Source organism: Planomonospora antibiotica (genome assembly GCF_014647955.1).
Taxonomy (GTDB): Bacteria; Actinomycetota; Actinomycetes; order Streptosporangiales; family Streptosporangiaceae; genus Planomonospora; species Planomonospora parontospora.
The window spans coordinates 112830-169966 of the sequence record NZ_BMQE01000001.1 but is presented as its reverse complement, the minus strand read 5'-3'; the positions used below and the strand labels follow the sequence as shown (position 1 = coordinate 169966).

The 57137-nt window shown below is 71.6% G+C and carries 48 protein-coding genes and 2 pseudogenes (2 of these 50 cut by a window edge); 29 read left to right on the top strand and 21 right to left on the bottom strand.

All coding sequences use genetic code 11. From position 1 onward, the window contains the following. A protein-coding gene (locus tag IEZ06_RS00765) for a hypothetical protein (RefSeq protein ID WP_189234691.1) crosses the window boundary here: on the bottom strand, positions 1–156 show its 5' portion. 30 nt of this gene lie to the left of the window's left edge; 156 of the gene's 186 nt are visible here — the first part of the coding sequence; its start codon is at positions 154–156; the stop codon falls past the left edge of the window. 218 nt (positions 157–374) lie between these two features. Here IEZ06_RS00765 and ctaD point away from each other — a divergent pair, with 218 nt between their 5' ends. The 4 genes from ctaD (at position 375) to IEZ06_RS00745 (ending at position 4093) form a co-directional block, all read left to right on the top strand. Continuing rightward, on the top strand, positions 375–2078 hold the full coding sequence (gene ctaD, locus IEZ06_RS00760; protein WP_189234690.1) for an aa3-type cytochrome oxidase subunit I: 1704 nt from the start codon (positions 375–377) through the stop codon (positions 2076–2078). Positions 2079–2153: 75 nt separating this feature from the next. Further along, positions 2154–2732: a DUF5709 domain-containing protein gene (locus tag IEZ06_RS00755; protein ID WP_203871694.1), complete on the top strand. Its 579-nt coding sequence runs from the start codon at positions 2154–2156 to the stop codon at positions 2730–2732. Between the two features lie 23 nt (positions 2733–2755). Then, positions 2756–3316 carry a hypothetical protein gene (locus tag IEZ06_RS00750; RefSeq protein WP_189234689.1) on the top strand — a complete coding sequence of 187 codons (561 nt, stop codon included), beginning with the start codon at positions 2756–2758 and terminating at the stop codon, positions 3314–3316. A 438-nt stretch (positions 3317–3754) separates the two neighbouring features. After that, complete coding sequence (locus tag IEZ06_RS00745; RefSeq protein ID WP_189234688.1) at positions 3755–4093, top strand: DUF3040 domain-containing protein; 339 nt, start codon at positions 3755–3757, stop codon at positions 4091–4093. A gap of 195 nt (positions 4094–4288) precedes the next feature. Here IEZ06_RS00745 and IEZ06_RS00740 read toward each other — a convergent pair whose 3' ends face one another. The 6 genes from IEZ06_RS00740 to IEZ06_RS00715 form a co-directional block, all read right to left on the bottom strand. Next, the gene (locus IEZ06_RS00740) at positions 4289–4843 is read right to left on the bottom strand and encodes a hypothetical protein (protein WP_189234687.1); all 555 of its coding nucleotides are present in this window, start codon (positions 4841–4843) and stop codon (positions 4289–4291) included. 181 nt (positions 4844–5024) lie between these two features. After that, positions 5025–5627 carry an Ohr family peroxiredoxin gene (locus tag IEZ06_RS00735; protein ID WP_189234686.1) on the bottom strand — a complete coding sequence of 201 codons (603 nt, stop codon included), beginning with the start codon at positions 5625–5627 and terminating at the stop codon, positions 5025–5027. Positions 5628–5730: 103 nt separating this feature from the next. Continuing rightward, entirely contained in the window at positions 5731–7890 is a 2160-nt protein-coding gene (locus IEZ06_RS00730) for a beta-galactosidase (RefSeq protein ID WP_189234685.1), read from the bottom strand. Between the two features lie 192 nt (positions 7891–8082). Further along, entirely contained in the window at positions 8083–8925 is an 843-nt protein-coding gene (locus IEZ06_RS00725) for a carbohydrate ABC transporter permease (protein ID WP_189234684.1), read from the bottom strand. 104 nt (positions 8926–9029) lie between these two features. After that, positions 9030–9998, bottom strand: a complete 969-nt coding sequence (locus IEZ06_RS00720; protein ID WP_189234683.1) for a carbohydrate ABC transporter permease — start codon at positions 9996–9998, stop codon at positions 9030–9032. A 39-nt stretch (positions 9999–10037) separates the two neighbouring features. After that, positions 10038–11252 (bottom strand): ABC transporter substrate-binding protein, encoded by a 1215-nt coding sequence (locus IEZ06_RS00715; protein ID WP_189234682.1) that lies wholly within the window; start codon positions 11250–11252, stop codon positions 10038–10040. Between the two features lie 272 nt (positions 11253–11524). Here IEZ06_RS00715 and IEZ06_RS00710 point away from each other — a divergent pair, with 272 nt between their 5' ends. Further along, positions 11525–12718 carry an ROK family protein gene (locus IEZ06_RS00710; protein WP_189234681.1) on the top strand — a complete coding sequence of 398 codons (1194 nt, stop codon included), beginning with the start codon at positions 11525–11527 and terminating at the stop codon, positions 12716–12718. A gap of 184 nt (positions 12719–12902) precedes the next feature. Here IEZ06_RS00710 and IEZ06_RS00705 read toward each other — a convergent pair whose 3' ends face one another. Then, on the bottom strand, positions 12903–13151 hold the full coding sequence (locus IEZ06_RS00705; RefSeq protein ID WP_189234680.1) for a hypothetical protein: 249 nt from the start codon (positions 13149–13151) through the stop codon (positions 12903–12905). A 119-nt stretch (positions 13152–13270) separates the two neighbouring features. Then, complete coding sequence (locus tag IEZ06_RS00700) at positions 13271–14008, bottom strand: maleylpyruvate isomerase family mycothiol-dependent enzyme (protein WP_189234679.1); 738 nt, start codon at positions 14006–14008, stop codon at positions 13271–13273. Between the two features lie 463 nt (positions 14009–14471). On the opposite strand from IEZ06_RS00700, the gene IEZ06_RS00695 reads away from it, so the two are divergent. The 5 genes from IEZ06_RS00695 to IEZ06_RS00675 all read left to right on the top strand — a co-directional run bounded on the left by IEZ06_RS00695 (position 14472) and on the right by IEZ06_RS00675 (position 20120). After that, entirely contained in the window at positions 14472–15764 is a 1293-nt protein-coding gene (locus IEZ06_RS00695) for an ABC transporter substrate-binding protein (RefSeq protein WP_189234678.1), read from the top strand. A 30-nt stretch (positions 15765–15794) separates the two neighbouring features. Beyond that, positions 15795–16766 carry a carbohydrate ABC transporter permease gene (locus IEZ06_RS00690; protein WP_189234677.1) on the top strand — a complete coding sequence of 324 codons (972 nt, stop codon included), beginning with the start codon at positions 15795–15797 and terminating at the stop codon, positions 16764–16766. A 65-nt stretch (positions 16767–16831) separates the two neighbouring features. After that, the gene (locus IEZ06_RS00685; protein WP_189234899.1) at positions 16832–17692 is read left to right on the top strand and encodes a carbohydrate ABC transporter permease; all 861 of its coding nucleotides are present in this window, start codon (positions 16832–16834) and stop codon (positions 17690–17692) included. Beyond that, complete coding sequence (locus IEZ06_RS00680; RefSeq protein ID WP_189234676.1) at positions 17689–19128, top strand: GH1 family beta-glucosidase; 1440 nt, start codon at positions 17689–17691, stop codon at positions 19126–19128. The genes IEZ06_RS00685 and IEZ06_RS00680 overlap by 4 nt, the downstream gene beginning before the upstream one ends. Beyond that, positions 19125–20120 carry a LacI family DNA-binding transcriptional regulator gene (locus tag IEZ06_RS00675; RefSeq protein ID WP_189234675.1) on the top strand — a complete coding sequence of 332 codons (996 nt, stop codon included), beginning with the start codon at positions 19125–19127 and terminating at the stop codon, positions 20118–20120. The genes IEZ06_RS00680 and IEZ06_RS00675 overlap by 4 nt, the downstream gene beginning before the upstream one ends. Before the next feature lie 175 nt (positions 20121–20295). Here the strand turns inward: IEZ06_RS00675 and IEZ06_RS00670 are convergent, their stop codons facing one another. The 4 genes from IEZ06_RS00670 to IEZ06_RS00655 form a co-directional block, all read right to left on the bottom strand. Beyond that, positions 20296–20790: a hypothetical protein gene (locus IEZ06_RS00670; protein WP_189234674.1), complete on the bottom strand. Its 495-nt coding sequence runs from the start codon at positions 20788–20790 to the stop codon at positions 20296–20298. A 133-nt stretch (positions 20791–20923) separates the two neighbouring features. Further along, positions 20924–21982, bottom strand: a complete 1059-nt coding sequence (locus IEZ06_RS00665) for a hypothetical protein (protein WP_189234673.1) — start codon at positions 21980–21982, stop codon at positions 20924–20926. Between the two features lie 212 nt (positions 21983–22194). Next, positions 22195–22860, bottom strand: coding sequence for an ATP-binding cassette domain-containing protein (locus IEZ06_RS00660; protein ID WP_229797708.1), 666 nt, complete (start codon positions 22858–22860; stop codon positions 22195–22197). A 194-nt stretch (positions 22861–23054) separates the two neighbouring features. After that, the gene (locus tag IEZ06_RS00655) at positions 23055–23399 is read right to left on the bottom strand and encodes a hypothetical protein (RefSeq protein ID WP_189234672.1); all 345 of its coding nucleotides are present in this window, start codon (positions 23397–23399) and stop codon (positions 23055–23057) included. A gap of 398 nt (positions 23400–23797) precedes the next feature. Here IEZ06_RS00655 and IEZ06_RS00650 point away from each other — a divergent pair. Then, positions 23798–24600: pseudogene (locus IEZ06_RS00650) on the top strand (transposase family protein). A 114-nt stretch (positions 24601–24714) separates the two neighbouring features. Here IEZ06_RS00650 and IEZ06_RS00645 read toward each other — a convergent pair. Then, the gene (locus IEZ06_RS00645) at positions 24715–24969 is read right to left on the bottom strand and encodes a hypothetical protein (RefSeq protein WP_189234671.1); all 255 of its coding nucleotides are present in this window, start codon (positions 24967–24969) and stop codon (positions 24715–24717) included. A 151-nt stretch (positions 24970–25120) separates the two neighbouring features. Continuing rightward, positions 25121–26533, bottom strand: a complete 1413-nt coding sequence (locus tag IEZ06_RS00640; RefSeq protein ID WP_189234670.1) for an aldehyde dehydrogenase family protein — start codon at positions 26531–26533, stop codon at positions 25121–25123. Between the two features lie 453 nt (positions 26534–26986). On the opposite strand from IEZ06_RS00640, the gene chvE (IEZ06_RS00635) reads away from it, so the two are divergent. The 3 genes from chvE (IEZ06_RS00635) (at position 26987) to mmsB (ending at position 30986) form a co-directional block, all read left to right on the top strand. After that, positions 26987–28117, top strand: a complete 1131-nt coding sequence (gene chvE, locus IEZ06_RS00635) for a multiple monosaccharide ABC transporter substrate-binding protein (protein WP_189234669.1) — start codon at positions 26987–26989, stop codon at positions 28115–28117. Positions 28118–28191: 74 nt separating this feature from the next. Further along, positions 28192–29721 carry a multiple monosaccharide ABC transporter ATP-binding protein gene (mmsA, locus tag IEZ06_RS00630; RefSeq protein ID WP_189234668.1) on the top strand — a complete coding sequence of 510 codons (1530 nt, stop codon included), beginning with the start codon at positions 28192–28194 and terminating at the stop codon, positions 29719–29721. After that, entirely contained in the window at positions 29721–30986 is a 1266-nt protein-coding gene (gene mmsB / locus IEZ06_RS00625; protein ID WP_189234667.1) for a multiple monosaccharide ABC transporter permease, read from the top strand. The genes mmsA and mmsB overlap by 1 nt, the downstream gene beginning before the upstream one ends. Positions 30987–31275: 289 nt before the next feature. Here the strand turns inward: mmsB and IEZ06_RS00620 are convergent, their stop codons facing one another. Continuing rightward, positions 31276–32367 carry an NADH:flavin oxidoreductase/NADH oxidase gene (locus IEZ06_RS00620; protein ID WP_189234666.1) on the bottom strand — a complete coding sequence of 364 codons (1092 nt, stop codon included), beginning with the start codon at positions 32365–32367 and terminating at the stop codon, positions 31276–31278. Between the two features lie 138 nt (positions 32368–32505). Between IEZ06_RS00620 and IEZ06_RS00615 the strand changes: the two genes are divergently transcribed. From IEZ06_RS00615 to IEZ06_RS00595, 5 genes are all read left to right on the top strand, one after another. Beyond that, positions 32506–32832, top strand: coding sequence for an ArsR/SmtB family transcription factor (locus IEZ06_RS00615; protein WP_203871692.1), 327 nt, complete (start codon positions 32506–32508; stop codon positions 32830–32832). A 273-nt stretch (positions 32833–33105) separates the two neighbouring features. Continuing rightward, a complete protein-coding gene (locus tag IEZ06_RS00610; protein WP_229797684.1) occupies positions 33106–33612 on the top strand; it encodes a nuclear transport factor 2 family protein in 507 nt (168 codons plus the stop codon). 342 nt (positions 33613–33954) lie between these two features. After that, a complete protein-coding gene (locus IEZ06_RS00605; protein ID WP_189234664.1) occupies positions 33955–34446 on the top strand; it encodes a hypothetical protein in 492 nt (163 codons plus the stop codon). A 28-nt stretch (positions 34447–34474) separates the two neighbouring features. Further along, positions 34475–35968: a substrate-binding domain-containing protein gene (locus tag IEZ06_RS00600; RefSeq protein WP_189234663.1), complete on the top strand. Its 1494-nt coding sequence runs from the start codon at positions 34475–34477 to the stop codon at positions 35966–35968. After that, entirely contained in the window at positions 35965–37455 is a 1491-nt protein-coding gene (locus IEZ06_RS00595) for an extracellular solute-binding protein (RefSeq protein ID WP_229797706.1), read from the top strand. Before IEZ06_RS00600 ends, IEZ06_RS00595 begins: the two co-directional genes overlap by 4 nt. Positions 37456–37655: 200 nt before the next feature. Here IEZ06_RS00595 and IEZ06_RS00590 read toward each other — a convergent pair whose 3' ends face one another. Together IEZ06_RS00590 and chvE (IEZ06_RS00585) are read right to left on the bottom strand one after the other, a co-directional pair. Continuing rightward, entirely contained in the window at positions 37656–39269 is a 1614-nt protein-coding gene (locus IEZ06_RS00590) for a methyl-accepting chemotaxis protein (protein WP_203871691.1), read from the bottom strand. A 97-nt stretch (positions 39270–39366) separates the two neighbouring features. Next, a complete protein-coding gene (chvE, locus tag IEZ06_RS00585; RefSeq protein ID WP_275414843.1) occupies positions 39367–40449 on the bottom strand; it encodes a multiple monosaccharide ABC transporter substrate-binding protein in 1083 nt (360 codons plus the stop codon). A 345-nt stretch (positions 40450–40794) separates the two neighbouring features. On the opposite strand from chvE (IEZ06_RS00585), the gene IEZ06_RS00580 reads away from it, so the two are divergent. Next, positions 40795–42225 (top strand): S28 family serine protease, encoded by a 1431-nt coding sequence (locus tag IEZ06_RS00580; RefSeq protein ID WP_189234661.1) that lies wholly within the window; start codon positions 40795–40797, stop codon positions 42223–42225. 43 nt (positions 42226–42268) lie between these two features. Then, a pseudogene (locus tag IEZ06_RS00575) lies at positions 42269–42507 on the top strand (macro domain-containing protein); the annotation flags it as partial. A 111-nt stretch (positions 42508–42618) separates the two neighbouring features. On the opposite strand, the gene IEZ06_RS00570 reads toward IEZ06_RS00575, so the two are convergent. Continuing rightward, positions 42619–44232 carry a pectate lyase family protein gene (locus IEZ06_RS00570; protein ID WP_189234660.1) on the bottom strand — a complete coding sequence of 538 codons (1614 nt, stop codon included), beginning with the start codon at positions 44230–44232 and terminating at the stop codon, positions 42619–42621. 354 nt (positions 44233–44586) lie between these two features. Between IEZ06_RS00570 and IEZ06_RS00565 the strand changes: the two genes are divergently transcribed. The 8 genes from IEZ06_RS00565 (at position 44587) to IEZ06_RS00530 (ending at position 55017) form a co-directional block, all read left to right on the top strand. Beyond that, a complete protein-coding gene (locus tag IEZ06_RS00565) occupies positions 44587–45588 on the top strand; it encodes a GlxA family transcriptional regulator (RefSeq protein WP_189234659.1) in 1002 nt (333 codons plus the stop codon). 107 nt (positions 45589–45695) lie between these two features. Next, complete coding sequence (locus IEZ06_RS00560) at positions 45696–46448, top strand: MBL fold metallo-hydrolase (RefSeq protein WP_189234658.1); 753 nt, start codon at positions 45696–45698, stop codon at positions 46446–46448. 137 nt (positions 46449–46585) lie between these two features. Beyond that, positions 46586–47749, top strand: a complete 1164-nt coding sequence (locus IEZ06_RS00555) for a phospholipase D-like domain-containing protein (RefSeq protein ID WP_189234657.1) — start codon at positions 46586–46588, stop codon at positions 47747–47749. A gap of 120 nt (positions 47750–47869) precedes the next feature. After that, on the top strand, positions 47870–48688 hold the full coding sequence (locus tag IEZ06_RS00550) for an ABC transporter ATP-binding protein (RefSeq protein ID WP_189234656.1): 819 nt from the start codon (positions 47870–47872) through the stop codon (positions 48686–48688). A 10-nt stretch (positions 48689–48698) separates the two neighbouring features. Beyond that, positions 48699–49691: an ABC transporter substrate-binding protein gene (locus IEZ06_RS00545; protein ID WP_189234655.1), complete on the top strand. Its 993-nt coding sequence runs from the start codon at positions 48699–48701 to the stop codon at positions 49689–49691. Beyond that, a complete protein-coding gene (locus IEZ06_RS00540) occupies positions 49688–51760 on the top strand; it encodes an iron ABC transporter permease (protein ID WP_189234654.1) in 2073 nt (690 codons plus the stop codon). The genes IEZ06_RS00545 and IEZ06_RS00540 overlap by 4 nt, the downstream gene beginning before the upstream one ends. A gap of 145 nt (positions 51761–51905) precedes the next feature. Beyond that, a complete protein-coding gene (locus IEZ06_RS00535) occupies positions 51906–52718 on the top strand; it encodes an SAM-dependent methyltransferase (RefSeq protein WP_189234653.1) in 813 nt (270 codons plus the stop codon). An 88-nt stretch (positions 52719–52806) separates the two neighbouring features. Continuing rightward, on the top strand, positions 52807–55017 hold the full coding sequence (locus IEZ06_RS00530; RefSeq protein ID WP_229797683.1) for a TerD family protein: 2211 nt from the start codon (positions 52807–52809) through the stop codon (positions 55015–55017). Between the two features lie 238 nt (positions 55018–55255). On the opposite strand, the gene IEZ06_RS00525 is transcribed toward IEZ06_RS00530, so the two are convergent. Next, the gene (locus IEZ06_RS00525) at positions 55256–56377 is read right to left on the bottom strand and encodes a DUF3322 domain-containing protein (RefSeq protein ID WP_189234652.1); all 1122 of its coding nucleotides are present in this window, start codon (positions 56375–56377) and stop codon (positions 55256–55258) included. Continuing rightward, positions 56374–57137 carry the 3' end of an ATP-binding protein gene (locus IEZ06_RS00520; RefSeq protein ID WP_189234651.1) on the bottom strand. The gene runs 2590 nt beyond the window's last position, so only the last 764 of its 3354 coding nucleotides appear in the window; its start codon lies beyond the right edge, outside the window; its stop codon occupies positions 56374–56376. Before IEZ06_RS00520 ends, IEZ06_RS00525 begins: the two co-directional genes overlap by 4 nt.

Sequence of the window (57137 nt, the reverse complement as noted above, 5' to 3'; positions counted from 1 at the left end):
GTCCTGCCCGTAGACCCGGCGGTCCGGATCGTCCTCAGGCTGGTTGGCCGGGTCCGTCGCGGACGGCGCGGCCTCCCCGGCGATGTCCGGCTCGTCGTGCACCTCGGGATTCTCCCTGCGGTCGGCGAGCGGCTTGTCCTCATCGGATCGCGGCATGGTCCCTCCCGGTCGGTCTCCTCGATGCGGGAGGTCTGCCCCCGGACGGCCCGTCCATGCGGGGCGCCGGCGGCCCGCCGAAACCGTACAGACCACCCCGAATGATGGAAGGTCAGATTCGGCATGACTCCATGGGGTAATTACGTGATCACACTGAGCGACCGCGGGCCGGCGTTCCCCCGGTCCCCGGTGAGGCACCGACCACGTGGAGACTAGTGATGACGACCTACAGACAGCCCTCCGGGGAGCCGCTCACCTCACCGCTGGCCCCGGTCAAGCGCCGCAGGGGCGCCGTTGTCGTGCACTGGCTGACCTCCACCGACCACAAGGTGATCGGCTACCTCTACCTGATCACCTCGTTCGGGTTCTTCCTGATCGGCGGGATCATGGCCCTCGTCATCCGCGCCGAGCTCGCCCAGCCCGGCATGCAGATCGTGCACCAGCAGATGTACAACCAGCTGTTCACCATGCACGGCGCGGTCATGCTGCTGCTGTTCGCCACCCCGCTGTTCGCCGGGTTCGCCAACATGGTCATGCCGCTGCAGATCGGCTCGCCCGACGTGGCCTTCCCCCGGCTGAACATGGTCAGCTACTGGCTGTTCCTGTTCGGCGGGCTCATCGCGGTCAGCGGCTTCTTCACCAACGGTGGCGCCGCCGACTTCGGCTGGACGGCCTACACGACGCTGTCCACCAGCACCTTCAGCCCGCAGACCGGCGCCGACCTGTGGATCGCCGGCCTGACCATGGCCGGCCTGGGCACGATCCTCGGCTCGGTCAACTTCATCACCACGATCATCTGCATGCGCGCGCCGGGGCTGACCATGTTCCGGATGGCGATCTTCACCTGGAACACGCTGCTCACCTCGATGCTGGTGCTGATGGTCTTCCCGGTGCTGGCCGCCGCGCTGCTGGCCCTGTTCGCCGACCGCAAGCTCGGCACGCACATCTTCGACCCGGTGACGGGCGGGCCGATGCTCTGGCAGCACCTGTTCTGGTTCTTCGGCCACCCCGAGGTCTATGTCATCGCGCTGCCGTTCTTCGGCATCATCACCGAGGTCATCCCGGTCTTCAGCCGCAAGCCGATCTTCGGCTACGTCGGCCTGGTCGGCGCGACCATCGCCATCGCCGGGCTGTCCATGGCCGTGTGGGCGCACCACATGTTCCCCACCGGGCAGGTGCTGCTGCCGTTCTTCTCGTTCATGACGTTCCTCATCGCGGTCCCGACCGGCGTGAAGTTCTTCAACTGGGTCGGCACCATGTGGCGGGGGCACATCGTGCTGCAGTCGCCGATGCTGTTCGCCATCGGCTTCCTCGTCACCTTCCTGTTCGGCGGCCTGACCGGCGTCATCCTGGCCTCCCCGCCGCTGGACTTCCACGTCCACGACTCCTACTTCGTGGTGGCGCACTTCCACTACGTCGTCTTCGGCACCGTGGTCTTCGCGATGTTCGCCGGCTTCTACTTCTGGTGGCCGAAGATGACCGGCCGCATGCTCAACGACACGCTCGGCAAGTGGCACTTCTGGACGCTGTTCATCGGCTTCCACACCACCTTCCTGGTCCAGCACTGGCTGGGCGTGGAGGGCTTCCCGCGCCGCTACGCCGACTACAGCGCCGTCGACGGCTTCACCGACCTGAACATCGTCTCCTCCCTCGGCGCCCTCCTCCTGGGCCTGTCCACGCTCCCGTTCGTCTACAACGTCTGGCGCACCGCCAAGTACGCGCCGCGGGTGACCGTGGACGATCCGTGGGGCTACGGCAACTCCCTGGAGTGGGCCACCTCCTGCCCGCCACCGCGGCACAACTTCACCTCCATCCCCACCATCCGCTCCGAGCGGCCCGCCTTCGACCTGCACCACCCCAAGGTGGCCGCCGAGTCCCAGCCGCGCCAGCTGGACCCGACCGAACCCTCCGAGGAGATCTGACTCCACCGCCTCCGTTACCGCCGAGGCTCGGGGGGCAGCGGGGGACGGTAGGGGAAACAGCAGGAAGGAGTCGCTGTGAGCGAGCACATTCCGGAACACGACCCGCGTTCGCGGTTCGAGGACGAGGGCATCCCGGACCTGCAGGACGGCACTCCGCAGCAGCAGTGGGCGGTGGATCCGCAGGAGGCGCCGCTTCCCGGCGACCGTCCCATCGCGGTCGACGACTTCGGGACCACGGTCGACGAGCAGATCCAGGGCGAACCGCTGGAGGGCCGCCTGGCCCGCGAGGAGCCCGAGGAGCAGCCGGTGTTCGGAGTCGACCCGTCCGAGGAGGCCGGCTCCGGGGAGCGGCGCCTGGACCCGGAGATCCCGGACGACCTCGACGGCGGGGTGAGCGCCGAGAGCGGCCTGGGGCCGGGCTCCGACCTCGACACCGGATACGAACCGGACACCGGCGTCGATCCCGGCTACCCCGCGCAGCCGGAGGAGCCGTCCGGTGCCGTGTGGGACGAGCCCCGGCCCGCGGGCCGGCTGGTCGACCCCGACCAGGGCGGGCGCTCCGACACCGAGGCCGATCTGATCGGCGAGGAGGTCGGCCCGGACGGCGGCGGCTACACCGCCGAGGAGGCCGCCATGCGGGTGGAGCCCGAGTGAGCGCGGCAGGAGGAGGGAGCGCGATGAGCGAGGAAGAGCGCCGCAGAGAGGCCGAGCGGGAGAAGTTCAAGGGCACGACCTTCGATCCCGAGCTGCACAACATGGGCGGCGACGTCGGCCCCGCCTCGATCCGCGGGTCCAACGCCAAGCCCGGCGGCGATCCGGACGACGACGCCGCGCCCAAGAGCGGCTGGTCCGAGCCGATGGGATACATGGCCGGCCCCGACGACGAGCAGCCGGGCACGGCCGGCTCGGACGCCAAGGCGGTGGGCGCGCGGACCGACGACCTCGACCACGTCGAGACGGTCCCCGGGCCCAGTCCCTCCCCCATGCCGGAGGGCGCCGACGGCCCGTACGACCGTCCGGAGGACGCCGCCCGGCGGGCGAGGGGCCCGGTGGAGGACGGTCCGGACGACGACGGGCCGCGGCCGGACCGTACGGCCGCGCCCGGAGGCGGGCACGTGGGGGCCGGTCTGGGCTGGGTCTCCGGGGACGAGGACGATCCCGACGGCGGGTCGGGCCGGACCGGGGAAGACGACGGAGGATACCTGCCGGGAGAGGGCACGGGCCGGCCCCTCCGCTGAGATCTCCGCTCTCCGGGCCGCCGGTCCGGCCGCCGGTGACCCGGCCGTCCGCGCTCCGGGCCGCCGGTCCGCCGGTCCGCCGGTCCGGCTGTCCGGCCGTCCGGCCGTCCGGCCGTCCGGCTGTCCACCGCCCGTCCCGCCGCGCCGGTTCCTCCGGCACGGCGGGACGGGCGGTCGCATGACGGCGAATGTTTCCAGATGAAAGCCACGAAAAGGTGAGATTCGGGTCTCCGTTGGCGTTCCGGTGCCAAAGTTCTGCGATCTCCGTACGGGTGCAGCGTGATCACGGCTCGACGGGGAATTCGTCCTGATGGCTGGATGAAACAGCCGATAGGTGCTCCCCCTCCTCTCTTGGACGGCCATGTCACCTCTGAGCAGTGTCAACCCGATCGCCCGGGCTCCCCGCCGAGCCGGTCCTCCGCGCGCCGGCGGCACGTCGTGAGCCTGTCCCGGCGGGAGAGCCAGATCCTGGCGGAGATCGAGCAGTCGCTCCGCAGGCAGGACCGGGCCTTCGCCTGCCGCATGGACGCCCTGAACGCGGCGCGGCCCGCCAGAGGCGTGTGCCACCGCTTCGGCTACACCACCAGCCGGCGGGAGCTCGTCTGCGTCGTCGCCGCCACGTTCATCCTGACGGCCGTGCTGGTGGTCCTCACCCTCGCGCTTCCCGACCGCCCGTGTACACTGCGGTCCTCTCCCGCCTCCGCCGGGCCCACCATCTCCGAACCGCCCTCCTCGGAGCTGCCCGCCGAGGTCCGCAGACCGGCCTGCCGCCCGTGAGCGGCGCCTCCGCCCCGCTCGACGTCCCCACCCCGTTCGCCGCGTCCTGCGGCGCCGACGGCGCCGAGGCCCGTGCCCGGATCGCCGGGGCGCCACCGCTCCGGCGGGGCCGAGCGGGTACGGCCCCTGCCGTCCGCCGGACGGCCGGGAACCACTCGACGCCTCGCCGAGTGGTTCCCGGCCGCCTGGCCCCTGTCAGCGGGAGAAGGCGCCGCGCACCACGCCCCGGACCACCTCCCCGGGCCGCTGCTGCTCGCCGTGCAGGGAGGTCAGGACGACCAGCACGCCCGTGAGGCCGGGGACCACCCACTGCATGACGCGCAGCCGCCGCTGCGCCCTGGCGATCTCGAGCGGGGTGTCCTCGTCCGGCTTCACCCCGCCCTCCGCGGGCACGTCGCCGGCCCGGTCGAGCTCGGCGCCGAGCTTCCTGCTGTAGGCCGTCGCGGCCAGCGCCGCACCGGTCACGATCCCCTTGGCCACGGAGTTGGCGGCCACGCCCCGCTGGGTGGCCACCCGGCCCTTGTTCGCCGCCAGCAGGCCGAACGAGCCGACGATGTTCATGGCGATGCCCGCCGCGTTGACCGGCGTCCACCGGTTCCATCCGGCGTTCGCCACCCGCGTGCGCTCGCGCCTGTCGCTCACCTCGGAGGAGGCGCCGTTGAGGCCGACGGCGCCCATCAGCGCGCCCCCGAACCAGATGGCCGTCCCGATGTCGTGCACGGCGCGCACGACCGTGTTCCGCTGCCGCATGGGCTTTCTCCCTGCCGTCGATCCTGCCGTCGGTGTGGACTCCGACGACGTCCCGGCGGGCACCTCCGCCGGCGTCGTCGCGACGGAGGTTGACTACCCGGCTCCGGCGGCGGGCTCCCCGCCCCTCCCCGTTCCAGGGATGATTCCTGGGACAAGATTGACACGGACCCGCCGCCCGGGGTCAGGCGACGTGCACCCCGACCTCCGCGGAGCCCAGCAGCGCCTTGGAATACGGGCAGTGCCGGTGCGCCTGCTCGGCGAGGCGCGCGGCGGTCTCCCGGTCGACCCGGGGCATCCGGACGGTCACCTCGACGCCGATCGCGTAGTCGTCGCTCTTACCGCGTTTGCGCAGCGTCACGGCTGCGTCGACGCTCGCGCCGCCGGTGTCCGCGCCTCCCCGGCCGGCGACCAGTTCGAGGGAGCTGTGGAAGCAGGTCGCGTAGGCCGCGGCCAGGAGCTGCTCCGGATTGGGGGCGCCTCCGGGCCCGCCGAGCTCACGGGGGGCCCGCATCTCCAGGTCGAGCAGCCCGTCGTCCGTCGTCACCCGCCCGCCCCGGCCGCCCGCCGACGACGCCCGCGCGGTGTAGAGCGTGTCGTAGTCCCCATGGCCGTCCGGGCCGCCCGCGCCGGGCGCGGACCCGTCGCGCCCGGCCCCCGCCGTACGGCGCGGGTCGAGCTCGGCCTCGACGCCCGGCCCCGAGTAGTCCGAGGCCGTCACCCGGCCCGGCGCGTCGGCCGTGCCGGTTCCCGGCCGCTCCCGGCCGGTTCTCGTGTCCTGGCTCATGGATCGATCCCCCGAATCTCCCCGCCCGGGACGGGTCCGACGCCCGCCGTGTCGTGCCGTCCCGGGTCCGGATCCGCGTGACACGGCGGGGAACGCCGGTTACCTACCCCAGGGGGGAGAGCCGACACGGTCCCGTGATCACCGACCCCCCGATCCGGGCCAGGTCGGCGGGCCCCTCCGCCGCGTACGCCGCCTCTCCCGTCCGGACGGCGGCGGCGACCGCCGAGTCGAGGTAGCCGTTGACGCCCTTGACCAGGAAGTCGTCCAGCGCGCCCGCGACGAGGCGCAGGACGGCCGCGCCGCCGCGTGCGGTGACGACCACCGTCTCCCGGCCGTCCAGGTCGATCCGTACGGGACCCTCGTGGCCGCTCATGGTCAGCACCGTCAGGTAGGCGACGTCGCGGTCCGGGTGCACCCGCAGGAACGCGTCGGCGTCGCCCTCGACCACCCGGGGCCCGCGCGCCGCGCCCCCGGCCCCGGAACCGCCGGTCGGGTCAGCGCCCCGGGCCCCGGAAGCACCGGTCCCGTCAGCGCCGCCGACCCTGGAAGCACCGGTCCCGTCAGCGCCGCCGGCGCCCGCCGTACCGCCCTCCGGGGCCGCGGCCCCGCCGAGCGCGTCGGCGAGGATCCGGCACGGGCGCAGGTCCTCATCCAGCTCGGGCAGGACGCCGTCGACCTCCAGAAGGCCGCCGCCCGTGACGTACCCGGCCAGCAGCCGCTGGACGCGGCGGTGCATGAACGGGCCGCCCGGGACCGTCAGGCGCGGGCAGGCCTCCGGCTCCAGCGCGTCCGCGCTCTCCAGGTCCAGCACCCGGTAGTCGAGCCCGGCGGCGCGCATGCGGTCGTGGAAGGCGCGCAGCGCGCGGCCGCACTCCGGAGCGCCGGAACCGGGCGGCGCCCAGGCGGCGATGCCCGCGTACGGCAGGTAGAGCCCGAACGCCCCGCCGTGCACCGGTGCGCACTCCAGGAACTCGGCTCCGTGCCGGGCGAAGAACTCCGCCAGCGCGCGCACCGCGGGCGCCTTCGCACCGGCCGTGCCGTCGGCCCCGATGGGCGCGCAGTCGGGGTACGGCGCGGCGTGCACGGAGTCGAGCCCGGGCGGCCAGCCGGACGTGCCCGCCGCGGTGTAGACGTTGAAGCCGGTCGCCCCGGCGGCCAGGGCGAGCAGACTCTGGTGGAAGCTGGTGGTCGCGTCGGCGTAGGCGCGGTCGTAGAGCTCGGAGAACCCCCAGTTCTCCTCCAGGTTCGGGCCGGACGCACGCTTGGCGGCGAGCACGTAGCGGGCCTGCGCGTCCGGGTCGGCCGAGACCACGCCCATCCAGTTGGTGAAGCCGTAGTGGACGCCGTCCCACATCTCGGGACGGACCCGGGCCAGCCAGTCGTCGAAGGAGTGGTGGTCGCCCGCGGGCGGGTTCAGGTTGACCACGACCGGCACGCCGCAGCCCACCGCGCGGGTCCAGCGGTGGTAGACCTCGGTGAGGTAGTCGGCGTGGAAGCGGCCCCAGTCGGCGTACGCCTGCTGCTCCTCCGAACGCGCAGGCCCCGTCCACTCCCGGGGCGGCTCGATCTCGTCCCAGCCGCCGGCCTCGGTCGCGTGGAGCCGGTTGTACTCCTCCAGCGTGCCGTACCGCCGCTCCAGCCCGGCCCGGAAGAAGGCCAGGCCCGAGGCGCTGTAGTCGTAGGCCGACAGGGGCAGCGCCCCGTTGGTGAAGATGCCCTCGTTGGCGATCTGCACCAGGACGACGGGGCCGTCCGGGTGGCGGGCGCCGGTGAGGACCTCCTCGCCGACCGCCTCCAGCCACCGGGTCGCGTGCGCGTCGAAGACCGCGCCGAGCGGAGCGGGCAGCTGCCGGCCGGCCCAGCGCGACGGGGCTCCCGCCGCGTCCAGCAGGGGTTCGATCAGGCCGTCGATCTCCGGGTCGACCCAGTCGGGCAGGCCGCCGAAGTCGGTCTCGGCGTGGATGAACGGGCCCGGCTTGGCGACGACCTCGACCCCGAGCGAGCGGCACAGGGCGAGGAAGCCGACGACGTCGCGGCTCGGGTGGGTGGAGCCGGTGAAGTCCGGCGGCGATCCGGCCTCCGGCTGGTGGTGCCGCCAGGGGATGTAGCAGGTGACGACGGTGATACCCAGGTCGTCGCGGATCGCGGTGATCCGGTCCGCCCAGACCGAGGGATGGTCGCGGTAGTAGGGGTAGTCGGCGGTGACGAGCAGCCGGGGCTCGCCGTCGATGACGGTGACTCCGTCGCGGACCTCGATGGTCACGCAGGGCTCCTTCTGACGGGTGCGCACGGGCTTGCGGCGGGTGCGCGCGGGTGCGGACGGGGGCGGACGGGCGCCGGTGGACGTCGGCGGGCGGGTACGGCGGGCCGACGGGTACGGCGGGCCGACGGGTACGGCGGGCCGACGGGTACGGCGGGCCGGGCCGGCGCCGCCGGATCGGCGGCGCCGGGGGGCCTACGACTTCAGGCCGGTGAACGCGATGCCGGCCAGGATGCGCCGCTGGAAGACCAGCAGGACGATGACCACGGGAACGACGGCCAGCGAGGCGCCGGCCATGATGTAGTAGGCCCGGCCCGCCCATTGGCTGGTGAGCTGCTGCAGCGCGAGCGGCAGCGTGTACAGGTCGGGGCTGTTGAGCACGACCAGCGGCCAGACCAGGTCGTTCCAGTGGAAGATGAAGCTGGTGATCGTGACGACCGCGAGCACCGGCTTGGAGAGCGGCAGGATGATCCGCCAGAAGATCTGCATCCGGCCGGCCCCGTCGATGAGCGCGGCCTCCTCCAGCTCGCCCGGCAGGGAGCGGAAGAACTGCCGTAGCAGGAAGATGTCCAGCACCGAGACCAGGTTGGGCACGATCAGGCCCCAGGGCGAGTCGAACATGCCGAGCTGCTGGGTGACGTGGACCCTGGGCACCAGCAGCGTGATCGTGGGCACCATCATCCCGGCGAGCAGGACGACGAAGAGCCCGTCCCGCCCGGGGAAGGGGATGCGCGCGAAGGCGTAGGCGGCGAAGGCGTCCAGGAGCAGCTTGCCGGGCACCAGGACGAGGCAGACCCAGAGGCTGTTGAGGAAGGCCTGGCCGAAGCCGCTGATGTCGAGGACGTAGGAGTAGTTCTCCAGGGTGGGGGACCACTCTCCCGTCCTGCGGTCCAGCGGCAGCAGGCTGGGCACCTTGGTGTAGATGTCAGGGCCGTGCTTGAAGGAGGTCGCGAGCATCCAGACGAACGGGACGACCGCGACGGCCGCGAGCACCACGAGGGCCGCGTAGACGGGGGCGAGCCTCAGCCCGGACCGCACCCGCCCCGGCGGCGTCCCGGGCCTCCCGGGCCTCCCCGGCGGTCCGGACCTCTTCGGTGTCCCCTGTGTCCCCTGTGTCCCCTGTGTCCTTGATGTAACGGCGTTCACGCCGCCTCCTGCTTGACGAACCTGAACTGCACGGCGGTGATGATCATGATGAAGACGAGCAGGATGAACGACATGGCGCAGGCCGCGCCCATCGCGTCGTAGCGGAACGCGAACAGGTACAGGTGCAGGACGTAGGCCAGGCCCGACTGCTCGGGGCCGCCCGCCGCCCCCTTGCCGCCGCCGCCCGAGAAGATCACGTAGACCAGGCCGAACACCTGCAGCGCCGCGATCACCCCGGTGACCAGCAGGTAGAAGGTGGTGGGCCGGAGCATGGGGAACACCACCTTCCGGAACCGCTGCACCGGTCCCGCGCCGTCGATGGTCGCCGCCTCGGTGATCGAGGCGGGGATGCCCTTCAGCCCCGCCAGGTAGATGATCATCGAGATGCCGCACTGCCAGGCGGCGATGAACGCCAGCGCCGGGATGACCAGCTCGGGGGTGTTGAGCCAGTTCTGCGGCGGGACCCCGAACAGCCCCAGCACGCTGTTGATCAGGCCGTACTGCGGGTCGTAGAGCCAGCGCCAGATGGCGCCGACCGCCGCCTCGGCGGTGACCACCGGCAGGAACAGCAGCAGCCGGAACGCGTTGGAGCCGCGGCGGACCGCGTTGACCAGCAGTGCCTGCGCCAGGGCGGTGCCCAGCGTCAGCGGCACCGCGATCAGCGTGTACTGGAGGGTGACCCGCACCGATTTCCAGAAGTGCGGATACTTGACGTCGTCGGAGAACAGGTCGGCGTAGTTGGCCAGGCCGACCCAGTTCGCCTCGCTGCGCAGGTCCCAGTCGGTGAAGCTGTAGTACAGCGCCGAGAGCGCGGGATACAGCAGGAAGACGACGAAGTACACCACCGCCGGGGCGACCAGGAGCCATCCGACGAGGTGGTCGCGGCGCCCGGCCCCCGGGCGGCGTCGGCGCCGCCCGGGACCGGGCGCCGCGGTGGGCCTTTCGGCCGCTACCGGAGATGCCACGGGATTACCTCTCTCGCGTCGGGTCCGCCGACGGGCCGGTCAGCCGTTCCAGCCGAGCAGCGTGCGGGCCTTGGCGCCCGCCTCGCTCAGCGCCTGCCTGGGCGCGACCTTGCCGGTGAGGGCCGACTCCAGCGCCGGGGCGATGATCTCGTCGTTGATCTGGATCCACTGCGGCACGGCGGGCCGGGCGCGCGTGGCCTTGAGCGCCTCGATGAAGACGGCGTGCTCGGGGCCCATCTTGGCCGCCGCGATCCCGGCCCCCTCGATGTTGGCCGGGTAGCCGCCGACCGCCTCGGCGAGCGCGACGCTGTTGTCGGGGGTGGTCAGGTGCTCGAGCCACTTCCAGGCCAGGTCGGCGTTCTTGGTGCCGGTGAAGACCACGGCGTTCTCGCCGCCGATGTTGCTGGCGGGCTCGTTCCTGTACGGCAGGGGCGCGACGCCGAAGTCCAGGTCCGGAAACTGGTCCCGGATGGTGGAGATGTCCCACGGACCGCTGATCGTCATGGCCGCCAGGCCGTTCTCGAACGCCTTGTCGGCGTCGGTGACGCTCCGCGGGGACGACTTCAGCAGGTCCACCCAGAGCTGCAGGGCGTCGACGGCGGGCTGCTCGTCGAAGGTGACCTTCTTGGCCTTCTCGTCGACGAGGGTGCCGCCCGCACCGGCCACGAAGCCCGGCCACATCCAGGCACCGTAGCCGTCACCCTTGGGCACCACGATGCCGGCGACCTTCGGGTCCGCCCTGTGCACGCTCTCGGAGACCTGCTTGAGCTCGTCCCAGGTCCTGGGCGGGGTGGGCACGAGCTTCTTGTTGTAGTACAGCCCCACCGTGGTGATGTCGAGGGGGACGCCGTAGAGCCTGCCGTCGACCTTGTTGGTCTCCAGGCCTCCGGCGTAGAACTCCTGCTCGTCGATCGTCCCGGCGGGCACCTGGAGGATCGTGCCGTCCAGCGCGTACCGGGAGACCAGCGGCTGGTCGAGGTAGCCGCCGTCGGGCGCGTTCTTGCTGGCGATCGCGGTGCCCAGCTTGGTGTTGTAGTCGTCCTTGGGGATCTGGACGAGCTTGACCGTGACGCCGTTGGCCTTCTCGAAGTCCGTCCGGAGCCTCTCCAGGATCTGCCCGCCCTGCGGGGTGAGCGGCTGGAACGTCCAGAACGTCAGCGTCCTGCCGGCCTCCGCGGCGCCGCCGCTCCCGCAGGCGGCGAGCCCCGCCACCAGCGCCGCGACCACGAGGGCTCCGCGCGTTCTCCTGACCATTGTGATTCTCCTTCGGGGGGTGTAAGGCGGAGCTGCGTGCCCGCACGGCGGCGCATCGCCACAGCTCAGAGCGCTCCTGGAGACTTCTCACAAGATAGTCCAAACCTTAAAAAAAGATAGAATGTGATTGGGAACACTTCGATAACGCAATGCGCGGTGTGCCGCGGAGACCTGGACCGGGCATAGTCGGCGGGGCATCATCACGCCAGGCACCGGATGAGTCACTTCACGGCCCGCTCTAACATGGCCGCAGCTCCGGGGGAAGGAAGACCATGGTCAGGCCCGAACGCAGGACGGTACGCGACCTCCGCAAGGGGAACCGGGCGGTGCTGCTGCGGACGCTCTACTTCGCCGGGCCCACCAGCCGCCACGAGCTCACCGGCCTGACCGGCCTGAGCGCCGCCTCGGTCAGCAACGTGACCGGCGACCTCATCGCCGACGGCGTCGTCGTGGAGGCCGGCCTGGTCGAATCCGACGGCGGGCGCCCCCGGGTGCTGCTCCGCGTCGACCCGGAGTTCGGCTACGCCATCGGGGTGGACGTCGGCGAGACCCACGTGCGCGTCGAGCTGTTCGACCTCGACATGAACGAGCGCGCCAAGGCCGACCACCCCCTGCACCCGTCCCGGCACGACGTCGGGCTGGTCGCCGAGCACATCCTGTCCGGCATCGACGCCGTCCTGGCCGAGAGCGGCGTCGACCCCGGCCGGGTCCTCGGCGTGGGCATCGGCGTGCCCGGCATCGTGGAGAGCGGCCCGGAGGCGCTCATCCACGCGCAGACCTTCGGCTGGGACGCGGTGCCCCTGGGCACGCTCCTGCGTGCGGGCACCTCGCTCCCCCTCTACGTCGACAACGGCGCCAAGACGATGGGCCAGGCCGAGCTCTGGTTCGGCGCCGGGCGCGGGACCCGCCACACCATCGTCGCGCTGATCGGCTCCGGAGCCGGGGCCAGCATCATCACCGACGGCATCACCTACCGCGGCGCCAACAGCAGCGCCGGCGAGTGGGGGCACACCAAGATCGAATTCCGGGGGCGGGCCTGCCGCTGCGGGGGCCGGGGCTGCCTGGAGGCCTACATCGGGGCGGAGAGCATCCTGGCGCGCGCCGGGATGCCCGCCGGGACCGTCGACGAGCAGGCGGTCCTGGCCGAGCTGGTCGCCTCGGGCCATCCCGTCGTCGACGAGACGGCCGACTACCTCGGAGCGGGCCTGGCCAACCTGATCAACCTGTTCAACCCCGAGCGCATCGTCATCGGCGGGTGGGCCGGACTCCTGCTGGGGCAGCACCGGATGACGAGGATCAAGCAGGCCGCCGCCGAGAACTCCCTGGCGCAGCCGTACGAGACCGCCTCCATCGTGCTGGGCCGCCTCGGTCCCGACGCGGTGGCGCTGGGGGCGGCCACCCTCGTGATGGAGGAGTTCCTGCTCGGCCGGACCGCCCCGGCCGCCTCGCAGCCCACGGCGAGCTGAGCCGGCCGCGCCCCGGCCGCCCGGCCCGGCCGGGGTCCCCCCTCGGGACCCCGGGACGCTCCGCCGCCCTCCGGCCGTCCCGGGCGTCCGTCTCCCGGGACGGCCGGGCTCCTGCGGGCGTCCGCGGGCGTCTCCCGGGCGTCCGCGGGCATCCGCGCGCTTCTGCGGGCTCCTCCGGGTGTCCTCAGGCGCCGAGGTCCCGGACGGCGTTGTCGAGCCGCTCGGCCAGCAGGTCCACCTGCTGCTCGGTGATCGTGCCGCCGCCCAGGAAGCGGTCCAGGTCGCGGCGGCGCGCGACGACCAGCCTGCGGTGGTCGTCGTCGATCCGCTCCTCGGGCAGGACCACGCAGTCCCCGCGGACGAAGACCAGCGCCGCGTCCGGGTCGGACGACTCCAGCAGCTGCCGGACGCATTCTCGTTCGATGAGTGCCATGGGACACCTCCTCGCCGCCGGGGTCTCCAGCCGCGCGATCGGTTGCCGGACAGTCCTTGTTCCCGCTGACCTCCCAACAATCCGCCGAAGCGGGATAAGACTGGATAAAGCGCCCCGGCTCACGCCAGGCAGCGCAGTTCCGAGCGGAGCTCGCGGTCGAACGCGTCCCCCAGCGCCCGGTCGAGCGGAAGGCCCTCCGGCAGCCGGCCGACCGTCGCCTCGACGAAGACCGGCGCCGGCACCTGGGCGCACACCCCGTGCGCGCACACCCAGACGCGCTCGGCGGTCACCTCGACCTGGACCGCCGGGTCCCGCTCGGCGAGCGCGAACACGCCCACCTCGGTCCGCCACCAGATGCGGCGGTCGGTCTCGTCCTCCCCCACGGGCGCCCGCACGTCGTCGGCGTGGGTGGCGTACTCGGAGGCGTAGTGGAAGGCCTGCAGCCCCACCGGGTACGGCCCGGCCGCGGTCGGCAGCACCGCGTCGCGGCCGAGCGCGCGCATCCGCCGGCGCGTCTCCGCGTTGCGGTGCCGCCACTCGGCGAGCACGTCCTCCACCGGCAGGCCGCGGCGGCGCCGTACGCACCAGTCGTTGAAGCCCGCCAGGCCGCCCTCGACGCCCTCGCGGGCGAGCATCGCGAAGAACCCGCCGACGTCGTCGTCCAGGCAGGCGTGGTTGTACAGCTCCTCCCCCGCCAGGTGGGCCAGGACGTCGCGCACCGACCAGCCCTCGCACCGGGAGGGGAGGTTCCACGCCTCCGCCCCGAGCCGGGAGAAGTGGCGGTCCAGCCGCTCCGCCTCGGTGTCGAGCAGATCGAATGGGTGGAAATGAGCTAATTCGTCCGGTTCTCTGGTCATATCAACGGTGATACCCCGGGACACCGCCGCGGAACGGCGCCCCGGGGCGGGGCCGGCGGCCCGGGGAAGGGCCCGGCCGCCGGAGCTTCGAGGCGGCCGCGGGGCACCTCCTCGCGGGCGGGGCGACAGATCAGGGAGCGCTCTCGCAGCAGAGGTTCCTCCCTCCGCCGCCAGGATGTCAAGCGTGCGATCGGCGGCCCCGTGGCGGCCGGCACTCCTCTCGGAGACGATCCGAACGTCTCTGGGAGCGCTCCCCCGTGACTCCGCTTCGCTCCGAAAACATCATTTGAACTGGGATTATCCGCAGAAATGAGAGGGAGCGTTTTCTCGACGAGTTCCCTGCGGAACCGTCCGGTAACGGCGATCGTTATGCGCCGGACCGTTGACATGGGGCCCGTGAGAGAACAACCTCTCCAGGGAGCGCTCTCTTCATGATCATTCATAAGGACCCTGGGAGGGTTCCATGGGCAAGCTCCGCCCCCTCGCCCCGATGCTCGCCGCGGTCGCGCTGACCGTGAGCGTGGCCGCCTGCGGCAGCGGCGGCACCGGCACCGCCTCCGCGGGCGGCTCCGGCGCGCCGGCCGAGAAGATCAAGCTGACCGTCGCGCTGTTCAGCGACTTCCACTACGCGCCGCTGTACGAGGAGTTCAAGAAGACCCACCCCAACGTGGAGATCGTGGAGCGGCGCGCGCAGTTCAACGACCACCACACCAACCTCATCACCCAGCTGGCCACCGGGGCCGGGGCCGCGGACGTCGTCGCCGTCGAGGGCGGCTACGTCGGCGCCTTCACCCCCAACCCCGGCAAGTTCCACGACCTCAAGCAGTTCGGCCTCGACAAGCGGCAGGGCGAGTACCTCGACTGGAAGTGGCAGCAGGGCGTCTCCAACGACGGCTCCTCCCTCATGGGCCTGGGCACCGACGTCGGCGGCCTGGCCATGTGCTACCGCCCCGACCTGTTCGAGAAGGCCGGCCTGCCCACCGGCCGCGACGAGGTCTCAGCGCTCTGGCCGACCTGGGAGCAGTACATCGAGGCGGGCAAGAAGTTCACCGCTGCGAACGTGCCCGGCGCCAAGTTCACCGACGGCCCCGGCGAGCACTTCCGCGCCATGGTCGACCAGGCCCCGACCGGCTACTACGACGACCAGTACAACGTCATCGCCGGGACCAACCCGGAGGTGAAGAAGGCCTTCGACCTGTCCGTCAAGATGATCGACGCGGGCCTGTCCGCCAAGCTCCCCGCCTTCACCCCGCCGTGGAACACCGGCATCGTCAAGGGCAGCTTCGCCACCATGGTCTGCCCCGCGTGGAAGACCGGCACGATCAAGGACCAGAAGCCCGGCGAGGGCGCCTGGGACATCGCCGCGGTGCCCGGCGGCGGCGGCAACCAGGGCGGCACCCACCTGATGGTGCCCAAGCAGAGCAAGCACCCCAAGGAGGCCGCCGAGCTGATCGACCTGCTGACCGGCAAGGAGAGCCAGATCAAGCTCTTCAAGGAGGCCAGCGCGCTGCCCTCGCTGCCCGAGCTGTACGACGACCCCGCCGTGGCCGAGTTCGTCAACCCGTACTTCGGCAACGCCCCCATCGGCAAGATCTTCACCGACGCGGCCAAGGCGCTCAAGCCGCAGAAGGTGGGCCCCAAGGCCGGTGACATCCTCAAGGCGTTCGGCGACGGCCTCCAGCGGATCGAGCAGGGCAAGCAGAAGCCCGACGAGGCCTGGGCGCAGGCGCTCAAGGACGTCGAGAAGATCAAGTAACCCGCACCCGAGTCTCCGAGAGGAGCCGCCATGGCCACGCGCGCACCGGACCGCCCGGCGGCCGCCCCACCGGGCAGACCGGTGCGGGCCCGCCGCGGCCTCCGCCGCCACCTGGTCCACCAGCTCGACACCAAGGCCTCGCCCTACGCCTACGTGGCCCCCTTCTTCCTGCTGTTCTCCGCCTTCGGGCTCTTCCCCCTGGCCTACACCGCCTGGGTGAGCCTGCACGAGTGGACGCTGCTGGAGGACGAGCACGCCTTCGTCGGCCTGGACAACTTCAGGACGCTGCTCGCCGACGACTACTTCTGGAACGCCGCCTTCAACACCCTGTCCATCGGGGTGCTGTCCACGGTCCCGCAGCTGCTGCTGGCCATCTGGCTGGCCCACCTGCTCAACCGGCCGCTGCGGGCGCAGACATTCCTGCGCATCACGCTGCTGCTGCCCAACGTGACCAGCGTGGTCGCGGTGGTGGTCATCTTCAGCCAGCTGTTCGGCCGGGACTTCGGCATGATCAACTGGATGCTCTCCTGGTTCGGGGTGGGGGGCGTCGCCTGGAACGAGGGCGTGGCCAGCTCGCACGCCGCCATCTCCGTCATGATCATGTGGCGGTGGACGGGGTACAACGCGCTGATCTTCCTGGCCGCGATGCAGGCCGTACCGCGCGAGCTGTACGAGGCCGCCACCCTCGACGGCGCGAGCGGGCTCACCCAGCTGCGCAGGATCACCATCCCGATGATCAAGCCGACGATCGTCTTCGTCGTCATCACCTCGACGATCGGCGCCATGCAGGTCCTGGCCGAGCCGCTGCTGTTCGGCTCCTACATGGTCACCGGCGGCGTGGACCGGCAGTACCAGACGCTCTCGCTGTTCATCTACGAGAACTTCACCCGGCTCGACTTCGGCTACGCCTCGGCCATCTCCTGGATGATGTTCCTCTTCATCATCCTGGTCGCCGGCGTCAATTACCTGCTCACCCGCCGCGCGAAGGGAGGTCTGACGTGACCGCCCAGCCGATGTCCGCCGCGTCCCCGGTGTCCCCGGTGTCCCCGGTGTCCCCGGTGTCCCCGGTGTCCCCGGCGCCGAAGGCGCCTGCGGGAACGGGCCGCCGCCGCTTCGACGGCGCCCGCCGGCTCACCTACCTCACCCTGCTCGCGGTGGCGTTCTTCTCCGCGCTCCCGCTCTACTACAGCGTCGTGGTGGCCTCCCGCGACAACGCGGCGCTGGCGGACGTGCCGCCTCCGCTGGTGCCCGGCGGGAACTTCTTCGCCAACGTCGCCCGCGTCTTCGACACCGTGCCCTTCGCCCTGGCACTGGCCAACTCCGTCATCGTGGCCGGGTCCATCGCCCTGGCGGTGATGTTCTTCTCCACGCTGGCCGGGTTCGCCTTCGCCAAACTGCGCTTCCGCGGCAGGAACGCGCTGCTGCTGCTCACCGTGGCGACCATGATGGTCCCGACCCAGCTCGGCATCATCCCGCTCTACATGCTGATGGTGAAGCTGGAGTGGACCGGCACGCTGTACGCGCTGATCGTGCCCGCGCTGGTCAACGCGTTCGGCGTCTTCTTCATGACGCAGTACCTGTCGCGGGCCCTGCCGACCGAGCTGCTGGAGGCCGGCCGGGTCGACGGCTGCACCACCTGGGGCCTGTTCTGGCACGTGGTGCTCCCCGTCGCCCGCCCCGCCGCGGCCGTCCTCGGCATGCTCACCTTCATGTCGGCCTGGAACGACTACTTCTGGCCGCTGGTCGTCCTGACCCCGGAGAACCCGACGGTCCAGGTCGCCCTGTCCACGCTGGCCGCCGGCTACGTCAACGACTACGTGCTCGGCCTGGCCGGCACCGCGCTCGGCACGCTGCCGCTGGTCATCGTCTTCGGCCTGCTCGGCAAGCAGATCATCGGAGGAATCATGCAAGGAGCCGTGAAGGGATGACCGTCGTCAACGCTCGGGGGACCGCGCCTTCGCTCCTCACCGGAGGGCGGGCGGACTTCCCCGCAGGCTTCGTCTGGGGCGCCGCGACGGCGTCCTACCAGATCGAGGGGGCGGCGGCCGAGGACGGCCGCGGCCGGTCCATCTGGGACGCCTTCTCCCACACCCCCGGCAAGGTGGCCGGCGGCGACACCGGCGACGTCGCCTGCGACCACTACCACCGCTACGCCGAGGACGTGCGGCTCATGGCCGAGCTGGGCCTGCACGCCTACCGCTTCTCGGTGGCCTGGCCCCGGATCCAGGCCGACGGCACGGGCCCGGCCAATCCGCTGGGGCTCGCCTTCTACGACCGGCTCGTCGACGAGCTGCTCGCGGCCGGGATCACTCCGTACACGACGCTCTACCACTGGGACCTGCCGCAGGCGCTCCAGGAGCGCGGCGGCTGGGCCGACCGCGACACCGCGTACCGGTTCGCGGAGTACGCCGAGCTCGTGCACGCCCGGCTGGGCGACCGCGTCGGGCACTGGACCACGCTGAACGAGCCGTGGGTCTCGGCCTTCCTCGGCTACGCCTCCGGCGTGCACGCGCCGGGCGAGCAGGACCCGGCGGCCGCCTTCCGCGCCGCCCATCACCTGCTGCTCGGCCACGGCCTGGCGGCGCGGGCGCTGCGCGCGGCCGGGGCGCGGGAGATCTCCCTGGTGGTCAACTCCGCGCCGGTCCTGACCCCCGCGCAGGTGGCCGACCCCTCGGCCCCGGTCGCGGAGGCCGACGCCGAGGCGGTGCGCCGGGTGGACGCGCTGCTCACCCGGCAGTTCCTCGACCCGGCGCTGCGCGGGGAGTACCCCGCCGAGGTGCTGGAGATCGTCGAACGGCACGGCGGGCTCGCGCACCTCGCCGACGGCGACCTGGAGGTCATCCGCCAGCCGATCGACCTGGTCGGGATCAACTACTACAACCCCTGCGTGGTGGAGTCGGGCCCCGGCGAGCCGGCGAACCCGGCCTGGCCGGGCACCGAGGACGTGCGGTTCTGCCCGGCCGAGGGTCCGCTGACCGCGATGGGCTGGCCGATCGTGCCGACCGGGCTCTCCCGGCTGCTGCTCCGGCTCGCGGCGGACTACCCCGAGGTCGGGTTGATCGTCACCGAGAACGGCGCGGCCTTCGACGACACCGTGGAGGAGGACGGCAGGGTCCGCGACACCCGCCGGACCGCCTACCTGGACGGCCATCTGCGCGCCGTGCACGCCGCGATCGAGGGCGGCGCGGACCTGCGCGGCTATATCGTGTGGTCGTTGCTGGACAACTTCGAGTGGGCCGAGGGCTACCGCCGGAGATTCGGGATCGTGCACGTCGACTTCGACACCCAGCGGCGGACCCTCAAGGACAGCGCGTTGTGGTATCGCGATGTCATCCAGCGGAACGGAGTTCTCGAAAAGGCATGAAACGACCCACCTTGGAGGCGGTCGCCGCCCGGGCCGGAGTGTCCAAGTCGAGCGTCTCCCGGGTCGTCAACGGCCAGGACACGGTCACCCCGGAGATCCGCGAGCTCGTGCTGCGGGCCGTGCAGGAGCTGGGCTACGTGCCCAACCCCGCGGCCCGCAGCCTGGTGACCCAGCGCACGGACGCGATCGCCATGATCGTCTCCGATCCGCCGGCCGGGCTCGTCTCGGACGACCCGATGTTCTCCGCGGTCGTCCGCGCCGCCAGCCGCGAGCTGGAGACGGCGGGCAAGCAGGTCGTCCTGATGATCGCGGGCTCGGCCGAGAGCCACCGGCGCGTGCAGCGGTTCGTCTCGGCCGGGCACGTGGACGGCGTCATGCTCGTGTCGATGCACGGCGCCGACCCGCTGCCCGCCGCGCTGGCCCGGCTGGGCCTGCCGATGGTCTCCCACGGCAGGCTCACCATGCCGGTGGACGTGCCCTTCGCCGACAACGACAACCTCGGCGGCGCCACCCAGGCGGTCCGGCACCTGCTCGACCGGGGGCGGCGCCGGATCGCCACGATCTCCGGCCCGCTGGACATGCCGGCCTCACAGGACAGGCTCACCGCCTACCGCGACACGCTGCGCGGCACCGGCCGCCGGTCGATCGTCGCCATCGGCGACTTCACCCGGGCCTCCGGGGCGGAGGCCATGCGCCAGCTCCTGCAGGACGACCCGGCGCTGGACGCGGTGTTCGCCGCCAACGACCTCATGGCCGTCGGAGCCCTGCGGGCGCTGCGCGAGGCGGGCCGCCGGGTCCCCGACGACGTGGCCGTCGTGGGCTACGACGACATCGAGGCCGCCCTCTACACCGATCCTCCGCTCACCACGGTGCGCAGCCCCATGGACGAGCAGGCGGCGGCCTCCGCCCGCCTGCTGCTCGGCCTGCTGGAGGGCGGTCCCGCCGACCCGGTGATCCTCCCGGCGGAGCTGGTGGTGCGCGAGTCGGCCTGAGCTCCCGCCGTACAGCCTCCATAGGGCGATGCCCTCGCCCATCCATTCCCGGAAGTAAGCAGGAACCCTCCCATCCCCGGCCCTCATCTCTCTCATTTCAGCTCGCAGCGCGGCAGTCCGGAACCCCCGTCCGACATGTATGGCACGAGAGGGGAGCGAACACACCCGTCTCTCACTACGAGCTTCCGAATCCTCCAGCAAGAGGTCTCAGACGCCGATCAGGAGCCAAGATCGCCAGAAAGCCGATCGCCAGAGACGATGCGGCAATCACCCAGCACATCCAATCGTCCATGGGTCGCCCAGTCCAGTTCCACCACCTGACGTTTCCTTCTGCGTCATGCCCGTAGTACGTCAGAGGAAAGAGTGCGAGCAAAGGGAAGATCCAGGCCAGACGCCATCCGAAGAGCCTTCCCGAGACGATGGCCGGACCTGCCCAGATGAGTGCAGACCGTGTGAAAGCAATCGCATTACCCGGATTCGATACGACGACTTCGGCGATCCAGCAGGTAATGATTGTCAAGCCGACGACGGAAATCTCATACGCCTGCTTCAGACGGAAGAACCGTCGTGCACCCAGGAGCTCCCAATCTCCCATGCGACTGTAGAGGCTCGTACACGCAATCGTGGCGACCACCATCGCAAGCACCTGGCGCAAGGGCAGGGTCACCATTCCGGCCCGTTCCGCAGAAGGCAGAAGCAGCTTGGACGATCCGAACCATCGCTCGCTGCAGACAATAAGTACAACGCCGACTACGGAGGCATAAGACTGTCTAACCCTGATGAATGCCGGAACACCATTGGGTCTATTCCGCACAGGGAGTCTCCGCGATCTGCTCGAGCCGGCCGGTCGCCCACGCGATCTGCTCCCTCTCAGACTTGCCGATGAGGTCCCCTATCGAATGTACATCGACGCCCGGCGGTGCTCCTCGGACATCGGAAGGCTGGCTGGCTCCATTGACACGGGCCTCGATCCAGGTGGACAGCTCGAAGAAGGACAGGGTCCGCCGAGAGTCGTCCTCCTGGCTCTTCGCATCGCAGAAGTCCTGGAAAGTCGACTGGATTATGGATCCCGCGATGCCCGGCGAGACCGACCACATGCTTCCTTCGATGATCTCGAAGTCCGGAGATGTCCATGACGAGGACTTTCGAAGGCCCTTTTCGAAATACTTGTCGGGCATCTTGAAGACACCCTTCGGAAGGCCACTGATCCTCTGCGCCATGGCAGAGAGCTCCGGCATGTACTTGCGGTTTTCCGGCCAAACACAAATAGACGGCGCAGTCGATGTGCAGAGAGGGTCCGACGGCGGGTTCCGAGGAGTTCGGAGAGGACCCGAGACGGAGAGAAAATATGTGCACGTCGCGAACATCGCCAGTGCGGCGACGCCGCTGACGACCCGGACCGAGGCGGGTCGCCATCCATGATTGGATTTTCTCGACGACCTCGGGACGAAGACCGCGATGGCAACGATAGCAGCGGACACAGACGATCTGCTCAGGATGGCTTCGGTGCTGATTCCGAGCCTCGGCGTCCCCGAGAGCACGAAGAATCCCAGGCCTTCAGGACCGCCAAAGGTCCCCAGGAACAGGAAAGAAAGCGCTGCACACACGACCGGCGCCATGAGCTTAGCGCCTGTCAATCGGCCGGCAAGATGACCGAAGGCTCCGCATCCGACGATAACGGAAGCACCCAGGAGAAAATAACTGGGCCAGATGAAGCCAGGGCCTGCCATCGGCGAGCTGACGATCGCTGCAGCCACAGCGCCAACGCTGTACGCGACGAGTCCGTACGTCAATGTGGCCGCCAGTAGCGTCAGCTCGATTCTCCAGGCGGCACGAGCAGCGCAGCCGAGCTGTGCGTCCATACCTCTTCTCGCGTCGCGACCAGCCGCCCATGCGGCAGCAGCAGCGAAACCAGGCCCCAAGAAGAGCGATGGCATCTGTGCGGCAGCGCTGGCCTGCGGCCACACTCCGATCCACCACCGGCTGCGGCCGAATAGAACTGAGATCTCAATCAAAAGGAGAAGGGGAAACCACCACTTCAGCGGCGATCGGCGCAACTCGATAAAATACGTGTTCACGATGCGGAAGTCCCGGCCGCCGACAGGACGGACATATATCCACGCTCCAATGGACTGTCACCGGCCGCGTCCTCAGCGGCGTGATCCGCCAAGTCCACAGGAGATCCCCTGTAGACGAATCTCCCCTTCAGCAGCACCGCGACGTCATCACAGGTGACGGCCACATCCTCCACCAGATGCGTGCTCAATATGACAGCGGTTCCGGTCAATGACCGGATAAGATTTCTGAATTCCAGGCGCTGAGCAGGGTCGAGGCCGACGGTAGGCTCATCCAGGAGCACGAGAGGGGGATTTCCCACGATAGCCGCAGCGATTCCCGCCCTTCGAATCATGCCGCCCGACAGAGATTTCATCCTTGCAGATCCGTGGTCCCCTAGGCCCACCGCCCTGACCGCATCGACCGTCGCTTCGTGCAATCTGCCGGCAGGAACCTCCCTGAGCCAGCCGCAATAACGGACGAAGTCATAGACCGAGAATCGCGGATAGTATCCGAAGTTCTGCGGAAGATAACCAATGTTTCGCCGGGCTCTACGAGCCGCACGTTCCGAACCGACGCGTTCTCCGCATATGTAGACATCACCGCGCTTCGGGGGGACCACAGTCGCCAGAGTCCGAAGCAGCGTGGTCTTCCCTGCTCCGTTGGGCCCTAGTAGCCCCAGCACTCCAGCACGAAGACCGAGATCCAGGCCGTCGATTATTGTTTTCCTTCCGTAGCCTTGCGACAGACCTGCGACCCTGACAGTGTCATGCAAATTTCCGGCCTTTCCACCATGGGGTGGATGCCGTCCCTCGACGACATCCACCCCATTCGTCAATGCAGATGCGGGCAACCGCACATCCACACCCAACGCATCTACTAAACCGTCCAGCTGGCCTTGGCCTTTGTAACCTCGATCACACACTCCGCGGATCCCCAGGTGGGGGACGTGCCCTTCCTGATCCGGTCACCGCCGGTGATGTTCCAGCCGTCAAGAGGGCCGCTGCAGTAGTAGTTGTTGTAGTAGGTCGCCGTCTTGGTCGCCGGAGAGCAGTAGCCCGAAGAAGCCGTGTTCCACCAGCGGACATAACAACCGTTGACGCTGGGGCTCTGGCCGCCAGCGAAAGCGGCGGGGGCAGCCGAGAACCCGGCCGCTCCAACCAGTACGGCAGCGAAGACAGCCTTTCCGCCGACGACGAGCGTACGCCTGAGACGCAAGTTCATGTTTCTCCCTTGCTTGCAAAGACAAATAAAATATGGACACCTTTTGTGTGGTGCCCGGTTTGCGAAGGTGAAGGTATCAAGGTGGTGATCTTGCGTCAAATCACGACTTCTTCGCGTCTCGGCCTCAACTCTCCGCGCTCTCGGCAGAACGGTGGATGAAGTCGTGACCTGGCCGCAGAGTTGCTGTTCGTAAGCTCGCCGCCACTCGCCGGTGAAAATCCGGTCCAGGTAGCTGTCAAGAGTCCCTGTGGCAGACTCGCGGCTTTTCTTGAAACCCAGTGAGGCTCTTTCATCCTCGGAGCCCTTTTCAACCTGACGGCGCTGGTCGGCGTGGGCGTAAGGGGAGATGGGTTGAGGTGAGATGAGGCCCCGGCAAGACAGCAGTCGACCAAGATCCGATGCCCCGACCGGGAGCCTCGTTACTGTCATACCGTGCCGCGATTCCGCTGTCCGACCACACTCTTGCCCGCCTGGCTGAGCTGATCCGCGCCCACCGTGTCGAACGACGCTCCCGCTGGCGCCGCCTCGGCCCCGGGCAACAAGCCCTCCTCGTTCTGGCGCATCTGCGCAACGGCGACACCTACACCCGCTGAGCAGCGGGTTCGCCATCGGCACCACCACCGCCTGGCACTACGTGCGCGAGGCGGTCGACCTGGTCGCTGCCCTGGCCGACGACGTGCACACCGCCGCGCTGAAAGCCTCCCGCCTGGCCGACGCCATCCTGGACGGCACACTCATCTCGATCGACCGGCTCGCCGACGGCAGGCTGTACTACTCCGGCAAACACCACCGGCACGGGGCCAACGTCCCGTTCCTCGCCGATCCGGCCGGCCGCCTGGTGTGGGCCTCGCCCGTGCTGTCCGGGGCAATGCACGATCTGACCGCGGCCCGGCGGGCCGGCCTGATCGACGCCCTCGCCAATGCCGGCGTCCAGGTCTTCGCTGACCGGGGGTACCAGGGCGCGGGCGGCACGATCCGGACCCCGTTCAAGCGCCATCGGCACCGGCCGCGCCTGGCGCGCCACCAGAAGTCCGTCAACCGCTCCCACGCCCGCATCCGGGCGATCGGGGAACGCGCCGCCGCGACCTTGAAGGCATGGAAGGTACTGGTCCGGCTCCGCTGCCGCCCGCGCCGCGCCACCGCGATAGTCCGGGCCATCCTCGTCCTGCAGCTCATCGAAGAGGGCCGCTACTCAGGATGAAAAAACGCTCGAGGTGTTAATGCCATGGCGATCCAGAACCGCGACTCCACAGGACTCAGGGCAGACCACTCCGAGTCCAAGGCGACAACGTGCAGTCGGCGGAGGGCCGGCGCGTCAGCCGTACCGCAGCGCGTTCACGACCACCGCGAAGAAGATCAGCACGACCACGCCGACCGCGAGCATGCCCCGGACCGCGGCCCAGGCGTCCGCCTTGGCCTTGGGCACCTTGTCCGCCGCCGCCTTCGCGTCCTTGATCGCACTCCCCCAGCCCGCCCACTTGTCCCGCGTCCGCTGGAAGCGCCTCCCGACGAAGAACGCGATCGACGCGATCACGATGATGATGAGGACCCGGCCGTCCGAAGTGCCCATGGGCGACTCCTGTGGGGAGTGAGGCGTGGTTTCGCGCACTCACCGTACGCCCGCGGTCACGTTCCGGCTACTGGAATCTCCCAACCCGCGGACGACCCGGACCGTTCAGAGGCGGCTCAGTGGACCGTTCAAGCGCGGTTCAGGGGATGGCTCAAGGGGCGGCGATGTGCACGACCTTGGTGTGGGTCATCTCGTCGAGCAGCTCGGGGCCGTACCCGAAGCCCTCCCCGCTCGCCCCGAGGGGTTGCGCCGCGCCGCCCGGCGCCCCGCCGAAGACCGCGTTGACCTTCACCGTGCCCGCGCGCAGCTCTCGCCAGGCCCGCTGCACGTGGGCGAGCGAGGGGGTGAGCACCGTGGCGGCCAGGCCGTACTCCCCCGTGTTGGCCAGGGCCAGCGCCTCGTCGAAGCTCTCGACCACGCGGACCGCCGCGACCGGGCCGAACGTCTCCTCCCGCAGCACGGCCATGTCGTCGGTGCAGTCGGCCAGCACGGTCGCCGGGTAGAAGGCGCCCGGCCCGTCGGGGATCCGGCCTCCGGTCAGCAGGCGCGCCCCCGCGGCGACCGCCGCGCGCACGTGCTCGTGCACCGCCTCGCGCTGCCGCCGGTCGACGAGCGGGCCGAGCGTGGTCGCCTCGTCCAGGCCGGGGCCCGTGCGCAGCGCCTCCGCCGCGGCGACGAGGGAGGTGGTGAACGGCTCGGCGACGGAGCGGTGGACGTAGATCCGCTCCACGGAGACGCAGATCTGGCCCGCGTTGGCGAAGCAGCCGAGGGCGGCCTGCTCGGCGGCCCATTTCGGGTCGACCCCCGCGTCCACGATCAGCGGGTCCTTGCCGCCGTTCTCCCGCAGCACCCGGCAGCGGGCGGCGGCGGCGATCTCGCGTCCGGCGGCGGTGGAGCCCACGTGGGCGAGCAGGTCCAGGCCCGGGTGGGCGGCGAGCGGCGCACCGGCGCTCCGGTCCCCCGCGACCATGGTGAGCACGCCCGGCGGCAGGTCCTCGGCGAGCAGCTCGACCAGGCGGGCCCCGGTGTGCGGGGTGCGCTCGGAGGGCTTGTGCACCACGGTGTTCCCGGTGACCAGCGCGGCGCCGATCAGGCCGCAGGCGATCGCCACCGGGTCGTTCCAGGGGGTGATGACGCCGACGACGCCGCGGGGCTCGCGGACCATCAGGTCGGTCGCGCCCCAGCCGCCCTGGAGGCTGCGCCCGCCGTGCAGGGGGCCCAGCTCGGCGTACTGCTCCAGGGTGCCGGCCCCGGCCTCCACGCCGCCCCGCGCGTCCGCCAGCGGCTTGCCCATCTCCGCCGTCACCAGCCGTGCCAGCTCGCCGGCGTGCTCCCTGACCCGGGCGGCGGCACGGCGCAGCAGCGCCCCGCGCTCGGCCGGGGCGACGCGCGCCCACCCGGGGGCGGCGGCGCGCGCCGACCGCACGGCGGTCTCGACGTCCTCGGCGCAGCCGCGCGGGCACTCGCCCACGCGCTCGCCGGTCGCCGGGTCGTCCACGGCGATCGTGCCGGCGCCCGCGCTCGCCCGCCACTCGCCGTCCGCAAAGAGCCATCGCGTTCTCATGGCGGCTCCCTACCCGGTGCGGCGGACCGGATGCCCCGCCCCCGGCCCCGTCCCCACCGGCGCCCCCACCGGCGCCCCCGAAGGCCCCTCACCCCCTGCCCTCCGGCCCCGCCGGACCCTCCCGGACCGCGCACCCCCGGCACCGTCCGCCCCTCCCGGACCGCGCTCCCCGGCGCCGCCGGATCCTCCAGGACCGCTGTGGTGATCGCCCGGCGGACCTCCGGCGATCACCCCGCCCGACCGTGATGTCACGGTGCTGTCACAAACCTTGACTAGCGGCCTGCCTGGGCATTTGATAACTGTTCACACCCCTGAAACATTCGTCGGTATGTTCGCCGCCGCTGAATGTGAACGCTAACACTGCCGATGAGCACCAAGAGACCCGGGCGACACGGCGGAGGGGCCGTGGTCGCAGCGGCCGTGAATGCGTCCGCGTCACTTGAAGGAGAGAACATGAGGCTCGCGAAGCTGGCCACCGTGCCGATCGGCCTGGCCATGGCCCTGGCGATGACCGCCTGCGGCTCGGCCACCAAGACGGTCGACCAGGAGGCGGCGCCGAGCGCGGGCTCGGCCGCGGGCGCCCTCGTCGGCGTCACCATGCCCACCAAGTCGTCCGAGCGGTGGATCCACGACGGCGACAACGTCAAGAGCTCCCTGGAGAAGCTGGGTTACAAGGTCGACCTGCAGTACGCGGAGAACGACATCCCCACCCAGGTCAACCAGATCGAGAACCAGATCACCAAGGGCGCGAAGCTGCTGATCATCGCCTCGATCGACGGCACCGCGATCACCACGCAGCTCCAGCAGGCGGCCGACGCCAAGATCCCGGTGATCGCCTACGACCGGCTCATCCGCAACACCCCGAACGTCGACTACTACGCCACCTTCGACAACCACAAGGTCGGCGTGCAGCAGGCGACCTCGCTGCTGGTGGGCCTCGGGCTGAAGAAGGCCGACGGCTCCGACGGCGACGCCAAGGGCCCGTTCAACATCGAGATCTTCGCCGGCTCGCCCGACGACAACAACGCCACCTTCTTCTACAACGGCGCCATGGAGGTGCTCAAGCCGTACATCGACAAGGGCACCCTGGTCGTCAAGAGCGGTGAGACGGACTTCAAGACCGTCGCCATCCTGCGCTGGGACCCGGCCACCGCGCAGAAGCGCATGGAGGACCTGATCACCAAGGCCTACTCCGACGCCAAGGTCCAGGGCGTGCTCTCGCCGTACGACGGCCTGTCCATCGGCATCCTGTCCGCGCTGAAGAGCAGCGGGTACGGCACCGCCGACCAGCCCTACCCGGTCGTCACCGGCCAGGACGCCGAGGTCGCCTCGGTGAAGTCGATCATCGCCGACGAGCAGTACGCGACGATCTACAAGGACACCCGCAAGCTGGCCGAGGTCACCGTCGAGATGGCCGACGCCGTGCTCAAGGGCGGCAAGCCCGAGGTGAACAACACCACCGACTACGACAACGGCGACAAGGTCGTCCCGTCCTACCTGCTCGAGCCCGTCGTGGTCTACAAGGACAACTACAAGCAGATCCTCGTCGACTCCGGTTACTACACCGAGGACCAGCTCAAGTAGCCGGCGCGGCGCCGGGCCGGTCCTTCCCGCGAAGGGCCGGCCCGGCGCCGGTCGCGAGGGGGGAGACGGACGGCATGACCGACCACATACTTCAGATGCGGGGCATCACCAAGACGTTCCCGGGCGTCAAGGCCCTCCAGGACGTCAACCTGGCGGTACGGCGCGGCGAGATCCACGCCGTCTGCGGCGAGAACGGCGCCGGCAAGTCGACGCTGATGAAGGTCCTGTCCGGGGTGTACCCGCACGGCTCCTACGACGGCGAGATCGTCTTCGACGGGGAGCCGTGCCGGTTCTCCGGCATCCGGGACAGCGAGCGGCGCGGCATCGTCATCATCCACCAGGAGCTCGCGCTCAGCCCGTACCTGTCGATCGCCGAGAACATCTTCCTCGGCAACGAGCGGACCCGGCGCGGCCTGATCGACTGGAACCGCACGAACGCCGAGGCCGCCGCGCTCCTCGAGCGGGTCGGGCTCCGGGAGAACCCGGTGACGCGGGCGATGGACATCGGGGTGGGCAAGCAGCAGCTCGTCGAGATCGCCAAGGCGCTGTCGAAGCAGGTCCGGCTGCTCATCCTGGACGAGCCGACCGCCGCGCTCAACGACGAGGACTCCGCGCACCTGCTCGACCTGCTGCGCGGGCTGCGCGACGAGGGCATCACCTCGGTGATCATCTCCCACAAGCTGAACGAGATCAAAGCCATCGCCGACTCCACGACGATCATCCGCGACGGCCGGACGATCGAGACGCTGGACATGTCGGGCGGCGAGGTCACCGAGGACCGGATCATCTCCGGCATGGTCGGCCGCGACCTGGAGCACCGGTTCCCGCCGCACGAGCCCACGATCGGCGAGGAGGTGCTGCGGATCGAGGACTGGACCGTGCACAGCCCGGCCCAGCCCGACCGCGCCGTCGTCTCCGGCGCCAACCTGACGCTGCGCCGCGGCGAGATCGTCGGCCTGGCCGGGCTCATGGGCGCCGGCCGTACCGAGCTGGCGATGAGCGTGTTCGGCCGCAGCTACGGGGTCGGCGTCTCCGGGCGCGTCTACAAGGACGGCAGGGAGATCCAGCTCCGCTCGGTCAGCGAGGCCATCTCCCACAAGATCGCCTACGCCACCGAGGACCGCAAGCGGTACGGCCTCAACCTGATCCAGGACATCCAGCGCAACGTCTCGGCCGCCGCGCTGGGCAAGCTCGCCAGGCGCGGCTGGATCGACGGCAACGAGGAGTACAGGGTCGCCGACGGCTTCCGGGCCGACATGAACATCAAGGCCCCCAGCGTGCTGGCGGTCACCGGGAAGCTCAGCGGCGGCAACCAGCAGAAGGTCGTGCTCTCGAAGTGGATCTTCACTGACCCCGACGTGCTGATCCTGGACGAGCCCACCCGCGGCATCGACGTGGGCGCCAAGTACGAGATCTACGCCATCATCAACCAGCTCGCCGACCAGGGGAGGGCCGTGCTCGTGATCTCCTCGGAGCTTCCCGAGCTGCTCGGCCTCTGCGACCGCATCTACGCGATGTCGGCCGGGCGCATCACCGGCGAGGTGCCGAGAGCCGAGGCCACCCCCGAGCGCCTCATGCAGTTCATGACCAGGGAGAAGGAGTAATGGCACAGACGAGCAGGGGCAAGGCGCTCGCGTCCGGGGCGGGCGCCGAGGTCGTGGGCAACGGCCCGCCCCCCGCGAAGGCATCGGGCGGCCGGTTCTCCTTCAACCTGCGCGAGAGCGGCATCTACGTCGCCTTCGCGCTGATCATCGTCCTGTTCTCCATCCTGACCGACGGTGGTCTGCTCAGCCCGCAGAACATCTCGAACATCATGGTGCAGAACTCCTACATCCTGATCCTCGCGATCGGCATGATCCTGATCATCATCGCCGGCCACATCGACCTGTCGGTGGGCTCGGTGGTGGCGGTCAGCGGCGCCGTCGCGGCGGTGCTGATGGTGGACATGGGCATGCCGTGGCCGCCGGCGCTCCTCATCACGCTCCTGGTCGGCGCGCTGATCGGGGCCTGGCAGGGCTACTGGATCGCCTACTTCGGCATCCCGGCGTTCATCGTCACCCTGGCCGGGATGCTGATCTTCCGGGCGCTGACCCTCACCGTGCTCGGCAACCAGGGCATCGGGCCCTTCCCCGACGAGGTCCGGACCCTGGCCAACGGCTTCCTGCCCGGCTTCCTCGGCAACGTCGGCCTCGGCCCGCTCGGCGGCGCCGACCTGTTCACCCTGATCGTCGGGCTGGCCATCGTGGGCGGGATCGTCGCCACCCAGTGGCGGGCCCGCCAGGCGCGCCTCGGCTACCGGCAGGAGGTCGACGCGCTGCCGCTGTTCGCGCTCAAGATGGCCGCCGCCGCCGCGGTGGTGATGACCGTCATCGTGCAGCTGGCCCGGTTCAAGAACCTGCCCTGGGTCCTGGTGCTGCTCGCCGTCCTCGTGCTGGGCTACACGCTGCTGACCAACCGCGCCGTCTTCGGCCGCCACGTCTACGCCATCGGCGGCAACCTGCACGCCGCGAGCCTGTCCGGCATCAAGGTCAAGTCCGTCACGTTCTGGCTCTTCGTCAACATGGGCGTGCTCTCGGCGCTGGCCGGGATCATCTTCGCCGGGCGGCTCAACCAGGCCGGTCCCACCGCGGGCAACAGCTTCGAGCTGGACGCCATCGCGGCGGCGTTCATCGGCGGCGCCGCCGTGCAGGGCGGCGTCGGCAAGGTGGTGGGCGCCATCACCGGCGGTCTCATCATGGCCGTGATCAACAACGGCATGTCCCTCATCGGCGCGCCGAGCGAGCGGGTGATGCTCTTCAAGGGCCTGGTGCTGCTCGCCGCCGTCGCCTTCGACGTCTGGGCCAAGCGCCGCGCCGGCGCGGGCGGCTGAGCGGCCGCGCCCACCGGGCCCGCCGGGCCCACCGGGCCACATGGTCCGCCGGGCCCGCCGCACCCACTGGCCCGCCGCATCCGCCGGGATCGCCTCCGGCGGATGCGGCGGGCCTTCGGCGTACCGGACACCGGGCGGCCCGGCCCTGCGGCCGCCCCTCGGCGAGCGATGAGCTGCAGAGCGGCGGGCCGTCCACGGCCTCGGCCGCTGCGGCACCCGTCGGCTCAGAGCCCGCCGTCCCGGCTCCGGCCGTCCGGTGACCGGCGGCCCGCGGTCGACGGCCGGAAGGTCAGACGGCCCGGTGGTACTGGTCGGGCCAGCGGGGCTGCGCGCCCAGCTCGCGGGCGGCCAGGTTCGGCCAGTAGGGGTTGCGCAGCAGCTCGCGGCCGAGCAGTACGGCGTCGGCCTGCCCGGAGGCGACGATCTCCTCGGCCTGGTGCGGTTCGGTGATCTCGCCGACGGCGGCGACCGGCAGGTCGGTCTCGGCGCGGACCCGGGCCGCGAACGGCACCTGGTAGCCGGGGCCGGCGGGGATCCGCGCGCCGGGGGCGTTGCCGCCGGTGGAGGTGTCGAGCAGGTCCACGCCGCGGGCGAGCAGTTCCTTGGCCAGGCGGACGGTGTCGTCGGCGGTCCAGCCCTCCCGCTCGTCCTCGGGGTTCTCGGTGAGCCAGTCGGTGGCCGAGACGCGGAAGAACACCGGCAGGTCCTCGGGCCAGACGGCCCGCACGGCGTCGACGACCTCGAGGGCGAGGCGGACGCGGCCGTCGAACGAGCCGCCGTAGCCGTCGGTGCGGTGGTTGCTGTGCGGGGAGAGGAACTCCCCGATCAGGTAGCCGTGCGCGCCGTGCACCTCCGCGACCTGGAAGCCCGCCCGCAGCGCGCGCTCCGCCGCCCGGGCGAAGTCGCCGACGACCCGCTGGATCTCGTCCGCCGTCAGCTCGTGCGGGACCGGGTGGCCGGGCGCGAACGGGAGCGGGCTCGGCGCGACCGGCCGCCAGCCGCCGTCGGCCTCGCCGACCGGTGCTCCGCCGAGCCAGGGCCGGTCGGTGGAGGCCTTGCGCCCGGCGTGCGCGAGCTGGATGCCGGGCACCGTGCCGTGCTCCTTGAGGAGCCGGGTGATCCGGGTGAACGCCTCCTCCTGCCGCCCGTTCCACAGCCCGAGGTCGGCCGGGCTGATCCGGCCCTCCGGGGAGACCGCCGTGGCCTCGGTGAGGATCAGCCCGGCGCCGCCCACCGCCCGGGCGGCGAGGTGGGAGAGGTGCCAGTCGTGCGGCACTCCGGTCTCCGGGCCGTCGGTCGCGGCGGAGTACTGGCACATCGGCGCCATCCAGATCCGGTTGGGGACCGTCAGGGACCGCAGGGTGATGGGTTCGAACAGCACGGGGGCCTCGTCTCGATCGTTCGGGGGGACAGCTCGTCCGGAGTCCGGTCTTTATACGATAATCATCGTACTACGATAAATGTCAAACTACGATGGATGTCGTACGATCGTGCCGGGACGAGGAGGAGGGGGTCACCGATGTCCGCACGGATCCTGGACCATCCGAGCACCGGGGAGATCCGGCTGGAGGCGGTGCTGCACGCCCTCGCCGACCCCATGCGCCTGGAGATCGTGCGCTTCCTCGCCGAGTCCGGGAGAGGCGTCCCCTGCTCGGAGATCGAGCTCGCCGTCAGCAAGTCCACCGGCACCCACCACTACCGCGTCCTGCGCGAGGCCGGGGTCATCCGGCAGGTCTACCACGGCACCTCGAAACTGAACTCCCTGCGCCGCGACGACCTCGACGGCCTCTTCCCCGGCCTCCTGGACAGCGTCGTCGCCGCGACCCGCAAGCGGTCCACGGTCTAGCCGGGGCCGGCCGGACCGCCCCCGTCGGCGACACGCTCGGCCACCCCTCCGGCCACCCGTCCGGCCACCCCTCCGGCCACCCCTCCGGCCGCCCCTCCGGCCCCGCGGGCGCCGCATGCCCGCCCCTCCTCCACCGGCCTGCCGCAGAAGAGGCCGCCACCGGGCGCCCGGCCGCCGGCGCGAACCCCAGCGACAGCGATCTCCCTTCGGCGCCCCCATTTCCGTACATCGTACGGTACAGTGCACGGGAAAGGTTCGACGGAGGGAGTGACGATGGAGCAGACCACAGTGCGACAGGACGACACGGGGAGCAGCGTGGAGAGCGGTGCGGGCGACGGCGCGGAGAGCGGGGCGTTCACGCCGACCGCCGGGGACCTGGCCGCCGTCGAGGCCTGGTTCGCCGAGTACGACGCGCTGGCCGAGCGGGGCGCGGTCCGGGAGATCGCCGACCTGGCGGTCTTCCCGCTCAACCTGGCCACCGACGTGCCCGGCGGCTCCGCCGCCGTCCGGCAGTGGAGCCGCGAGGAGTTCGTCGAGGTGATGACCGAGGTCATGGGCGGCGGCACGGCCGGTCTGGCGATGGAGTCCGTCCGGACCCCGCGCTTCCTCACCGCCAACCTCGTGCTCGTCGAGACGGAGGCGACGATGACCGGCGCGGAGGGGGACCGGCGGTCGACCCGCTACGCCGACCTGCTGGTGCGCACCGCCGACGGATGGGCGTTCCAGACCATGGTGCAGGGCGGCTGGGGCCACGGCTGGCCGCCCGCCACCCGCGGCTGACCCCGCCTCCCGGCTCGCCGAGAGGTCCGGCGAGCCGGGAGCGCCACTCCACCGGCGGCCCCTTCGCCGAGGGGCGGTTCCGTGAAAGCTCTCACGCGGCCCCGGCCCGCCGGGCTCCTCCGGGCCGATGTGGCGGTCATCCGGCGAGACGGCGGCCACCCGAATCCGGAAAAAACCGGCCGCGCGGTCGACACCCCGCAGAGATCATGAAATTTTGACAATGTGATCGAGATGATCGACGGCCGCCATCGACGGAATCCAGGCGCGATTCTTCCGCGATTGCGCGGATATCACATAGTTTCTTCAAGACGCGTTCCGGCGATCGCCGAATAGGCTTTCACCATGACCTCACCGTCTCCCCTCCCGCCGGACGGCAAGCCCGGGACCTCGGAAGGAATGGGCGGTCCCGCTCCCGGAGGCACCGGCGGGAGCGGGACCGGAGAGGGGGTCCGCAGCCTGCTGATAGCGATCGTCATCGAGCAGATCTTCCGATGGTTCTCCGAGGATTTCGGCTCTTTCATAACATCGATTCCAGGTGGCCGGATAACCGCCGTCCTGGTTCTCGCGCTTCCCGTCAGCCTTTTCCTCTACCACCGGAGACTCGCCGGGATCCGCGCCCGATCGGCCCGCCTCCTCGCTCCCGTCACCTCCCTTCTCCGCAACGCCTTCGGGAGGTTCTCCCGCAGGAGCAGGCGGGCGCGCCAGGCCGCCCGAGGGCTGCGGAGCGCGCGGCCGTGGGTGGCGACCGCTTACATCTTCACCGGCCTGGGAATGGCCGCCGGACTCGTCCTGTGGGGAGGGCAGCAGGGCGTTTCGTGGCTGGCCGCGAAATAGTCCCTGCGACCCGCCGCGGGAACTCCGCGTGGTCACGGCCCCGGAGAACGTGCACGCGCTGCGTGCGGCCGCCGCCGGCTTCTCCGCCGGAAGGACCGCGGACGGCTGCCGGGAGCACCGGATATCGGTGGGACCCGCCCCCTCGATCGACGAGATGATCTACGGCTTCGAGAACGGCTGGCAGCGCCAGGACGCCCGGCAGGAGGGGGAGCCGTTCGTCCGGCTCCTCGGGATACGCCCGGACGCGTGGGTCGCGACCAGCAGCGGCGAGGCGGAGTACGTGAGACAGCGGGTGAACTCCGCCCGGGTGACGTTCGCCGGCGGTTTCCCGGTGGCCCGGGACCGCATGGTGATCGCCATGCTCGGTGAGCCGTTCGACGGCATGGAGAGGGCCCTCGGCCCGGCGGAGGAGGGCGGCCACCGGCTCGGGACGCTGGTGGACACCGCCCGCGCGAAGCTGGGCATGAGGCTGATCCATCCACAGCCGGGCCTGTCGTCGGCCGGGCTGATCGCGGCCTCCGAACTCACCGGCCTGAACAGGGCCGGCGACACGACCCGCAGCGTGGCCTTCGACGAGAGCGTCAGCGCCCTGCTCTGCCGCTTCAAGGATCCGGACGGGCCGGAGCGGGAGACGGTGGCGCTGGTCGTGCCCTCGCACAGCGTGCACGACTACAACACCAGGAACCTCTCGGACGAGGGCTGCCCCGGCAACGCGCCGAGCGGGAGGGACGCCCTCAAGGCGTTCTCCTCCCCCGACCTGTCCGCGCTGGACCACCCCTTCCTCACCGTCACCTGGGCCGGCGAGAAGAGACCGGAGGCCCACCGGGCCCTCACGGACTTCGGGAGGTGGCTCGGCGCCGGAGGGCTCTTCCCCGCGGCCCCGGCCCCGGCCGGGACGCCCCGGGTGAAGGACGCCGCCGCCCTCCACGACGTACGGCGGCGCATCGACGAGGAACTCCCGGGCATCAGCCTCCACCTCGTGCTCGACGCCTCCGGATCGATGGCGCAGCCTCCCTCGTCCCTGCTGCTCAGGGCCCGTGAGGCGTTCCCCGTCGTGCGAGGGGCGCTCGCCCCCGCCGACCGCCTCTCCCTCGGCAGGTTCTACACGGCCGGTGGCGGGACCGAGGTCACCGCGCCCGCCGGGCGCGCCGGGCGCGACGACCTGGACCGGCTGACGCAGGACATCGCCGCCCCGGAACCGGTCGGCCGGGACGCGCCGGTCTCGGAGATGCTGGAGAAGGTCTCCCCGCACGTCGACCGGCTCGGCGGCACGGTCGCGGTCCTCACCGACGGCGGCGTCCTCGGCGACGAACCGGACGACCGCGCCATCGGCAGGGCCCTCGCCCGCGCCGGGAGGGTGCGCAACCTCTACGTCCTCGTCCTCGGCGACGGCCGGTGCGGCGGTGGGCTGCCGCCCGGAAGCCGGCGGGCCGGCGGCAAGCGGATCGTCTGCGCGGAGGCGGGACAGGACCTGGAGGAAGGGCTGAGCAGGATGATCTCCACGGTCCGGGGGTGGTCATGACGGCGGCCGGGCGCCCGGAGGGGCGCCTCCGCCTGCGCAGGCCCCCGCGCCCGCTCCGGCCCCGGGTCGCCCTGGCCGGCTTCTGCACGGGTTTCCTCGTCGTCGCCGTGTTCGGCTTCGCCCCGTACCGGGCCTCCACCGACGAGGCCCGGGCGTGCGCGACGGACGGCGAACTCACCATCGCGACGGGCAGCGACGTGAGCACCGGCAGCTTCCGCCGCGACCTGATCGAGGAGTGGAACCGCCGGGAGGGGGCGATGAAGGCCAAGCTGGTCGAGATATCGAGCTCCACCGACGAGGAGCGCGCCGAGATGGCGGCCGCCGCCCAGTCCCAGAGCTGCGCGTACGACATCCTCGTCCTGGACGTCGCCTGGACCGCCGAGTTCGCGCGGAACGGCCACCTCAGGCCGGTCGCCCTCGACGCCGGACGGAGCGCCGCCTTCCTGGACAAGCCCCTGGACAGCACCGAGGTGGACGGGGTGCGGTACGCCCTGCCGTTCGCCACCGACGCGCCCCTGCTGTTCCGGCAGGCGGGCCTGCCCCTGCCCACCGCCCCCGGGCAGCTCGTGCGCCTCGCCGCGGAGCACGGCTACGCCGGGCAGTTCGACGACTACGAAGGAGGGACCGTCAACCTCCTGGAGGCGGTCCTCTCCGGCGGAGCCGAGGTCATGGAGGGTGACCGCGTCGTGCTGGACGCGCCGGAGAACGCGGGGAAGGCGAAGGGGGCGCTGACGGCCTGGCACGCCATGCTGTCCCGCCAGACCTGGACGGACGGCGCCCGCAGCCTCAGGGAGGAGAGCAGCCTCCAGGGCTTCCGGAGCCGGCGGGCCGGTTACCTGCGCAACTGGCCGTTCGCCTTCCACCGGCTCGCCTCGGACCCGTCCATGCGCGACGGGAAGAACCTGCGCTTCGCCATGAGCGCCCTGCCCGGACCCGGTGTGCTGGGAGGCTTCAACCTCGCCGTCACCAGGCGGTCCCCCGACCACGAGCAGGCGGAGCGCCTCATCGCGTTCCTCACCACGGCGGAGGCCCAGAAGAAGCTGTTCGCCTGCGGCGGCTACCCACCGGTGGTCGAGAGCGTCTACGACGACTACCGCGCGGAGCCGGGGGCCGGCGCCTCCGGCGCGGGAGGCGCGGGCCCGGAGGAGACGGGGGCCACGGCCTCGGGGCCGAGGACCTGCCGAGAGCTGCTGGCGGCCGGGGGACTCCGCCCCGCGGGCCCCGATCCCGGCACCGAGATCACCTCCGGCCAGCTGGCGCTCTTCGCGGACGCGATCCGCCGCGCCGTACAGGACACGCGCCCGCGCCCGCCCGTGGCCCACTACGCCACCTTCAGCGAGGTCTTCCGGTCCTGCCTCCGGCAGGTGACGTCGGGGGCGCTGAGCCCGGACGACCTGGACTTCCCCCGCTACGCCGACGCGCTCCGCGGCGCCCTGGACGGGCGCCGCCCGGAGGGCGACCCCTGCCGCCGCTCCTCCGAGCAGTGACGGGGACCGCCTTCGCGGCCGGGGGACTCGGCTGCGGCCCGCTCTCTCCCCCGATCCGCGCGGTGGTCGCCGGTCGGTGGCGGTGTGGTGCTGCACGACCTCGCGGCGGCCACCCGCCCGCACTGAGCGGGCCCGGCCGGTGGTCACCGGCCGGGCCCGCCCGGCGTGGCGGCGCCGGGGTTCCGGGGCGCCGGGACACGTCAGCAGCGGAAGTGCGCCACCAGCTCCCGCAGTTCGCGGGCCATCGCGTTGAGCTCGCCGACGGCCTGCTGGGAGCGGGCGACGCTCTCGGTGGTCGTCCGCGACGCGTTCGCGATCTCGGCGATGTTCTCCGCGATGTCGCGGGAGCCCTCCGCCACCGCCGTGACGCTGCGGCTCATCTCGTTGGTGGTGGCCGTCTGCTCCTCGACCGCGCTGGCGATGACGCCCTGGGAGTCGTTGATCTGCCCGATCACCGAACTGATCCGGCCGATCGCGGTGACGGCCCCCGCGGTGTCGTCCTGAATGGCCTGCACCCGCCGGGAGATGTCCTCGGTGGCCCGGGCGGTCTCCTGGGCCAGTTCCTTGACCTCGCTGGCGACCACGGCGAACCCCTTGCCGCTCTCGCCCGCCCGCGCCGCCTCGATGGTGGCGTTGAGCGCGAGCAGGTTCGTCTGCTCGGCGATCGAGGTGATCAGCGCCACCACGGTGGCGATCTCCCTGGACGACTCCCCCAGCTTGCCGATCTGCGCGGTCGTCTGACCGGCGACCTCCACCGCCTGCCCGGCCACCCGGGCGGCTCCCAGGGCGCTGCCGGCGATCTCCTGGATCGAGGCACCCATCTCCTCGGAGCCGGTGGCGACCATCCCGACGTTCTGCGACACCGACGCCGCCGTGTCGGAGACGGCCTGCGCCTCGGACGCGGCGCGCCGGGCCGACTCCGCCACCGCGTCGGTGGCCGAGGCCATCTCCTGGGCCGCCGCGGCCACCGCCTGCGCCGAGGCCGACACCGAGGCCACCACGTTGCGGACGCTGGCCTGCGCCTGGTCCATGGCGCGGGCCATCTGGCCCACCTCGTCGGTGGTGGTGACGTCGCTGGTGACCGTCATGTCGCCGTCGGCCATGGCCGCCAGGGAACGGCGCACCCGCAGCAGCGGGCGGGTGATCGAGATCACCACGACGCGGGCCAGCAGGACCAGGATGACGGCGGTGACCACCACGGTGACGAGGATCAGCTGCGTCGCCCGCTCGCGGCTGTCGGCCGCGTCCGCCTTCGCCTGCTCGATGCTCTGCGCGAAGAAGGCCCGTTCGTTGCGGGTCACCGCGCTGGTGAGGTAGTTGTCGACGCCGACCTGCTGCCAGCTGCGCCGCGCCTGGGCCTGGTCGGCTGCGGCGTTGTCGACGAAGTGCCCGATGACGTCGATGTACTCGGTGAACACCGTCGTGATGCGGTTCACCGAGGCGCGCTGCCCGGCCGGGACGTCGACGGCCTTCAACCGCTCCAGCATCTCCCGGGTGCTCTCGATCTGGGCGTCGAGCGTCTCCCGCTGCCGGGCGGGATCGTCGCGGGTCACCGACTCCAGGCCCTCGACCTTCAGGTCGGCGGCCATCCGGTCCAGCTGCAGGACGATGGCGTTGGCCTCGTTGAGCCGGCCGAGGCGCTCGTTCGCCGCGTCGACCGCGCGGTTGTTGACGACGGTGACGGCGAAGCAGGCCGTCAGGGCCAGCAGGCTGGCGCCGACCAGCGTCATGAGTTTGACGGCGACGGGCCGGTTGAGGAAACCGGTCGCCAGCCTCCCTCTGCGCTTGGGGGCGTGGCCGGGCGGGATGTTCACGGGAAGGGCTCCTTACGCGCCGGTGGCGCTGTCACGATCGGGGTGGCCACACAGGGAAGACGACCGGGGGCGGGCCGGGCCCCGGTCCGCGGGGCGGTCAGCCGCTGATCTGCTCGGCGGTGTAGTAGCCGCTGTCGACGAGGATGCGCTCGTAGTTCGACTTGTCGACGTCCACCGGCTGCAGCAGGAAGGTCGACATGGTCTTCGCGCCGTTGTGGTACTGCTCGGTGTCGTTGACCTCGGGCGTCTCACCGCGCAGCAGCATGTCGGTCATCCGCACCGCGACCTTGGCCAGCTCGCGGGTGTCCTTGAACACCGTCGCGCTCTGCTTGCCCGCGGCGATCAGCTTCACCGAGTCCACCTCCACGTCCTGCCCGGTCACGACCGGCATGGGCTTGGCGGCGGTGCCGTACCCGTCCGCCTGGAGGGCCGCGACGATCCCCAGGGACATCCGGTCCAGCGGCGACAGCACCGCGTGGACGGACGCCGAGCGGTAGTGCTTCGCCAGCAGCCCGGTCATGCGGGTCTGGGCCAGTTTCGTCTCGTAGCCGACGGTGCTGATGTCGGCGAACTCGCGCTTGCCGCTCCTGAGCACCAGCTTCCCGGAGGAGATGTGGGGCTGCAGCACGCTCATCGCGCCGTTGAAGAAGAACGTGGCGTTGTTGTCGGTGGGCGACCCGCCGAACAGCTCGAGGTTGAAGGGGCCCTTGGCCGTGGCCAGCTTGAGCCCGTCGACGATGGCCCTGCCCTGCAGCACGCCGACCCGGAAGTTGTCGAAGGTGGCGTAGTAGTCGACGTTCGGCGTGCCCCGCAGCAGCCGGTCGTAGGAGATCACCGGGATGTCGTCCGCGGCCGCCCGCTCCAGCACGTCCTTCAGGACAGGACCGTCGACGGCGCCGATGACCAGGGCCTTGACCCCGTTGTCCACCATCTCCTCGACCTGGTCGGCCTGGGTGGCGGCGTCGTCCTCGGCGTACCGCAGGTCGGCCTTGTAGCCGAGCAGCTCCAGCTGCTTCTTCATGCTGCCGCCGTCCTTGATCCAGCGCGGCCGGGCCGTCGTCGGCAGCGTGATCCCGACGGTGCCGCGGTCGGCCGGCCCGGAGGCGGAGGCCCCGTCGACGGCGCAGCCCGCCGCCGTCAGCACCAGCGCGCCCATCGCGACGGCGATCTTGGGAATCATGCTACGCACTCTCGTCCTCCAACAGGTCGTTCGGGGAGTCCACCTGCCGGAGGCTCCCTCCGGCGGCAGGGAACGGCGGCCGCCGCCCTGTCAAGCAGATCGGCGCCCCGGACCGCGATCTGAACGAAATCCGGCCGCGGACCACGGCCGCGGACCTGGACGGGCGTGCACCGCGCCGTCCCCGCCGGCGCGGGAGGGGCACGCCGTACGGGCCGGGGGCTCGCGGCGCGGGCGCCCGCGCGGTGACAATGAGGCGACCCGCTCCCCAGCGATCATCGGAACCCGGCAGCCGCCCTCCCCGCGGAACTCCGCGCTCCCGGTGACCGCGACCACCCCCCAGGAGAGATGACCGTGCGAACCCGGGTGATCCCCGCCCTCGTGCTCTCGCTGCTCACCGCCGCCTCCACCGCGCTCCCCGCCTCGGCGCAGGCGGAACCGGCCGCGCCGCCCGCCACAGCGGCGGCGGCGGCCGAGGACACCCTGCTGACCAGGCTCAGGGCCGTCCCCGGCCTGACCGTGGTCTCCGAGACCCGGCCGACCGGCTACCGCTTCTTCGTCCTGTCCTTCACCCAGCCGGTGGACCACCGCGACCCCCGCAGGGGCACCTTCCAGCAGCGGCTCACCCTGCTGCACCGCGCGGAGGACGCGCCGATGGTGCTCTTCACCGGCGGGTACGGCCTGCCGGTGAACCCGTCCCCCTCCCGGACCGAGCCGACGCGGCTGCTCGACGGCAACCAGCTCTCCGTCGAGCACCGGTTCTTCCGCTCCTCCCGGCCCGACCCGGCCGACTGGCGCAGGCTCGACATCCGGCAGGAGGCCGACGACGAGCACCGCATCGTCCAGGCGCTCAAGGCCGTCTACTCCGGCAGGTGGATCCAGACCGGCGCCAGCAAGGGCGGCATGACCTCGGTCTACCACCGGCGCTTCCACCCCGGTGACGTGGACGGCGTGGTGGCCTACGTCGCGCCGAACGACCGGGTCAACCCCCTCGACCGGGCCTACGACCGGTTCTTCGCCGGTGTGGGCGACGCCGCCTGCCGCGCCGCGCTGGACGGCGTGCAGCAGGAGGCGCTCAGGCGCCGCGAGCGGCTGGTGCCCCGGCTGGAGGCGTACGCCGCGGACAACGGCTACACCTTCGCCCGGACGCTCGGCACCGCCGACCGGTCGTTCGAGATGACGGTGCTCGACACGGTGTGGGCGTTCTGGCAGTACTCCACCACGGCCGACTGCGCGAAGGTGCCGCCCGCCACCGCCTCCGACGACGAGATCTACGACTGGATCGACTCCGTCGCGGGTTTCTCGTTCTACACCGACCAGGGCGTCGAGTACTACACGCCGTACTACTACCAGGCGTCCACCCAGCTCGGCTGGCCCGAGCTGAGGTTCCGGCACCTGCGCGGCCTGACCCGCTACCACAACCTCTACCGGCCCGACTCGGTCCTGCCCGCCGAGCTGCGCCCCGCGGCGCACGACCCGCGGCCGATGCTGGACGTGGACCACTGGGTGCGCACCCGGTCGAGCCGGATGATGTTCGTCTACGGCGAGAACGACCCGTGGGGCGCGGAGCGGTTCACCCCCAGCCGGAACGACTCCCACCTGTACGTCGCGCCGGGCGCCAACCACGGCGCGAACATCGCCGGCCTGGCCGAGGCCGACCGCGAGGCCGCGACGGCGACCCTGCGCCGCTGGGCCGGGGTGGCCGGCGCCCCGCCGGCCGCGCGGAGGGCCCCGTCGTCCGTCCCCGACGACGACATGCTCCCCCGCCGGCGCTTCTGAGCCCAGGGCGCGCGGTACGCGATCCGCTGGCAGACTCGTCCCCATGCGGATCGCCCTGGTCCAGGAGGACGTCACCGGACAGGACGCCGACGTCGTCGTCAACGCCGCCAACTCCTTCTTGCTGGGAGGCGGCGGGGTTGACGGGGCGATCCACCGGCGCGGGGGCCCGCGATCCTCGCGGAGTGCCGGAAACCGCGCGCCTCGCACTACGGCGAAGGGCTGCCGACCGGCCTGGCCGCGGCGACCACGGCCGGGGACCTCCCCGCCCGCTGGATCGACCACCCCGCCCTGGCGGGCACCGGACCCGCGGGCGTCTCCTGACCTCTCCCGGCCGGCCCTGTTCCGGGAGCCCGGCCCCGGAACGGGGCCGGGCTCCGCGGCTTCCGCGGAGTGCTACGGCAGCGAGTCCGCGCCGGCGACACCCGCGCCCGCGGCGGGCGGGGTGGCGGAGGCGGTCCCGGCCGAGTAGGCGTACGGCGGCGCCGCGACGCCGCCGTCGGCGCGCAGCCAGTCGTCGATGGTCTTGCCGCTGTCCTGCGCCCGGCCGATCGTGGCCGGGTCGTAGAAGTTGCTGCCCGTCCAGGTCAGCTTCGTGTCGCCGAAGTCCTGCGTGATCGTCTTGGCGCTCTTCACGTGGTTGCTCTCGGCGTAGATCCTGCCGCCGACGCCCAGGCCGAGGAAGTAGTCGTCGACCTCCACGTAGTTGGCGAACACGTGGGCGTAGCCGAACCGCACCCGCGGGTGGCGGGTGTTCGACCCGTCGAACCAGTTGTGGTGGTAGGTGACGTTCAGGTATCCCGTGTCCTGCGCGCCGTTCTTGTCGCTGTGGCCCAGCAGCATCGACTTGTCCGTGCCGATGAACCGGTTGTAGGAGACCGTCACCAGGTCGGAGCCGCGCTTGACGTCCACCGAGCCGTCGGCGGAGGAGTGGAAGGTGTTGTGGTCGACCCAGACGTGGTGCGAGTAGCACTGCACGTTGACCGAGTCGTCGGTGGAGTTCCGGAAGGTCAGGTTCCGGATGATCACGTTCTGGACGCGCGTGAACCGGTCCTTCTCGGCGGGGTCGCAGAGGTCGCCGCCCCAGGCGACCTCCTCCGGGCCCCAGCCGTTGACGTCGAGGCCGAAGCCGTTGATCGTGGCGTTCGACCCGACGCCGATGATGGTCTTGTTCGACCCGACGTCCAGCATCTTGGCGCCGGTGCCGGTGATCGTGCCCGACACCCGGACGATCCGGGGCGTGTCGTCGGCGACGGCCGCCGCCAGCTGGGCGTAGGTGGTCACGGTCACCGTCTGGCCGCCCGCACCGCCGTTCGTGCCGGTCCGGCCGTACTTGCTCAGGGTGGCGAAGCCGACCAGGCCGCCCGCGTTGCCTCCGGGGCTGGTCGGTGTGGCCGTCGGGGTCACTGTCGGTGTGGCCGTCGGTGTGGCCGTGGGCGTGGCCGTCGGTGTGGCCGTCGGGGTGGCGGTGGGGGTGGCCGTGGGATCGCCGCCCGCCGGGACGAGACGCCACCGCTTGGTGGCGGCCGAGTCGCAGGAGTTCTGCTGGACGAGGGCGCCGGAGGCGGTGGAGTTGTCCTTGGTGTTGAGGCACTTGGCGCTGCCCGCGCTGACCACCCGGTAGGCGGCGCCGGCGGCGACCAGGTTCCAGGTCTGCGAGGCGGCGCCGGTGCAGGCTTCCTGCTGGACGGCCTTGCCGGCGGAGGTGGAGGCGTCCTTGACGCCGGCGCACTTGGCGCTGTGGGCGGCCCTGAGCTGGAAGCCGCCGCCGGCGGCGGTCAGCTGCCAGGTCTGGCCGGCGGCGCCGCAGCCGGCCTGGGTGAGCTGGAGGCCGTCGGAGCCACCGGCTCCGGGGACGGCCAGGCACAGGCCGCTCGCGTCGTTGACGATGGTGTAGGCACCGGGTGCCGGGGCGGCCGCAGCGGCGGCGGTGCCGACCGCCCATCCGGACGCGGCGAGCGCGCCGACGACGGCGACGGCCGCAGCCTTTCTGTCGAATCTGCTTGGCACAGCCGAGCTCCTTGCTGGTCCGGCAGGTCCGGGGACCTGCGTGACGGATTCCCCCCAGCGAGTACGCGCCGCTCACGTGAGTGCACGTGTCCGTGTGAAGGACAGGGCCCACCGTAGGAAAGCGTTTTCCCAACGTCAATGGCCCATGAAACTTTCATGAACGGAACCGGCCGCCCTCTCGTCGCCCGCCGGGTCCCGGACGACCACGGCGCCCGGCCCTGCGGGTCCCGGACGACCACGGCGCCCGGCCCTGCGGGTCCCGGACGACCACGGCGCCCGGCCCGCCGATCATGGCGGGATCCTGCAATGACCTGTCATTGCGGCCAGCAGCCGGTCCCCCCGATAGTTGACGGCATGAGCACCTCTCCCGCCGTCCCCCACCTGGTCGTGGTCGCGATGTTCCCCGGAGTCGACACGCTGGACGTGACCGGCCCGGCCGAGGTCTTCGCGATGGCCGGGCGGTTCCTGGGCGGGCGCGCCGGTTACGAGGTACGGCTGGCCGGCGAGCGGCGCGGCCCGGTGCCGACCTTCTCCGGTGTCCGGCTGTGCGTGGAGGAGGTGTTCTCCGAGCAGCGCGGGACGATCGACACGCTGCTGGTGCCGGGCCGGATGCTGATCGGCCCGGAGGGGCCGGTCCCCCAGGTCGACGCGGGCGTGGTGGCGTGGCTGCGGGAGGCCGGTCCGCGGGCGGGGCGGGTGGCGTCGGTGTGCGCCGGCGCGCACGTCACCGCGGCCGCCGGCCTGCTGGACGGGCACCGCGCCACCACCCACTGGGCGACGGTCGGCCGGCTCGCCGCCGACCACCCCGAGATCGAGGTCGAACCCGATCCGATCTTCGTCCGCTCGGGGCGGATGTGGACCAGCGCGGGCGTCACCTCCTCGATGGACCTCGCCCTGGCGCTGGTCGCCGAGGACCACGGTGACGAGCTCGCGCTCGACGTGGCCCGCGCCATGGTCATGTACCTGCAGCGGCCGGGCGGCCAGAGCCAGTTCAGCGTGCCCCTGGCGCAGCGCCCCGGCGACCGGCAGGACATCCGCGGCCTGCGGCTGTGGATCGGCGAGCACCTGGACGCCGACCTGTCGGTGCCCGCACTGGCCGCACGGATGGCGATGAGCGAGCGGAACTTCGCCCGGGTCTTCCGCGCCGAGACCGGGAGCACGCCGGGCGCGTTCGTCGAGGGCATGCGGCTGGAGGCCGCCCGCCGGCTGCTGGAGCGCACGTCCCGCCTGCCGTCCGACATCGCCAGGGCCTGCGGGTTCCGCTCGGTGGAGACCCTGCACCGGGTCTTCCGCGACCGGCTGGGCACCACCCCGGGCGAGTACCGGAGCAGGTTCCGCACCACCGCCCCCGCCTGACCCCGGGCCGCCCGCGACCACGCCTTCCCGCAGCCGGAGCCGCACCCGTGGCACCGGCCGATCCCGCACGCCCCCACGGGGCGCGCCCACCGAGGAGAGAACCCGGAATGAAGATCACCGCCACGCACATCGGCACCGCCACCGTCCTGCTGGAGATCGGCGGGCTGCGCCTGCTCACCGACCCGGTCTTCGACCCCGCCCCGGCCGAGTTCGACTACGGTCCCGTCGTCCTGCGCAGCACCCGGGGCCCGGCGATCGCGGCCGGTGACCTGCCGCCGGTGGACGCCGTCCTGCTCAGCCACGACGAGCACTACGACAACCTGGACACCACGGGCCGCACGCTGCTCGACGGCCGCCCGGTGCTGACCACCGTCAGCGGTGCCGGCCGCCTCGGCGGCGGGGCCGTCGGCCTGGCCCCCTGGGAGACCCGCGAGCTGACCGTCGGCGGCAGGACCCTGCGGATCACCAGCACCCCCGGCGTGCACGGCCCCTTCGGCGACGTCACCGGTTTCGTCGTCGAGGAGCCGGGCGAGGACGAGGCCCTCTACGTCTCCGGCGACACCGTCTACGTCGAGGAGCTCGACGAGATCGGCCGCCGGTTCACCGTCGGCACCGCGCTGCTGCACCTGGGGGCCCCGCGCATCCAGGGCTTCGGCGGCGGCGAGCTGATCTGCATGGACGGCGCGCAGGGCGCGGCGCTCACCCGCTCGCTGGGGGCCCGCCGGGTCTGCCCGATCCACTACGCCTCCTGGGAGCACTTCACCGAGGACCCCTCCCAGGTGACCGCGGCCTTCGCAGCCGAGGGACTCGCCGGCCGCCTGCACTGGCTCACCCCCGGCGTCCCCGAGGTCCTCGCCTGAGATGGGCGGGCGGAGCGGACCGCCGTCCCGCTCCGCCCGGCATGCCAGACAGATCGAGCAGATCGACCAGACCGAGATGTCACTTGATTTGCGACTTTAATCTTGTATGCCGGTTTCAGTGGTGAAACGCTCGCAGTATGACGACGTTCGCCGGGGGCGGCATCGAAGCCTTCGTCGGCCCCGTCGAGCTGGGCGCGGCCGACGACCTCGAACGCGTGATCGTCGATTTCATCGGCGGCGCGCGGCGCTCCCTGGACATCGCCGTGCAGGAGCTCGACTCCGAGCCCATCGCCCAGGCCGTCCTGGACGCCCGCTTCCGCGGGGTGGACGTCCGCATGGTGCTGGAGCAGGACTACCTGGTCTCCGCGAGGCCGCCGGCCGTCACCGTGCGGCCCGGCGAGGACGAGGCCGCGGCCCGCCGCCGGGTCCAGTGGGGCGGGGAGGACGGGGCGCGGAGCCTGGAGCCGAACCGGAGGATCCTGGCCGCGCTGCTGCGCTGCAACGTCGACGTGAAGGCGGACTACAACCCGGCGATCTTCCACCAGAAGTTCGTCATCCGCGACCACCGCGAACGCGCCCTGCCCACGTCGGCGATCCTGTCGGGCTCGGCGAATTTCACCGGCACCGACTGCCACCGCAACCTCAACCACGTCGTGGTCTTCCACGACCCGCGGATCTGCCGGGTGTACACCGCCGAGTTCGACCAGCTGCGCGAGGGGCGATTCGGCCGGGGCGCCCACGGCAAGGTCCCCGCCGCCTACAGCCTCGGCGGGGTACCGGTGAAGGTGCTGTTCGCCCCCGACCACGCGCCCGAGCTGGAGATCATGAAGCAGATGCTCAAGGCCGCCGCGCGCGTCGACTTCGCCATCTTCACCTTCTCCGGCTCGTCCGGCATCGACGACGCCATGATCGCCCTGGCCGCGGCCGGCCGTACCGTCACCGGCGTGATGGACCCCGGCCAGGGCGCGCAGGCCTGGGCGGCCACCCACGACCTGGACCGCGCCGGCATCGAGCTGTACTTCCCGAGGCGCGAGCCCGCCTTCGGCAAGCTCCACCACAAGCTCATGGTGATCGACGAGGCGGTCGTCGTCGCCGGGTCCTTCAACTACACCGCGCCCGCCAACAACTACAACGACGAGAACATCTTCGTCCTCGGCAGCCCCTACCCGGACCTGCCCGCCCGCGAGGGAGGCCCGGTCGACCCCGCCGCCTGCGCCGAGCTGGCCCGCTTCTTCCGCGCCGAGATCCGGCGCATCGAGGCGGCGGGCGAGCGCTTCATGGGCAGGCCGTCCCCGCCGTAGCGAGCCGGGCGGCCCCGCGGCCCGGTGGCCCGGTGGCCCGGTGGCCGCCATCAGATCGCCCAGGCATGATCGAAATAGTTGAAAGTTGACATTTATCTAGGTAAGCCTAACCTAATCTCCGTGACCGAGAAGATCTCGCTGCGTGGAGCCGACCTGCGTCTGGGCTACCACGGCGCCACCGTCGTCGAGAACGGCCGCATCACCCTGCGGCGGGGACTCGTGACGGCCCTGGTGGGCCCGAACGGCAGCGGCAAGTCCACCCTGCTGCGGGCGCTGGCCCGGCTGCACCGGCCGGAGGCGGGCACGGTGACGCTGGCCGACGACGTGTCCGCCCTGGACATGTCCGCCCGCGACTTCGCCAAGCGGGTCACGCTGCTGGCGCAGAGCCGCCCCACACCCTCCGGCGTGCGGGTGCGGGACGTCATCGGGTACGGCAGGCACCCCTACCGGGGCCGGTGGCGGGCGGGCGACCCCGGAGGGGACGCCGCGGTCGCCAGGGCGATGGAGCTCACCGGCGTCACCGCGATGGCCGACCGCGCGGCGGACGAGCTGTCCGGCGGCGAGCTGCAGCGCGTGTGGCTGGCCACCTGCCTGGCGCAGGACACCGGCGTCCTGCTCCTGGACGAGCCCACCACCTTCCTGGACCTGCGCTACCAGATCGAGCTGCTCGATCTGGTGCGCGACCTGGCCGACGACCACGACGTGGCCGTCGGCGTCGTCCTGCACGACCTGAACCAGGCCGCCGAGCTGGCCGACCACGTCGTCCTGCTACACGGAGGCCGCGTCCGGGCCGACGGGCCGCCCGCCGAGGTCCTCACCGAGGAGCTGCTCACCGAGGTGTACGGCATCCGCATCGAGGTCACGCACGACCCGAGGACGGGAACGGTGTCCACCCGGCCGATCGGCCGGCACACCAGAAGCGTCCCCGCCACAACCTGACAGGAACACCATGAACCCCCTGCGCACCGCCCTCGTGGCCGTGGCCGCCGCCGCCGTGCTCGCCGCCTGCGGCACCACCGAGACCGCCGCTCCCGAACCGGCCGCCTCCGGCGGCACGGCCCCCGCCTCCGCCTCCCCCATCACCGTGACCGACAGCCGCGGCAAGCAGGTCACCCTCGACCGTCCCGCCACCAAGGTGGTCGCCCTGGAATGGGGCGAGGCCGAGATGGCGGTCGGCCTCGGCGTCATGCCGATCGGGGTGGCCGACACCAAGGGCTACGGCACCTGGGTGACCGCGGCCAAGCTCGACCCCTCGGTCAAGGACGTCGGCACCCGCCAGGAGCCGAGCGTCGACTCCATCGCCGCCCTCCAGCCCGATCTGGTCGTCATGGAGGCCGAGCGCGACTCCGCGCTGGTGCCGCAGCTGGAGAAGTTCGTCCCCGTCATCACCTTCAAGGGCAGCGACGCGAAGGACAACCTGGGCCGGATGCGGAGCGACCTCAAGCTGATCGCCACCGCGCTGGGCAAGACCGCCGAGGCGGACAAGCTCCTCGCCGACTTCGACGCCGCACTGGCCGACGGCAAGAGCAAGCTCGCCGCCGCGGGCGCCGCCGGCAAGCCGTTCGCCATGGCCGACGGCTGGAAGGACGGCAGCAAGATCTCCATCCGCATGTTCGGCAAGGGCGCGCTGGTCTCCGACATCGCCACCGAGCTCGGCCTGGTCAACGCCTGGACGGGCGAGGTGGACCCGGTGTGGGGCCTGGGCGCCACCGACGTCGAGGGCCTGACCGCGCTGAAGGACCCCGACACCCGCTTCTTCTACAACGCCTCCGACGGCACCGACGTCTTCGCCGACGGGCTGGCCTCGAACGCCATCTGGAAGAAGCTGCCGTTCGTCGAGAAGAAGCAGGTCACCAAGCTGCCCGACGGCATCTGGACCTTCGGCGGGCCGCTGTCGTCCAAGCAGTACGCCGAAGCCCTCGTGAAGGCCTACACCGGTTGAGCACCACTCTCCAGGCCCCGCCGGCGCCCCCCGCCCCGCTGCGGCGGCTGGGGAGCGCCGGCGCGCTCCTCCTGACGCTGGCGGCGGTCGTCGTGGCCGCCGCGGTCCACGTGACGCAGGGCACGTCGTCGATCGGCGCCCTCGACCTGCTCCGGCTGCCGTTCGGCGACACCGACGGCGAGGCCGCCCGGATCCTGCTGGCCTCCCGGCTGCCCCGGCTGCTGGCCGGGGTCACCGTCGGCGTCGCCCTGGGCGTGGCGGGCGCGCTGCTGCAGGCCGTCTCCCGCAACCCCATGGCCTCGCCCGACACGCTGGCGGTCAGCGCCGGCGCCTACTTCGCGGTCGCCGCGGCGGCGGCCTTCGGCCTGACGCTGCCGCTGTTCCTGTCGGGCCTGCTCGCCCTGCTGGGCGGCCTGGCGACGGCCGCCCTGGTGATGGCGCTCGCCGCGGGCGGCCGGACCGGCACGACCAGGTTGATCCTGGCGGGCTCGGCGACCGCGCTGGCGCTGCACTCGCTCACCAACCTGCTGCTGATCCTCTTCGAGGAGGAGACCACCGGGCTGTTCGCCTGGGGCAGCGGCTCGCTCGTGCAGAGCGACCTCGAGGCCGTCACGCAGCTGGGCCCGCTGATCCTGCTGGCCGTGGCCGCCGCCGTGCTGGCCGGGCCGAGGCTCGACATCCTCTCCCTGGGCGACGACACCGCCACGGTGCTCGGCGTCAACGTCGGGCGGCTGCGCCTGGGACTGACGCTCCTGGCCGTCCTGCTGGCCGCCGCCGCGGTGACCGTCGCGGGCCCCATCGGGTTCGTGGGCCTGTGCGCGCCGGTGATCGTCAGGCTGCTCCCGGGCGTGCACCGCCACCGGACGACGCTGCCGATGGCGGGCCTCGTCGGCGTACTCGTCGTCCTCGGCTCCGACATCGGGCTGCGCGCCGTCTTCGGCGGGCAGGCGGGCGTGGACGTGCCGCCCGGCGTGGTGACCTCGCTGTTCGGCGCCGCGGTGATGGTGTGGCTGGCCCGCCGCTACCGGGACGCCGGGCCGACCCGCCAGCCGCCGATCGTGCGGGTCGCGGCCCGCTCGCGCGCCGCCTTCCTGACCGTGGTGACCACCTGCGCGGTCCTGCTCGCCGGAGCGGTCTTCCTCGGCATGCTCGGCGGCGACACCTGGATCCTGGGCGGCGACCTGGTCAACTGGCTGAACGGCCGGACCGGCCGCGGCCTCACCTTCGTGCTCGACCAGCGCTATCCCCGGGTCCTCGCCGCGGTGCTCGCCGGCGCCGCGCTGGCCGCCGCGGGCACGGCCGTCCAGGCGGTGTGCCGCAACCCGCTGGCCGAGCCCGGCATGCTCGGCGTCACCGCCGGTGCGGGCGTGGGCGCGATCTCTCTGCTGGCCCTCGCGCCGCTCGCCGGGATCTGGCCCATGTCCGCGGCGGCCATGGCCGGGGCGCTGGCCGCCTCCGCCGCGGTGTACCTGCTGTCGTGGCGCGGCGGGCTGAACTCCGACCGCCTGGTGCTGATCGGCGTCGGCGTGCAGGCGGCCTGCACCGCCGTCACCGTGCTGATCATCGTCAAGGCGGACCCGTGGAACACCGCCATGGCGCTGACCTGGCTGTCCGGCTCCACCTACGGCCGCGTCCCGGCCCAGCTCATCCCGGTCGCGCTGGCCCTGGCCCTGGTGCTCCCGCTGATCGTCTGGCTCCGCCGCGACCTGGACCTGCTCTCCCTGGACGAGGACAGCCCCCGCGTCCTCGGCGTCCCCCTGGAACCGGTACGGCTGGCCGCCCTGGGCGGCTCGGTGCTGCTGACCGCCACCGCGGTCTCCGCCGTGGGCGTGGTCGGCTTCGTCGGCCTGATCGCCCCGCACGCCGCCCGCGCCCTGGTCGGCGCGAGTCACGCCCGCGTCCTGCCGGTGGCGGTGCTCCTCGGCGCCCTGCTGGTGAGCCTGGCCGACACGCTCGGGCGCACCGTCATCGCCCCGGCCCAGGTGCCCGCCGGGCTCGTCACCGCGCTGCTCGGCACGCCGTACTTCGTCTGGCTGCTGTGGCGCTCGCGGGCACAGGCGGACGGCTGACCGGGGCCCCGGCCTCCGGGTACGGCCCGGCCGCCGGACGGAGCGCTCGATCCGCTCCGTCCGGGGGCTTGCCGCGGCACGAGCGGTCATGATCGACTAAGGCGGTCGTGTTCGGCGCGAACCCCCGCATGAATGGACCTGACCCATGGACACCCCCCGCGAATCCGGCGCTCCGCGTGATCTCGGCCTCGACCGGCCGCACTCGGCCCGCATCTGGAACTACTGGCTGGGCGGCAAGGACCACCACCCGGCCGACCGCGAGGCCGGGGAGATGGTCAAGCAGCTCATCCCGGGCATCGTCGAAGCGGCCCGCGCCGACCGGGCGTTCCTGGGCCGGGCCGTACGGCACCTGGCGGGCGAGGCGGGCATCCGCCAGTTCCTCGACATCGGCACGGGCCTGCCCACCGCCGACAACACCCACGAGGTCGCGCAGCGGATCGCCCCGGAGTCCCGGGTCGTCTACGTCGACAACGACCCGATCGTCCTGGCGCACGCCCGTGCCCTGCTCGCCGGCACGCCCGAGGGCCGCACCCAGTACATCGAGGCCGACCTGCGCGACCCGCAGCACATCCTGCGGGTCGCCGCGCAGACGCTCGACTTCACCGAACCCGTCGCGCTGATGCTGCTGGGCATCCTGCACCACATCGTCGACGACGCCGAGGCGGGGAAGATCGTACGGGAGCTGGTCGACGCCCTGCCCTCCGGCAGCTACCTGGCGATCGCGCACGCCACGGCCGAGGTCCACGGGGAGGCCATGCACGAGGCGATGCGGCGGTTCATGGAGCGGGGCGGCACCCCGATCGTGGCCCGCGACCGCCGCCACCTGGCGACGTTCTTCGACGGGCTGGAGCTCCTGGAGCCCGGCGTGGTGTCCTGCTCGCGCTGGCGCGCCGAAGCCGAGCCCTGGGGTGAGCCCGACGAGGTGTCCCAGTTCTGCGGGGTCGCCCGCAAACCGTGAAGCCCCGTCCGGGGTGTCCGCCGAGGCGGCACAGAGCACCAGGAGAAAATCAATAATCACCTCACGTATCCGCCTATAAGGTGCATCCGTGGACGCTCTGGAAAACCTCCCGCCGGAAAACCCCGCGCCGGAAAGCCTCGCGCTGGAGAGCCTCGTCATCACCAGGCGGCTGCGGGTCCCCCTCGGCGCTCCCGCGGACGCCGTGCCGGGCTGGGGCGAGACGGCCGCCCGGCAGCTCGACGCCGCGCTGCTGAGCGTGGGGTTCACGTGCTCGCCGGCCCTGCTCGCCCGTCTGGCGGGGCTGCCCGGCGAGACGGTGGTCGACCTCGGCGTGCGCGTCCTGGCCGCGGTCCGCCGGCTGGTCGGCGACCACGTGCGGCACAACGCCTACTTCATCGACTTCCCCGCCAACGTGCCCGACACCGTGGAGTTCTGGGCCGGCCTGCTGCGCGAGGCGCTGCTCGACCCGGTCACCGCGCTCGACCCGGCCGCCGCGCGGGTCCGGCCGTCCACGCTCGACCTGCTGAGCCTGCCGGGATACGGCCGCTACCGGCACACCTACGCCGAGCTGCTGGCCGCGCACGCGGAGCTGGTCCCGCTGGCCGGTGACCGGGTGACCGTACTGGAAGCGGGCGGGAACCTGGAGTCCGAGGCGCGCGACCTCTACTTCTCCCTGGCGGGCTCGCAGGCGCCGCTCGCCGCCGAGGACCTGGCGGCCCTGCGCTCGCTGGCCTCGTTCTGCGCCGAGCAGCCCGAGGACGTTCCCGTGCGCGAGAACCGCGCCGTCGTCAACGAGGTACGGCTGGCCGCCGGCCTCCCCCTGCTCGTCGACACGGTGACCGACGTGCTCCGGCTGGCCTGCGGCGCCTCCGGCGGCGATGTCACGCTGGCCGCGCCCACCCGGTTCCGCTCGTTCCGCCGCCCCGAGCGCCGCGCCCTCCTGGCCGCGCTGGACGGCCTGCCCCCGGCCTCGCACGGCGACGTCACCCGCCACCGGGAGCAGTGGAAGCGGCTCGGCGAGCGGCTCCACCCGCACGAGTTCCCGCGGTTCCCGCGGGCCGCCCAGGTCTTCGAGGCGGCCCGGGGCGCCCGCAGGGTCGCCGGCCTCGACAGCCGGGTCGAGGCCGCCCTGTCGGCCGGCCGTACCGCCGACGCCGTCCGGCTGCTGGAGCACGCCCCCGGCGCGCTGCTGCGCCGCCTCGACCACCTGCTGCGGACCGGCTCGTCCCCGTCGGCCGTACTGGACGCCGCCGAGAGATCCGCCGGACGGGCGTCCGGCCGCGTGCTGCTCTCCCTCCGCGAGCACCTGCAGAACCGGATCGCGCCCGCCGCCGGCCGCGTCTTCGTCAACCGGTACGGCAGGGCGTGGACGACCCCGGACGGCCGCGCGCCGCTCGGCGAGGAGACGCTGGGGCGGCTGCTCGCCATCCTGGACGAGGAGATCACCCGCCGGCTCCCGGATCCCGGCGAGCTCGTCGTCGACCCCGACGTCCTCGACGTGGCCCTGCCCCTGTCGGGCAAGGCGGTCGTCCCCGGGCTCGGCATGCTCCCCCGCGGGTCGCTGTCCCGGGTGGACGGGGAACTGCTCAGGTTCTTCGTCCACTGGCGCCAGGCCGGGCAGCGCACCGACTACGACCTGTCGGCGCTCATGCTCGACGCCTCCTACGGCGACCCGGAGCAGGTCTCCTGGACGAACTACTCGGGCGACTTCGCGCAGTACTCGGGCGACCTCACCGACGCCGCCGACGGCGCCTCGGAGTTCATCGACGTCCGCCTCGCCGAGGCGACCCGGCCGATCATCATCCCGCTGGTCAACGTCTACTCCGGAGAGCCGTTCGACGAGGCGGCGGAGGCGTTCTTCGGTTTCATGACCAGGGACGCCGAGCAGGAGGGCCGCCCCTTCGAGCCGCGTACCGTGCGCATGAAGTCGGACCTGCGCGGCTCCGGCCGGATCGCCCTGCCGCTGGTCTTCCTCCGCGGCGGCGACGGGGCCTGGCGGGTGAAGTGGCTGCACCTCTACCTGAAGGGTCATCCCCGGTTCAACCAGGTCGAGGGCAACCGGGTGACCACGTCGCTGCTGGTGCGCTCGATCGTGGAACGCGACCACCTCCGGGTCCGCTACCTCGCCGACCTGCTGCGTGCGAAGGCCACCGCTCCTGTCACCGCCGCCACCGCCACCGCCGCCACCGCCACCGCGACCGGGCGGGCCACCTACATCGGGCTGGAGGCCCCGGCCGATCTCCCGCCGGGCGCGCGGGTGTACACCGCCGCGACGCTGCACGAGCTGATCCCGGCCTGATACCGTGGGGGCCGCGAGGCCATGGGAGGGCTTCCTTCTCAATCTTCCAAATTGAAACTCCAGCTCTCCCGCTCTCCTCGCATCCGGTGGCGGGGCCATTCGGGGGCTTCCTTCTCACCTGGTTCGATTCCAGGTAGGCCCCTGGGCCTACTGGCGCTCACAGCTCCCGAGCCTCCCTCGCCGCCGGCCGGCACGGCGGCGGAAACCCCTCCCCGCGGGAAGCGGCCACGGGGAGAGGTCAGGGCCCGAGCGCCCGCCGCACCGCCGAGAAGCGCACCCGCTCCTGCTCCAGGCGTACGGCCGGGCCGTACACGTCGCTGATCAGATCCCGGTAGAGCGCGGACTCCTCGGCGGTGAGCGCGCCGAGGGGCTGCCGGGTGGGCTTGGGCTCGGTCATCCAGTGCACGCGATGGGCCAGCAGGGTGTCCTGGTCCATCAACACGGATCGGACGTGCGGGAAACGGCGGCGGAACCGGTCGAGGATGGCGAAGCCGTGGGTGTCGATATCGCCCCAGTAGACCAGCTCGACCTCGGCCGGCCAGTCCATCCGCTCCAGCACGCCGACGCCGTAACCACCGCCGAGGATCGCCGCGGCCCCCGGCGTCTCGGGGAGGGCCAGGTAGGTCACCTCGTTCTCCAGGACGAAGATCCGCCGCGCGGGAGGAGCCAGGAACTCCTCCGCACGGACGGTCAGTTCACCGAAGCCGCCGATCCGTGATCCGTCGAGCATCCGGAACCGCACGTAGTCCGGTTTCCTCCGGAAGCGGAAGCGGCCGGCGAAATCGGTGCGCGGCACGCCGTCGACCGGATCCACCCGCAGTTCCAGCAGTTCGGTCAGGATCCCGCGATGGCGCTCGACGAACTTGGTGTCCACGCCGGGCACGTCCACCTGGCGCAGGTAGAGGCCCGGCGGGCAGGTCTCGATCCAGCGGACGACGGCCAGGAGGCGTTCCCAGTCGTCGGCGGCCTCCAGCGTCTTCATGGGGTGGGCCGTCACCCACCCGGTCAGCGCCGGGAACCGCCGGCCGGTCAGCTCCAGCAGGTGTTCGAACCGGCGGGCGGCCGGACCCACCCGGAGCAGCGCGCAGAGCCCTTCGAAGGTGTCGATCCAGACGCGGCGCGGGATCTCGTTGGTCCCGATCACCCGTCCGCCCGTCCTGACCCGCTCCAGCCGTACCAGATCGACCTGCTCCCACCGGCGCACCCAGTCCTGGGCCTCGCCGAACCGGTCGGCGAGCTCTCCCGGGCGCGGGCCGCGCAGCGGCACCGCCACCGGCTCCCACGGCCTGCCGAGATAGGCTCCGGCGTCCCACCGCTTGCGCAGCAGGGCGACCACGTCGGACGGCGTCGTCCAGCTCATGCCGGCGGCGCCGACAGATGGGCGAGCCTTCCGGCCCGGTACTCCTCGATCGTGAGCGTCTGCAGCCTGGAGTGGCGGTGAGTGGGGTTGTCGACGTAGCCCACCGCCGCCACATGGGGCTCGATGACGTGGATCTTCTGCAGCGGGGTGACGATGAGCAGTTGCAGCCCCAGCCGCCGGAAGAGCTGAAGGGCGTACCGGGTCGACTCGTCCGACCCCCGGCCGAAGGCCTCGTCGATCACCACGAAGCGGAAGGTCCGGGATCGCGCCGCACCCCATTCGAGCTTGAACTGGTAGGCCAGCGACGCGGCCAGGATCGTGTACGCGAGCTTCTCCTTCTGCCCGCCGGACTTTCCCCCGGAGTCGGTGTAGGCCTCGTACTCCGAGTCGTCCTCCCGCCACCGCTCGGAGGCGGAGAAGACGAACCAGTTGCGCACGTCGGTGACCTTGCGGGTCCACACCCGGTCGGCCTCGGCCTGTCCCTCGCGGCCGCGGAACCGCTCGATGATCTGCTTGACCTGGAGGAACTTCTGCTCGGAGTAGTGGTCGGAGGCGTCACCGGACAGGGAGTTGTCGGTGCAGGAGCGCAGATCGGCGATGAACTGCCGGATCTCGGTGTTGAGGGTGCGGCGGGCCTCCAGCGTGATGTAGCGGCCGGGGTTGTACTCGATTCCGGCGAGCGACCGGTTGATGACGCCCACCCGCTCCCTGATGAGATCGGCCTGCTTGGCCAGCTGGGCGTGGAACCCGGCGATCTCGC

Excerpts from the sequence above, each read along its gene's own strand:
- IEZ06_RS00750 (WP_189234689.1), top strand. The coding sequence starts at position 2,756 with ATGAGCGAGGAAGAGCGCCGCAGAGAGGCCGAGCGGGAGAAGTTCAAG.
- IEZ06_RS00555 (WP_189234657.1), top strand. The coding sequence starts at position 46,586 with ATGACGACGTTCGCCGGGGGCGGCATCGAAGCCTTCGTCGGCCCCGTC.
- IEZ06_RS00670 (WP_189234674.1), bottom strand. The coding sequence starts at position 20,790 with ATGGTGACCCTGCCCTTGCGCCAGGTGCTTGCGATGGTGGTCGCCACG.
- IEZ06_RS00665 (WP_189234673.1), bottom strand. The coding sequence starts at position 21,982 with ATGGACGCACAGCTCGGCTGCGCTGCTCGTGCCGCCTGGAGAATCGAG.
- IEZ06_RS00735 (WP_189234686.1), bottom strand. The coding sequence starts at position 5,627 with ATGAGCCAGGACACGAGAACCGGCCGGGAGCGGCCGGGAACCGGCACG.
- IEZ06_RS00525 (WP_189234652.1), bottom strand. The coding sequence starts at position 56,377 with ATGAGCTGGACGACGCCGTCCGACGTGGTCGCCCTGCTGCGCAAGCGG.
- IEZ06_RS00645 (WP_189234671.1), bottom strand. The coding sequence starts at position 24,969 with ATGGGCACTTCGGACGGCCGGGTCCTCATCATCATCGTGATCGCGTCG.
- IEZ06_RS00640 (WP_189234670.1), bottom strand. The coding sequence starts at position 26,533 with ATGAGAACGCGATGGCTCTTTGCGGACGGCGAGTGGCGGGCGAGCGCG.
- IEZ06_RS00610 (WP_229797684.1), top strand. The coding sequence starts at position 33,106 with ATGGAGCAGACCACAGTGCGACAGGACGACACGGGGAGCAGCGTGGAG.
- IEZ06_RS00615 (WP_203871692.1), top strand. The coding sequence starts at position 32,506 with ATGTCCGCACGGATCCTGGACCATCCGAGCACCGGGGAGATCCGGCTG.
- IEZ06_RS00705 (WP_189234680.1), bottom strand. The coding sequence starts at position 13,151 with ATGGCACTCATCGAACGAGAATGCGTCCGGCAGCTGCTGGAGTCGTCC.
- IEZ06_RS00565 (WP_189234659.1), top strand. The coding sequence starts at position 44,587 with ATGAGCACCTCTCCCGCCGTCCCCCACCTGGTCGTGGTCGCGATGTTC.
- chvE (WP_275414843.1), bottom strand. The coding sequence starts at position 40,449 with ATGATTCCCAAGATCGCCGTCGCGATGGGCGCGCTGGTGCTGACGGCG.
- IEZ06_RS00710 (WP_189234681.1), top strand. The coding sequence starts at position 11,525 with ATGGTCAGGCCCGAACGCAGGACGGTACGCGACCTCCGCAAGGGGAAC.
- IEZ06_RS00700 (WP_189234679.1), bottom strand. The coding sequence starts at position 14,008 with ATGACCAGAGAACCGGACGAATTAGCTCATTTCCACCCATTCGATCTG.
- IEZ06_RS00535 (WP_189234653.1), top strand. The coding sequence starts at position 51,906 with ATGGACACCCCCCGCGAATCCGGCGCTCCGCGTGATCTCGGCCTCGAC.
- IEZ06_RS00690 (WP_189234677.1), top strand. The coding sequence starts at position 15,795 with ATGGCCACGCGCGCACCGGACCGCCCGGCGGCCGCCCCACCGGGCAGA.
- IEZ06_RS00595 (WP_229797706.1), top strand. The coding sequence starts at position 35,965 with ATGACGGCGGCCGGGCGCCCGGAGGGGCGCCTCCGCCTGCGCAGGCCC.
- chvE (WP_189234669.1), top strand. The coding sequence starts at position 26,987 with ATGAGGCTCGCGAAGCTGGCCACCGTGCCGATCGGCCTGGCCATGGCC.
- IEZ06_RS00695 (WP_189234678.1), top strand. The coding sequence starts at position 14,472 with ATGGGCAAGCTCCGCCCCCTCGCCCCGATGCTCGCCGCGGTCGCGCTG.
- IEZ06_RS00675 (WP_189234675.1), top strand. The coding sequence starts at position 19,125 with ATGAAACGACCCACCTTGGAGGCGGTCGCCGCCCGGGCCGGAGTGTCC.
- IEZ06_RS00580 (WP_189234661.1), top strand. The coding sequence starts at position 40,795 with ATGACCGTGCGAACCCGGGTGATCCCCGCCCTCGTGCTCTCGCTGCTC.
- IEZ06_RS00560 (WP_189234658.1), top strand. The coding sequence starts at position 45,696 with ATGAAGATCACCGCCACGCACATCGGCACCGCCACCGTCCTGCTGGAG.
- IEZ06_RS00655 (WP_189234672.1), bottom strand. The coding sequence starts at position 23,399 with ATGAACTTGCGTCTCAGGCGTACGCTCGTCGTCGGCGGAAAGGCTGTC.
- IEZ06_RS00605 (WP_189234664.1), top strand. The coding sequence starts at position 33,955 with ATGACCTCACCGTCTCCCCTCCCGCCGGACGGCAAGCCCGGGACCTCG.
- IEZ06_RS00715 (WP_189234682.1), bottom strand. The coding sequence starts at position 11,252 with ATGGTCAGGAGAACGCGCGGAGCCCTCGTGGTCGCGGCGCTGGTGGCG.
- mmsA (WP_189234668.1), top strand. The coding sequence starts at position 28,192 with ATGACCGACCACATACTTCAGATGCGGGGCATCACCAAGACGTTCCCG.
- mmsB (WP_189234667.1), top strand. The coding sequence starts at position 29,721 with ATGGCACAGACGAGCAGGGGCAAGGCGCTCGCGTCCGGGGCGGGCGCC.
- IEZ06_RS00740 (WP_189234687.1), bottom strand. The coding sequence starts at position 4,843 with ATGCGGCAGCGGAACACGGTCGTGCGCGCCGTGCACGACATCGGGACG.
- IEZ06_RS00680 (WP_189234676.1), top strand. The coding sequence starts at position 17,689 with ATGACCGTCGTCAACGCTCGGGGGACCGCGCCTTCGCTCCTCACCGGA.
- IEZ06_RS00545 (WP_189234655.1), top strand. The coding sequence starts at position 48,699 with ATGAACCCCCTGCGCACCGCCCTCGTGGCCGTGGCCGCCGCCGCCGTG.
- ctaD (WP_189234690.1), top strand. The coding sequence starts at position 375 with ATGACGACCTACAGACAGCCCTCCGGGGAGCCGCTCACCTCACCGCTG.